We start from the raw sequence: 55,424 nt of genomic DNA on the forward strand, positions 1-55,424 counted from the left end.
GATGGCCTTCGGATTCCACTCAGCAGACGCCCTCATCGCCCTGGCCATGCTCAGCCTCGGCGGCCACCGACCCCAACTCCCCGGAAGATGATCACCACCGACCCACGAATCAAGCAGAAGACCCATATTTATGTCCCTCAGAAATATCGCCTGGCGAAGTCATGCCCGCGGGCCGGCCCGGGCAGAGGCGACGAAGGCGGCTGTCCCGAACCAGCACCACTCCCGAGGGATTGTCCGCCACCTCGACACAGCTCAGTTGGACCAGGGATGCCGTCAGGCGCGCGGGGTGACCTGCTGGACGACCTCGAACTCCAGCAGGGTGGCGCCCGAGGCGACCGGGGGCCGTTGCTGCTCGCCGGGCGGGGACGCGTGCGCGGACCGGGCCGGACCCGCGGCCCACGCCTGGTACGCCTCCTCGTTCTCCCAGCGGGTGTACACGAAGTAGCGCCCGTCCCCGGCCACCGGGCGGAGCAGTTCGAAGCCGAGGAAACCGGGGGAGTTCTCGACCGCGCCGGCCCGGGCGGCGAAGCGCTTCTCCAACTCCTCCCCGGCGCCGGGCGGGACCTCGATCGCGTTGATCTTCACGACTGCCATGCCCCCACCCTAGTCAGCCCCGCGCGCCGTGGTCGGCAGCGCGGCGGGGAGCGGATGGCTTTTCGATCTAGCCTCCTAGGACAGCTTGCGGGTAGTGAGCGGTCGCACCCGGCCTACGGGGTTGGCACCGCCGGCCGATCTGCCCGCCGACAACCGGGCCGCGGGTCAGAACGACTCGACGGTGGGCACCAGGTCGGCGTCGACGACGATCGGGGCGTGGTCGGAGGGGCCCTTGCCCTTGCGGGCCTCCCGGTCCACGTACGCCGACCGGACCGTGCGGGCCAGTGGCGCCGAGGCGTACACGAGGTCGATCCGCATGCCCTTGTTCTGGTGGAACATCCCGGCCCGGTAGTCCCAGTACGTGTACGGGTGCGGCCCCTTCATCGGCGTGGGCACCACGTCGGTCAGGCCGAGGTCGCGCAGCGCCGCGAGGGCGGCCCGTTCGGCCGGGGTGACGTGGGTGGAGTGCGTGAACAGCGCCGGGTCCCACACGTCGGCGTCGGTCGGCGCCACGTTGAAGTCACCGCACACCGCGAGCGGCAGGCCGCGGGTCAGCTCGGTGTCCAGGGCGTCGCGCAGGGCCGCGAACCAGGCCAGTTTGTACGCGTAGTGCGGGTCGTCGGGGGCGCGGCCGTTCGGCACGTACACCGACCAGACGCGTACGCCGCCGCAGGTCGCCGACAGGGCCCGGGCCTCCGGCTCGGGGAACCCGGGCTCGTCGGGGAACCCGACCGTGACGTCGGTCAGGCCGACCCGGGACAGGATCGCCACCCCGTTCCAGCGACCGTCGCTGTGACTCGCCACGGTGTAGCCCAGCGCGCCGACCTCGTCGGCCGGGAAGGCGCCGTCGGGGCACTTCGTCTCCTGAAGGCACACCACGTCCGGCTCGGTGCTGGCCAGCCAGTCGAGCAGTCGGGGCAGGCGGGCCTTCACCGAGTTGACGTTCCACGTCGCCAGGCGCATGTCACCAGCCTGCCCCATCGCGCCTTCGGGTGTTAAGAAGGGGCCCTTCCTCTGCACGAGGCGTTAAGAAGGTGCCCTTCCTTCCCCCTCAGGGGGTGTCGTTGGGGCGGCTCTGCTCGGCGAGGAACCGTTCCAGTTCGGCGCCGAGTTCGTCGGCGGTGGGCAGTGGTCCGCTGTCCGGCGCGAGCAGGTTCTTGCCGCCCCGTCCCCGGGCGAACGCGTCGTACTGCTCCTCGAGGGCGCGCACCAGTGCGCCGGCGTCCTCGGTCTGGGCGACCTGCCGGTCGATCTCCACCCGGACGACCTCCGCCGCGGCCCGCAGCCCGTCGCCGGGCAGCAGCAGGCCGGTGCTGCGGGAGATCGAGCTGAGCAGCACCTCGGCGGCGGCGGGGAACTCGGTCTGGGCGACGTAGTGCGGCACGTGCGCGGCGAAGCCGAGGGCGTCGCGGCCCTGCTGGCCGAGGCGGTACTCCAGCAGGTGGCCGACGCTGCCGGGCACCTGGACCCGCTGCAACCACGGCTCGTAGCCGGCGATCAGCTCGGGGCGGGTGGCGTGCGCGGTGACCCCGGTGGGCCGGGTGTGCGGTACGGCCATCGGGATCGAGTTCAGGCCGACGGTGAGCCGGACGTCGAGCCGGGCGGAGAGCCCGGCGACGGCGGCCACGAACCGTTCCCACTGCAGGTCCGGCTCCGGGCCGGTGAGCAGCAGGAACGGGGTCTCGTCGTCGTCCTGGAGCAGGTGCAGCTCCAGGGCGGGCTCGTCGTACGCCTCCCAGTGGTCCTCGACGAACGTCATCACCGGCCGGCGGGACCGGTAGTCGAACATCTGGTCGAGGTCGAACCGGGCGACCGGGCGGGCGTCCAGCGAGCTGAGCAGCTGTTCCCGGGCCAGGCGGGTGGCGCTGCCGGCGTCGACGAAGCCGGTGAGGGCCTGGATCAGGACCGGCTGACCGAGGTCGGGCAGTTCGTCGGTGAGCTCGTAGAGCTCGTGTGGGTCGAGCACCGGTGCGGACCTCCCTGGGAAGTGCCAACGGGTCGCCGAATGTCGACGGCACCCGGTTCTCCGAACGTACCCACCATCCTCCTGCATTCCTTTCGAGGCGGATCCGGCGGTCCCGGCTCCGACCGGGTGGGCGGCGGCCGGGTGCCGGCGAACCGCCTAGCCGGACGGCCGTGGGTGGCTGGCCGAACGGTGGATCTGGTGGGTGGTGGTCGGGTGGGCGACGATTCCTCCCCGTCCGGCCACGGGATGGCCGGTCCGGGCCGGACCGGAGGTCTGCCCGGTTGGGGAGGTCCGTTCCCGGCTCGGCGTCACCGGGTGGGAACGTCCGCCCGTTCGGAGGGGATTCGTGAGGAATGCCACGAGATCACCATGAGTGATCGCGACGACCTCCTGCCTAGCCTCGGCAGATGCGTTTTGACCGCCCCCTCGATGACCAGCTCACCCACGGTGACGCCGCTGACCGTTCGGACGATACCCCGTCGTCCGGACGGCTGGCCACCCTCGGCGCGTACACCCGGAACCTGCTGCGCGGGCCCGGCCGGGCCCGGATCGCCCTGGCCACCGGCGTGGTCTGCTGCCTCGGCCTGACCGCGGTGGCGCAGACCCGTCCGGAGACCGCCGCCGACGCCGCCCCGGCCGACCCGGTGGCCGCACCGGCGGAGCGGGTCGTGCCGGAGGCGGCCTCCCGCGCCCAGCGGGTCGCGCCGCAGCCGGCCGCCACGCCGTCCGCCACGCCGTCCGCCTCGGCCACCGCCGATCCGGACGTCAGCCCGAAGCCCAGGCGCAAGCCGAAGCCGGTCGACCCGGCCCCGGTGGCCGGCCTGGACCGGGCCCAGATGCGCAACGCCCAGGTGATCGTGCGGACCGGCCAGAAGATGGACATGCCGCGCCGCGCGCTGGTGATCGCCGTCGCCACCGCGATGCAGGAGAGCACCCTCTACAACTACGCCAGTGGGGTGCTGCCGGAGTCGCAGCGGTACCCGCACCAGGCGATCGGCTGGGACCACGACTCGGTGGGGCTGTTCCAGCAGCGCCCGAGCAGCGGCTGGGGCGAGGTCGGGCAGCTGATGGATCCGGCGTTCGCGACCCGGCAGTTTCTCGCCGCCCTGGCCCAGGTGCCCGGCTGGCAGCAGATGCGGCTCACCGACGCGGCGCAGGCGGTGCAGATCTCGGCCTTCCCGGAGCACTACGCCCAGCACGAGGCGCGGGCCGCCGAGGTCGTCGCCGCGGTCGTGTCGGCCGCCCAGTAGGCTTCCTCCGACCACTGTGGACGGTTGTGGATCGGGCGTCCTGGGTACAGATGTTGTCGCTGCCGGGTACACATGATGCAGGCAGCACCGACAGGAGGACGAAAATGTCACTGATGCAGCGGATCACCATGTTCCTGCGCTCGCCCAAGGGTCAGCAGCTGGTCGACCGAGGTCGCCGCGAGCTGGCCAAGCCCGCCAACCAGCAGAAGCTGCGCGGGCTGGCTGCCAAGATCCAGAAGCGCCGCTGACCCGCCCGCCGTCCCACCCTCAGGTGACCCCCGGGAGATCTCTGTGACCGATTCCGCGCCCACCGACGGTCAGCCCGCGGTCCCGCCGCCGCGTCCGCCCTCGGTCGCGCCGACGTCGCCGTCGGACGCGCCCGAGGCGCCACCGGCCGGGCTCTGGGACCGGATGCGGGAGGACCCGCAGTACGCCCCGGAGCACCTCGCCCTGGAAGCGGTGCGCCGGCTCGGGCCGGAGGCGGCGCAGTGGGCGGCCCGGGTCCGCGCCGAGCAGCCGGCGGCGTCCGCGGAGACCCTGGCGGACCAGGCGGTACGGAAGTTCGTCAACCGGGCCCGCCTCTCCGGGGCGGTGTCCGGCGCGGCGGGACTGCCCGGCGCGGTGATCGACGTCGGTGTGCTGGCCTGGACCCAGGCCCGGATGGTGCTGCACGTCGCCGCCGCCTTCGGGGTGGACCCGACGCACCCGGACCGGGCCACCGACCTGCTGGTGTTGCAGAAGGTGCACAAGGTGGCCGAGAGCGCGCGTCTCGCGCTCGGGGTGGCCGCCGGCCGGGAGCGGGCCGGCGCCCTCTTCGGCTCCGGCGGGCAGAGCCCGCTCGGCAAGGTGATGCTGCGCCTGGGCATCCGGCTGGCGCAGATGGCCGGTGTCCGGGCCGCGAAGCGGGTCTTCGCCAAGGTGGTGCCCGGTGCGGCGATCGTCCTCGGCACCTGGGCCAACTCGTCGGCGACCAAGGATCTGGCCGAGCGTTCCCGGGCGCTCTACCGCCAGCACGGCGGTGTCCCGGAGCAGCGGCGCCCCTGACGCTCGGGCGACGCCGGCCGCGCCGACGGCCGGCGCCGCTGTCCGCCCGACGGCCGGTCGCGGGGCTGGCTGTTCAGCCGGAGATGCCCCAGGCGCGCCAGGCCACGGCGGCGAGCTTGTCCTGGCCGGCGGCATTGGGGTGGAACCAGTCCAACTGGTTGATCAGCTCGGGCGTGAACCGCACCTTGTGCGCCGCGCCGCCGTCGTACCTGCAGCGGGACCCGTACGCGCGGCACGCCGCGGCGAGTTGGGCGTTGTACGCGGTGATCCGCTCCCGGACGGTGGCCCGACGTGCCCGGTCCAGCGGGTCGTCGGAGGTGGGGTTGGCCAGCAGGGCCGGGCAGATGCCGCGCCGCCAGACGCGTACCGCCCGCTCGTTGGTGTGCCCGACCTCCCAGAGCCGGTGCAGGTCCGGGATGCTCACCACCAGCACCCGGGCCTTGGGCCGGCCGGTCCGCAGCACCCGCAGGCCCCGGTCGACGTCCTTGCGGAAGTCGGCCACCGGCGTCATCACCTCGACGCCGCCGCGGCAGACGTCGTTCGCGCCGATCAGCACGGTGGCCAGGTCGACGCGGTCGCGTACGGCGGCTTCGGCCTGGCCGGCCAGCGCGGACGCCCGGGCGCCGGGACGGGCGTGGTTGTGCGCCTTGCCGCGCAGCGCGGCGTTGTCGTCCAGCAACCGGCGGTAGACGCTGTCCACCCGGGACCCGTCCCCGGTGGACCAGGAGTTGCGCTGGCACGAGGTGAGCACGAGGCAGGAGCCGAAGCCGGTGCTGATCGAGTCGCCGAGGGCGGCGATGCCGCCGGCCGTGCCGGGTGCGGCCGACCGGGTCGGCCGGGGTGACGCCTCGCCACCCCGTTCGCAGGCGAGCGCGACCAGCGCCAGCAGGCAGGCGACGGCGGCGACCCAGCGTCGAGGCATGACTTCCCCCGTAGCGCAGCGGAGAGCGACAGCCCGGTAACTCTATGCGCGGGTCTCCGGTGGGGTGGGCTGCTGTCGGCTATGCGGCAGAAGGCTGCCGCTGGTGAGGCTGTCCGTGCTAGGCCCGTCCGCTGCGGTGGGCGCTCCCCGTGGTGAAGGCGCCGACCAGGTCGGTGATTGCCCGCCGGGCGCGGGCGGCGTAGTCCGGGTCCGGGTCGGCGTAGCCCCGGTCCGGGTCGGCGTCGTCGGGGGCGCCGTCGTCCGGGTTCGGCGCGGCGGCGAGGGCGAGGTGGTGCAGGACGCCGACCGTGGCGAGCGCGAGCGAACCGGGTCGGGCGGTCGCGGCGAGCCGGCCCCGCCGCTGCTCGTCGGCCAGATAGGTCGTCACGGCGCGCTCGATCGCGTCGAGGCCGGCGGTCCGGTCGCCGAGCACCGCGTGCACGCGGCCGACCAGTTCCGGCCGTGCGGCGAGCAGCCGGGCCGTGGCCAGGGTTGTCGTCCGCGGTGTCGCCAGCAGGGTGTCGCAGACGTTGTCAACGACGCTGCCGGTGCCGGCCCGCGCGGCCAGGGCCGCCGCCCGGGCGGAGACCAGGAAGGCGCGGTCGGTGGCGTACGCGGTCAGGAAGTCGTCGAGGTCGGCGAAGTGCGCGTACAGCAGGCCGGTGGCGACCCCGGCCGCACCGGTCACCGCCCGACCGCTCAGCCGGGCCGGGCCGTGGCGGACGATGACCTGCTCGGCGGCGGCGAAGAGCTGCTGGCGGACCTCCGGGATGGCGACACCTCTGGGCATGCCGTCCAGCCTATGCGTGCCCCGGGCCTTGCGGCAGGAATGAGCAACGGCTCATACTCGGCAGTATGAGCAAGCGCTCATACTGATCGAGGGGTGGGGACAGCGGTGCCGAAACAGGTCGGACGGGTCATCGTGGTGGGTGCCGGGATCGCCGGGCTGGCGACCGCGCTGCGGCTGCACCGGGCAGGCTGGGACGTGCGGGTGGTCGAGCGCGCCCCCGGTCGGCGCGGCGGCGGCTACCTGGTCAACCTGCTGGGCGTGGGCCACAGCGCCGCGCAGCGCCTCGGTGTGCTGCCCGCGCTGGCCGAGCGTGATCTCGGCATGTTCACCTCGATCCTGGTCACCGCCGACGGGCGGGAGAAGCTGCGGATTCCCCCCGCGTTCGGGCAGGCGGCCCTCGGCGGGCGGGCGGTCACCGTGTTCCGGGGCGACCTGGAGTCGGTGCTGTACGAGGCGGTCCGGGACCGGGCGAATATCCGCTTCGGCACCACGCCGCGGTCGGTCACCCAGGATCCGGACGGCGTCGAGGTCGGGTACGACGACGGCACGACCGAGCGCGCCGATCTCCTGGTCGGTGCCGACGGGGTGCACTCCGGGGTCCGGGAGATCGTCTTCGGTCCCGAGGCGGACGTCCGGGTGGACCTGGGACATCTGGTCGCCGCGTTCCCGCTCGACCGGGTTCCCGACGGCGTCCCGGTGGGTGCCGGCACCACCTACATCGGCCCGGGGCGTACCGCGGCGGTGATCAACCTGGGGCCCGGCCGGTCCTCGGCGTTCTTCACCTACCGCAGCCCGGACCCGGAGGCCGAGCGGGCGGCGGGAGCGGTGTCCGCACTGACCGGGGCCTTCGGGGACCTGGGCGGAGGTGTGCCGGACGCGCTGAGCCAGCTCGCGGCGGATCCGCCGCGCGCCTACTTCGACGCGGTCAGCCAGGTGGTCACCGACCGGTGGAGTCGCGGCCGGGTGGTGCTGCTCGGCGACGCGGCCTGGTGCGTCTCGCTGTTCGCCGGCTACGGCGCGGCGCTGGCCGTCGCCGGAGCCGACCGGCTCGGCGACGCGCTGGACGAGCACGGCGGGGACGTGCCGGCAGCGCTGGCCCGCTGGGAGGCTTCCCTGCGCCCCGAGGTGCGCCGCAGGCAGGCGGCGGCCCGCCGCGGGATGAGCCAGTACGCCCCGGCGACCCGGGCGCACGTCTGGGTGCGGGACCTGAGCATCCGCGCCGTCCTCCTGCCGGGGATCCGTGGCCTGGTCCAGCACGCCGTCCGGCGGGCCAACCGCTGAGGCGGTTCCCCGGCCGTGGGCATGCCGCCGGCTGCCGGCGTGCCGCCGGCGGTGCAGCCGCTAGCGGCGCCAGGGTGCGGGCTGGCCGTGCAACCACCAGTGCAGCGCCCGGGTGATCCGGGGCAGCACCAGGTAGGTCATCAGCGGCGTCAGGGTGAGCGTCATGATCAGCACCCGGGCGGCCAGCGGCACGTCGGGGAGGAAACGACTGGTCAGTAGCGTCGCGGTCAGGCTCAGCGGGAAGAACGCGAGCCAGATCGTCACCGCCTGCTTCCAGCGCGGCGGGGAGGGCGGCGGCACGGTCGGCTCGGCGCTGACCGGCACCGTCCGCGTGACCGGGTCCGGCGTCGGGTCGAACCAGCCCTCGATGCCGGTCCGCTTCTCCACCCGGGTGTGCTCCACGATGCCCTGCGCCGAGGTCAGCCACCAGCGCCGCTGCGGGGAGTCCTCCCAGCGGCGCAGCGTCTCGTCGTCGGCGAACCGGTAGAGCATGTGCCAGTCGCCCGAGCCCGGCGCGCTGCGGACCCAGCCGGCCCCCAGGAAGCCGGGAAACGCCTCGGCCAGCGCGGTCCCGGCGCGCATCCACGCCACCATCTCGTCGGTCCGGGCCGGATCGGCGCGCCGGGCGATGGCGACGGTCACCGGCACCGCGTGGGTCAGGGTCATGCCCCCATGGTCCCCGCCCGCGCCGCCGGACCCGGCCTCACGAGCCGTCGGTGTAACGCACCCCACGCCGGCCGTGACCCGCCCTGCCCGTTCGTGTCGGGGGTGTGTGATGCGCTCGGTGCATGAGTGGAGACGACATCCTCGTGCTCGGCGCCACCGGGACCACCGGCCGCGCGCCGACGGAGTTCGCGGCGTACGCGGCGCGGGCGGCGGCCGGTGGCGCCTGGCGGGACCGACCGGCTCACCCGCCTCGGCGGCGGCCGCGATCGGGTGGGCCGCAAGCAGTGACCGGTGGCCCGGTTAAGCCCGCGCGGGGCGGGTAGGCCGGTGTGATGACGAGATCGCAGCCCCGGCGTGCCCGTGGCACGGTCGGCCACGCGTACAGCGCGCTCAACCTTCGACTCGTGCTCGCCGGGTTCGGCCTGGTCACCATGACGGTCTTCGCCGTGCTGGCCTTCTGGGCCGGCGTGGTGTGGCTGGGGGTGGTGTGCGCGGTCTTCGCCGTGGTCGCCGTGGTCGACCTGGTCGTGATCCAGCGCCGTCGTGCCGCCCGCCGCCGGGAGGAGCCGGGCGTGCGGCACTCGCTGTTCGAGTGACAGGAGTACGCCATGCCCATCGCCACCACCAACCCCGCCACCGGACAGGTGCTCAAGACGTACGAGGCGATGTCGGACGAGCAGGTCGACGCCGCCATCGAGCGGACCGACCTGGCGTACCGGCGGTTGCGCGGCACCACCGTGGGACAGCGGGGGGAGTGGCTCGTCGCGGCGGCCGACCTGCTGGACGCCGAGCGGGACGAGATCGCCCGGATCATGACCACCGAGATGGGCAAGACGTACGCGGCGGCGAAGGCCGAGGTGACCAAGTGCGCGTCGGCGTGCCGCTTCTACGCGGAGAGGGCACCGGAGTTCCTCGCCGACGCCCCCGCCGACGCCGAGGCGGTCAAGGCCACCCGGGCGTTCGTCCGGTACCAGCCGATCGGGCCGGTGCTCGCCGTCATGCCGTGGAACTTCCCGCTCTGGCAGGTCATGCGCTTCGCCGCGCCGGCCCTGATGGCGGGCAACACCGGCCTGCTCAAGCACGCCTCGAACGTGCCGCAGACCGCCCTGCTGATGGAGGACCTGTTCCGCCGCGCCGGCTTTCCGGAAGGGGCGTTCACCACGCTGCTGGTCGGCTCCGAGGCCGTGGACCGGATCCTCAGCGACCCCCGGGTCCGGGCGGCGACGCTGACCGGCAGTGAGGGCGCCGGCCGGTCGATCGCGCAGATCGCCGGCCGCGAGCTGAAGAAGACCGTCCTGGAACTCGGCGGCAGCGACCCCTTCGTGGTGATGCCCTCGGCCGACGTGGACCGGGCCGCCGAGGTGGCCACCACCGCCCGCTGCCAGAACAACGGCCAGTCCTGCATCGCCGCGAAACGGTTCATCGTGCACACCGACGTGTTCGACGCGTTCGCCGAGCGGTTCGCGGCGAACATGGCGGCGCTGCGGGTCGGCGACCCGATGGACCAGAGCACCGACGTGGGCCCGCTGGCCAGCGAGCGCGGCCGGGACGAGATCGACGCACAGGTCCGCGACGCCGTCGACAAGGGCGCCACGGTGCTCTGCGGCGGCCAGAAGCCCGACCGGGACGGCTGGTTCTACCCGCCGACCGTGGTCACCGACCTGACCCCCCAGATGCGGATGTGGTCCGAGGAGGTGTTCGGTCCGGTGGCCGGCCTCTACCGGGTGTCGTCGTACGACGAGGCGATCGAGGTGGCCAACGGCACCGCCTTCGGCCTCGGCGCGAACGCGTGGACCCGGGACCCCGAGGAGCAGGAGCGGTTCGCCACCGACCTGGACGCCGGCAACGTGTTCGTCAACGGGATGACCACCTCGTACCCGGAACTGCCCTTCGGTGGGGTGAAGAACTCCGGCTACGGGCGGGAACTGTCGGCCGTGGGCATGCGGGAGTTCTGCAACACCAAGACCGTGTGGATCGGCGAGGGCGCCGCCACGGCCGGGGCGGGCGCGCACGCCGAGTAGGTCGCTTAGCCGGACACCGTCCTGGGTACAGAGGACGCCCATGACGGTGTTCGGCTTCCACGCCTCCCACGAGCAGATCCACCCGAGCCGCCTGCTGGAGGCGGTGGTCCACGCCGAACAGGCCGGCTTCGGCGCGGCCATGTCGTCGGACCACTTCTCGCCGTGGAGTGAGCGACAGGGGCAGTCCGGGTTCGCCTGGTCGTGGCTCGGCGCGGCGTTGCAGGCCACCAACCTGCCGTTCGGGGTGGTCAACGCGCCCGGTCAGCGCTACCACCCGGCGATCATCGCCCAGGCGATCGGCACCCTCGGCGCGATGTACCCGGGCCGGTTCTGGGCCGCGCTGGGCACCGGCGAGGCCAGCAACGAGCACATCACCGGCGACGGGTGGCCGCGCAAGGACGTCCGCAGCGCCCGGCTGCGTGAGTGCGTCGACGTCATCCGCGCGCTGCTGGCCGGCGAGGAGGTCAGCCACGACGGGCTGGTCCGGGTGGACCGGGCGAAGCTGTGGACCCGCCCGGAGCAGCCGCCGGCGCTGATCGGCGCCGCCGTCAGCGTCGCCACCGCCCGCTGGTGCGCCGAGTGGGCGGACGGCCTGATCACCGTCAACGCCCCGGTGGAGCACCTGCGAAAGATGATCGACGCCTACCGGTCCGCCGGCGGGCGCGGCCCGCTGCACCTCCAGGTGCACGTCAGTTGGGCGCCGGACCAGGCCGAGGCCGAGGCGATCGCGTACGACCAGTGGCGCAGCAATGTCTTCGCCCCGCCGGTCTGCTGGGACCTGGACACCGCCGAGCACTTCGACGTCGTCTCCGCCCAGGTGCCGCTGGAGAAGGTCACCGAGGTCGTCAACGTCTCGGCCGACCTGGGCCGGCACGTGGGCTGGCTGGAGGAGTACCTGGCACTCGGTTTCGACCAGATCGCCCTGCACCACGTCGGGCAGGAGCAGCGGGCCTTCATCGACGCCTTCGGCGCCGACGTGCTGCCGAAACTGCACGCCGCCAGCTGAACCCCACGCCACCCGGCGCGGCGCGGGCGGGTTCAGGAGAGGCGGCGGGTCAGGACCTGGCCGGGCCAGGGGGACCGGCCTTCGCGGGGCACGGTGAACCGGTCGGTGGGCGTGTAGCCCTGCCGTTCGTACCAGCGGACCAGAGCCTGGTCGTCGCCGGCGTAGCAGTCCACCCGTACCAGGCGCACCCCCCGGTCCCGGGCCAGGCGGGCGGCGTGCGCGAGCAGCCGCCCGCCGATCCCGCGCCCGGCGTACGCCCGATCGGTGACCAGCAGGTTCACGTACAGCTCGGGTTCGGTCGGCGGCGGCACGTAGGCGGTGGCCGCGCCGACCACCAGCGCGCCCACCGCCCGATCGCCGATCATGGCGAGCCAGAGGCCGCCGCCGGCCGCCCACGCGTCGGCCTGGGCTACCCGCCGCGGATCCGTCGAGGCGGGCTCGGCGCCCCACTGGCCGGTGCGGCCCCGGGCCCCCAGCCACGCGGTCGCGTCGTCGAGCAGGCGCAGCACCGTCGGAGCGTCGGCGGGGCCACCCTGGCGCGGGATCACGTCGTCGGTCATGGTGCCGATCCTGCTCCCGCCGCTCGGCGGCTGGTGCGCCCGGGGTCGACGCCGGTTCAGCCCCGGTTGATGATCGAGAACAGGCGCTTCGGGGCCACCCGCGCCCCCAGCCGGGAGACCCGTCCGAGTCCGATCGCGATCTCGTCCCGGCCCGCGTCCAGGCTCCGCATCGCCCGGCCGACGAAGTCGTCCAACGGCATGGCCATCGGTGGCGGTGACGGCAGATCGCGGTGCAGCGGTGTGTCGACGACCGGAACGACGATCTCGACGACCTGGACGGTCGACCCGGCCAGCTGCCGCCGCAGGCTCACCGTGAAGGAGTGGACCGCGGCCTTCGTCGCGGAGTACACGGGCGCCGCCGCGAGGGGCACGAATCCGAGGCCCGAGCCGATCTGCACCACGCGCGCTCGGGGAGCCCGGCGGAGCAGGGGAAGCGCCGCCGCGGTCACGTTGACGAGCCCGGTGAAGTTGGTGTCGATCTCGGAAGTGACGTCGGCCGGTCCGGGCGGCTCGGTGGCGGAGAAGTCGAGCAGCCGCTGGATCCCGGCGTTGTTGACGAGGGTGGTGAGGTGGGGAACTCCTGCCGCCACCTCTGCCATGCCCCGGGTGACGGACCTCGGGTCGGCGACGTCCATGACGACCACCGACATTCCGGGATGCCGTTTCGCCAACTCCTCCAGCCGTTCCCGGTTGCGCCCCGTGACGATGACGCGGGCCCCGCGTGCGTGGAAGCGCATGGCCATGGCCGCGCCGATACCCGAACTGGCTCCGGTGATGAGGACGATTTCGTCAACCACGGGTCGTGTCACGTGCCGATCCTGCTACAACCGCCGCCGGTCCGCGCCAGGGCGTGCCGGACGAGCGCCGGTACGGCCAGGCCGGTGGCCGCGAAGAACGCCCCCAGGACCACCCAGCCGGGCGGGCCGAGGCCCAGCAGCGCCCAGGTCAGCACCGCCGGGCCCACAGCCCGGGCCAGGCCGGCGAGCAGGCCGTCGACACCCTGGTAGGCGCCGACCGCCGCCGGGTCGGCCAGGTCGTACGCCAGTCCCGCGCCGGCCGTGCCGTGCCACAGGTCGCCCAGCGTGTATCCGACGGTGGTGACCAGCAGCAACGCCACCGCCGCCGGAGTGGGCAGGCCCGCGGTGGCCGCCCACAGGGGCATCGCGGCGGCCAGCACCAGCCCCGCCCGACGCATCGTCCGCGCCGCCGACACCGCGTCCCGGGCACCCCGGCTGAGCCGTACCGCCAGAAGCACGGTGAGCACCGTGTTGACCAGCAGCACCGCCGACACCGTGACCGGCGGCGCGTCGGTGGCGTTCACCACCCACAGCGGTACGACCAGGGTCAGCACCACGTGGTGCAGGGACACCACCGCCGAGGCCGCGCTCACCGCGAGGAACGGCCCGTCGCGCAACGGTCGACGGACGGCCCGTCGTGGTGCCTCGCCGGTCGGGCGCCCCGGCGGGTACGCGGGCAGCCGCCGGATCAGCGCCGCCGACACCAGATAGGTCGCGGCGTTCCCGACGACCAGCAGCCGGTACGCCGTGGGCGTGTCCGCCGCCAGCGCGATCCCGGCGAGACCGGCACCGACCGCGATGCCCACGTTGGCCACCGCGCGCAGGGTGGCGAAGGCGTGCACCCGCCCGTCCGGCCCGCCGACCGCGGCGACCAGCGCGGCCCGTACCGCGAGGTTGCCCGACACCAGCAGCGCGTCCGCCGCCGCCACCACCAGCAGCACCGCGAACGAGTCGACCAGCAGGTACGACGCGGCGACCCCGGCCTGGAGCACCTGCACCACGGCCCGCACGGTGCGCGGGTCGCGCCGGTCGGCGAGGCGACCCAGCGGCACGCTCGCGGTGAGGCCGACCAGCCCGGCGACGGTCAGCGCGAGCCCCACCCGCGCCGGGTCCAGCCCGACGACCCGGGTGAGGTAGAGCGCGGCGGCGGCCACCCAGAGCCCGGAGCCGACCGTGTTGGCGAGGGTGGCCAGCGCGAGGGTGCGCAGCGGGCCGGGCGGCGGGACCGGCGACGCCCCCGACCGGCGGCTCACCCTCCGGACCGATCCGTCGACGCGCACGGATCGACCCTAGGCGCGGCGCGGCGGCGTAGGGTTCCCGACGGACGCGACGCCGATCACAGTGGAGGGACGCGATGCACCAGGTGCGGCGGGCCCGGCCGGAGGACGCGCCGGAGTTGGCCGGTCTGATCGGTGAGCTGGGCTACCCGGTCCGGGCGGTGGACGTGCGCCCGCGGATCGTCGGCCTTCCGCCGGACAACGTGGTTCTGGTCGCCTTCGACGGGACGGTGTTGACCGGTTGGGTGCACGGTCGCCACGGGCGGAGCGTCGTGCACGGCGACCGGCTGGAGATCGTCGGCCTGGGGGTGGCCGGCGACCGGCGGGGGCACGGCGTGGGCCGTGCGCTGCTGACCGCGGTGGAAGGGTGGGCGCGTGGCCGGGGCCTGCGCCGGGCGCAGGTTCTCTCCGGCGCGGAACGTGGGGCGGCGCACCGCTTCTACCGCCGGCACGGCTACCGGCGGATGAAGGCCGAGGAGGTCTTCGTCAAGACGCTGGCGGCCGGCTGACTGGGCGGGGCGGCAGCTCGCCCGCCGAGGACGGTCAGCGGTCGAGAACACGCCGGAGTCGCTCGACGAGCGGCGGTGACACCACCGGTGCCCACGAGCGGAACAACCCGCGGAAGTAGTCCCCGTGTCTGTCCAGGAGGCTCGGATCCTGCTCGATCACGTCGAGTTCGTTGACAACGCTCAGATCGACGTACGGCGTGAGCTGGTCGGCGTCGAGCCGGACGACCCGCCCGGTGAAACGGTCGGTGACCTCGCCGGTGGCCGCGAGCCCCTGCCAACTGCTCCTGCGGTCGCACGCTCCGTACAGGTAGACCAGGGCCTCCGCGGCGTGGCCGACGAGGTTCCGCAGCGTGGCGCGGTCGCTCCAGTCGAGCAGGGCCAACCCGAAGCCGTCGGTGCCGTAGGCGGCGTGGGTCAGGCCGGCTGACCGCAGGTCGGCCCCGTGGCCCAGGTCCGCGAGTCGTTCCTCGACCCGGCACAGGTGGGCGTAGAGGGTTCCACCAGGATGTTGGATGGTCTCGGTTCCCCGGCTACGCAGCCAGGCACGGACGTCGACATCGGCGCTCACCCTGTCACGGTAGGTCGCGCGCGGGAGCGTCGCAGTCCCGGAGCGCGCCGTTGGTCACCGGTCGGGCCGGTGTACGGCCGAGCGTGGTCCCCGCCCGACCAGTTCAGCGGTCCCGGATCCGCCGCGCCGGATCGTGCCCCCGCCCCGGCGGCGCTGGTCCCGCGGCGACCGCCACCGCCACCGCCGCGACCAGAATCCACATCGGCCCCCGATACCGCGATGCCACGACCGTCGGATCAACGCGCCGGTCGCCGATGAGTTCACCCTCGTGGCGACGTCGGTACCGTCAGACGACTCTCCGACGGAAGGACCACCGGATCATGACGACCGAGCACACGCTGGACGTGCCGGGCGCGCGGCTGCGCTACGAGGTACGCGGCACCGGGCCGCTGTTGCTGGTGATGGGCTCGCCGATGGACGCCGGCGCGTTCGCGTCGCTGGCCGACGCGCTCGCCGACGGGTACACCGTGGTGACCCACGACCCGCGCGGGATCTCCGGCAGCACGATCGACGACCCGGAGCAGGACTCCACCCCCGAGCTGCGGGCCGACGACGTGGCCGCCCTGCTGGACGCCCTCGGCGCCGGCTCGGCGGACATCTTCGGCAGCAGCGGCGGCGCGGTGACCGGGCTCGCGCTGGCGCAGCGGCACCCGGGGCGGGTCCGCACCCTGGTCGCCCACGAGCCCCCGCTGCTGGAACTGCTGCCTGACGTCGAGGCGCAGCGCGCGGGCGTCGACGGCATCATCGACACGTTCCACGCCGAGGGCGTGGGCCCGGCCTGGGGGAGGTTCATGGCCAACGCCGGTTACGGTGCCGGCCCGGACGACCCGCCCGCGGACCAGGGGCCGGCCGATCACGGGCCGGCCGACCCGCCCGCCGACCGCGGGACCGCCGACCACGGGGAGCCGTCGGCGAAGGACCTGGCCAACAGCGCCCGGTTCTTCGCCCACGAGCTGCGGTTCACCACCGGGTGGCGGCCCGACCGGGCGGCCCTGATCGCCGGCGCGGCCCGGGTCGTGGTGGGCGTCGGCGCGGAGTCGGGCCGCCTGCTCACCCACCGCACCTCGGTGGCGCTGGCGGAGCTGCTCGGCACCCGGCCGGTCGAGTTCCCCGGCGACCACGGCGGCTTCATGGCCGCCCCGGAGGAGTTCGCCAAGACGCTGCGGACCGTGCTCGCCGGGCACTGAGCACCGCTGGTGCCGGCGGGCGGTGTCAACCGCGCGCCGGCACCCGTGCGGCCAGGAACTCCTCCCAGGTGCGCCGGCCCACCGCGCCCCCGGGTGCCAGGTTCGCCCCGGCGCGCAGGGCGCGGGCCGCCGCCCCGGGCGGCCGGACCGGCAGCAGGAACCGACGCCGGCCGGTGGCGCGCAGGTAGCCGCGCACCACCTCGTCCATCCCGTACACGGTGGGACCGGCCAGGTCGGGCACCAGGCCGGCGGGCGGGCCCAGGGCCAGCTCGACGAGCCGGGCCGCCACCTCGGCGGCGTCCACCGGCTGGAACCGTAGCCCGGTCGGCACCGGCACCACGGGAAGCTTCGCCATGGCCCGCGCGGCGATCAGCAGCATGTCGTGGAACTGGGCGGCGCGCAGCGTCGTCCACGGCAGACCGGACCCGGCCACGACGGTCTCCGCCTCCCGCTTGGCCCCGAAGTAGCCGAACATCGCGCGGTCCACCCGACCGGTCATCGGAACCCGGTCGGCGCCGACGACGGAGATGTTCACGACGTGCCGGACGCCGGCCGGAACGGCCGCCGCGACCAGCGCGCGGGTCTTGTCACCGTCTCCCCTGGCGGAGCCGGCGCAGTGCACGACGGTGTCGACGCCGGCCACCGCGGCGTCGACACCGTCGCCACCGGCCAGGTCACCCACCACGTACGTGACGCCGGGCCGCGGCGGGCGGGCCTGCCGGCTGAGCACCCGCACCGGGAGACCCGCGTCGCGCAGCAGGGGCACGACGAGGCGTCCCAGCGTGCCGGTGCCACCGGTGACGAGAACGGGTGCGGTCATGGGCTTCTCCCCTGGGTACGGTGCGCGAGGACGGTCCTCCGGTCACATCGACCCGCCCGGGCGGGTCTACCGCGATGAACCCCGGCGGGAAGGGAACGTGACACGTGGACGAGCGGGACTGGCTGACGGACCGGTTCGAGGAGCACCGGCCCCGGCTGCGGGGGGTGGCCTACCGGATGCTCGGCTCGGCCAGCGAGGCCGACGACGCGGTGCAGGACGCCTGGCTGCGGGTCAGTCGCGCGGACACCTCCGGGGTGGACAACCTCGGCGCGTGGCTGACCACCGTGGTCGGGCGGATCTGCCTGAACATGCTGCGCGCGCGCCGGCAGCGCCGCGAGGACCCGCTGGACGTACGGCTGCCCGACCCGGTCGTCGAGCCCGAGCCCGGAGCCGACCCGGAGCGGCAGGCGGTGCTCGCCGACTCGGTCGGGTTGGCGCTGCTGGTGGTGCTGGAGACGCTGACCCCGGCGGAGCGGCTCGCGTTCGTCCTGCACGACATGTTCGCCGTGCCGTTCGACGAGATCGCCCCGATGATCGACCGTACGCCGACCGCCGCGCGGCAGCTGGCCAGCCGGGCCCGTCGCCGCGTACGCGGCCAGGCACCGGCCCCGGACGCGGACCTCGCCCGGCAGCGTGCGGTGGTGGACGCGTTCCTCGCCGCCGCCCGCGACGGCGACATCGAGGCGCTGGTGGTGGTGCTCGACCCGGACGCGGTGCTGCGCTCCGACGGCGGCGCCACCCGGGCCCGGCACACCGTGGTGCTGACCGGCGCCCGTACCGTCGCCGGTCAGGCGGTGACCTTCGGCCGGTTGTTCCCGTACGCCCGGCCGGCGCTGGTCAACGGGGCGGCCGGGGTCGTGGTGGTGGCCGATGGGCGTCCGCTGTCGGTCATGGGCTTCACCGTCAGCGGCGGTCGGGTCGCCGCGATCGACGTGCTGACCGACCCCGAGCGGCTGCGCCGGCTGGACCTGGCCGGTCTCGACGGCCGACCGGGCGGGGCGTGTTAGCGTCGGCGCCCGTGGTGGACGAGATCTACGTCGGCAACGCGGACATCGACGCCGCCGGTGACGCGGGCTGGTTGCTGGGGCACTTCAAGGCGCCGGGGGACCCGCGGCACAGCACCGACGTCGAGATCAAGTGGGGCGTGCACCCGGCCGGTGACCGGCGGGCGCGCTGGGTCAGCGGTGAGCGGCGTACCGCGCTGCTGATCCTGGTCAGTGGGCGTTTCCGGGTCGAGCTGCCCGGCCGGGACGTGGTGCTGGCCCGGCGCGGTGACTACGTCGTCTGGGGCCACGGCGTCGACCACTCGTGGTACGCCGAGGAGGAGTCCGTGGTGCTGACCGTGCGCTGGCCGTCCGTGCCCGGTTACGCCGTCACCGGCTGAGCGGCGACCCGGGGCGGTCGGCGGTGGTGATCGTGCTCGATCGTGGAAGTAGTGGCCTCGCGGGGCGCGCGAGGCCACTACTTCACTGTTCGAGCGTGATCACGAGGACGTGCAGGCCCCGCCGTTGAGCGTGACCAGGCCGGGTGCCGGGTTGGCGCCGCCGGCCGTGGTGCCGTTGAAGCCGAACGACACCGAGCCGCCCGGCTTGATCTTCGCGTTCCACGGGAGGTTCTTCACCGACACCGTCGCGCCGGACTGGGTCGCCGTCGCCGACCAGGCGTTGGTGACCTTCTGGTCGCCGGTGAAGGCGAACCGCAGGGTCCAGCCGTCGACCGCGGTGGTGCCGGTGTTGCGGACGGTGACGCCGGTGGTGAAGCCGCCCGGCCAGCTGCCGTGGTTGGTGTAGGTCACCTTGCACGTCGGGGCCGGCACCGCGCCCGCGTCGCCCTGGTCGGCCAGGAACGAGGCGATCCAGGTCAGCGCCGAGTTCCAGTTGATCGCGACCTCGTTGGTGGCGTACGAGTTGATGTCGTCGACGTAGCAGAACATCGGTTCGCAGCCGGCCAGCAGCTGCTGGGCGAACGGGTCCTGGAGGGCGGCGTTCGGGCCACCGGCCAGCGAGCCGGCGGGCGGCTTGGGCAGGTTCGGGTCGAGCTGGTTGGCGAAGATCCGGCTGTGCTGGTTCTCCGCCGCGTGCTCGCCCCACCCGGTGACGTACGAGATGTTCAGCGCGTTGCGGCCGAGGATGTAGTCCATCGCCTGCACCGCGCCGTCCCGGTACCGCGCGTCGCCGGTCAGGTCGAACGCGGTGGCCAGCACGACCGCGTTGTTGATCACGTTGCTGTTGCCGCCCCAGAAGTAGCTGCCGGCGTCACCGGGCATCGGCAGCCCGTACGCCTGCCCGGCCAGCTCGGCCAGGTAGTCGTCGGCGGCCGTGGTCACCGAGGCGCGCACCCGGGTCAGCTCGGCGGCGGGCAGCCCGTTCGGCACGGTGGCCAGGTCGAGGCGGCCCAGCGCCGCGACGCCCTGCCAGCCGAAGCCGCGCGGGTCGAACACGTCCCCGGTGTGGTGCGGCGACGCGGACAGGTCGGTCAGGTAGGTCGCCGCGCCGGTGGTCAGGTACAGCTCGACCGCCGCCCAGTAGAACTCGTCGGTGACGTTCGTGTCGTCGTACGCGCCGCCGCCGGTGCTGTCGGCCGGGCTGGCGTACCGCTCCGGGTTGGCCTTGGCCGCCGCGTACGCCGTCTTCGCCGCGGTGCCGCAGCGGGTGGCGAAGGCGGTGTCGTACGGGGCGAACAGCCGCGCGCACTGGGCGGCCACGGCGGCCAGGTTCAGCGTCGCGGCGGTGGACGGCGGGTGCAGCTCGCGCGGCTGCGGGTCGTCCTGGGGTTGCAGCGGCAGCCCGGTCCACTGCCGGTCGTGGATCTTGTGGTGGGCCATCCCGGCGAGGGGCTCGCCGGCCGGCACCTGCATGCGCAGCAGGAACTCCAGCTCCCAGCGGGCCTCGTCGAGGATGTCCGGGGTGCCGTTGCCGCGCTCGGGCACCCGCAGGGTGCTGTCGCCCAGCGCCGCGCCGCCGTCCGCGGTGGCCGCGGTCTTGGTCCGCTCGAAGGTGCTCAGCAGCTGGTAGGTGGCGATGCCGCCGTTGACGACGTACTTGCCGTGGTCACCGGCGTCGTACCAGCCGCCGCGCACGTCCAGCGAGTAGTCGCAGACGCCGGGCTGGCAGGGCACCTCGGTGTCACCCTGGTTGGGGGCCACGCCGAGGTGGCCGGCCGGGCGGGCGTACTCCTCGCCGATCAGGTCGCCGTCGATGGCGATGCCGCTGCGCTGGGCGTAGAAGAACTGCACCGCGTCGGAGCGCAACTGCTCGTAGAGGGTGCCGGAGACGTCGAACGGGTGGCTGGTCTCGCCGTCGGCGACCAGGGTCAGCCCGGCGGCCGGGGTGCGGTACGACGAGAAGTCGATCGAGTGGACGTTCTGCCCGGAGGCGGGGTCCTCGCCGCGCGGTGTGCTGGTGCCGCTGGCCACCACGTCGCCGTCGGCGGAGCGTAGCTGCCACGGCAGCGCCTCGGTCGCCTCGGTGACGACGGTGGCGTTCTTCGGTCCGCCGGGCAGGTAGCCGACCTGGTTGACCCGGACCCGGGGGCCGGTGTCCGGGACGTACGGCTCCGGCGGGTCGCCGCCGCGCAGCGACACGTCGTCCAGGCACACGGTCTGCTCGTCGGCGCTCCCGCCGACCTGGAAGATCAGCTGGGCGCTCGGGTTGTCGTCCGGCACGGTGAAGGTCTGCTCGACCCGCTGGGCGGTGCCGGTGGCGGCCGCGTCCACGGTGGCGTAGGAGGTGTAGGGGGCGCTGCCCAGTTGCAGGACGGCCTTGACGGCGGTGCCGGGGGTGGCGGAGACGTCGAAGCCGAGCGTGTACTCGGCGCCGGCGACCAGCGGCACGCCGTCCTGGCCGATGCCGGCGTCCCACGGGTTGGCCAGGCCGGCGGGGACGGTCGCGCAGAGCCGGCCGTCGGTGACGGCGAGCGGGCCGGTGCCGTACGAGAACCAGGGGGCGACCCCTTCGCTGAAGTCGCCGTTGTCGATCTGCTCGGGGGCGTCGGGGGGCGGCTCGGCGTACGCGGTGCCGGCGCTGGCGCCGGTCAGGGCGACGGCGGCCGCCGCGGCGAACACCGCGAGGCGGCGTCGGGATGACGTCACGGGTCTTCCTTCCGGGGACGGGCGGGGTGAGGCAGCTGGTGGGGGACGAAAAGTGGGAGCGCTCCCAATCGTCGTCCCGATGTTTCCAGTGCTCCGGTACCTCTGTCAATCGACCACGCCTGATGAATCGCCGAGCGGTGCACAGTGAGATTCGCCGCGCCGGACCCGCTCGGTCGTGATCTCCTAGAGACAAGTGAACCTTCGCCTGGCAGGCTGCCTCCCATGACCCTGAAGCTGCGTTCCGTGGGAGCGAGCGACCGTGGGCTGATCCGCAGTGGCAACCAGGACGCCCTGCACGCCGGCACCTGGCTCGTGGCCGTCGCCGACGGCATGGGTGGGATGGCGGCCGGCGACCTGGCCAGCGCCATCGCGATCGAGGCGGTCGGTCCGCTGGACGTGGAGACCCCGGAGGACGCCCTCGTCGCCGCGTTGCAAGGCGCCATCCACCAGGCCACCGCCCGGATCCGGCAGGCGGTCGCGGAGGATCCGGAGCGGCAGGGCATGGGCACCACGCTGACCGCCCTGCTCTTCGCCCGCACCGGCAGCTGCCTGGCCCTGGCCCACGTCGGCGACTCCCGCGCCTACCTCTTCCGCGGTGGCGTGCTCAAGCAGGTGACCCGGGACGACACCTTCGTGCAGATGCTCGTCGACCAGGGCGTGATCACCCCGGACCAGGCCAGCAGCCACCCCCGGCGGGCCGTGGTCACCCAGGCGTTGCAGGGCGAGAAGGTCGACCCCACCTACGCCACCATGGTCCCCCGGGCCGGCGACCGCTGGCTGCTGTGCAGCGACGGGCTGTCCAACGTCGTCCGCCCGGACACGCTCACCGAGGTGCTCGCCGAGCACCCGGACGCCGGCGAGTGCGTCCGGCGGCTCATCGACCTGGCGCTGCGCGCCGGCGGTCCGGACAACATCACCGTCGCCGTCGCCGACGTGGTGCAGGAGTGACCCGACGTCCTCAGCGCCGCCGCGCGGTGGTGTGCCGGGTCGGCACCGCGTCGGTCGGGTCCTCCGGCCACGGGTGGCGCGGGTAGCGTCCCCGCAGCTCGGCGCGGACCTGCCGGTACCCGCCCTGCCAGAACGACGCCAGGTCGGCGGTCACCGCGACCGGACGGCCGGCGGGGGAGAGCAGGTGCAGCAGCACCGGCACCCGGCCGTCGGCGATCCGGGGCGCGTCGCGCCAGCCGAACGTCTCCTGGAGCTTCACCGCCAGCACCGGCGCCGCCGGGTCCGCGTAGTCCAGGCGTACCCGTGAGCCGCTGGGCACGGTGATCCGCTCCGGCGCCAGTTCGTCCAGGCGGGCCGCCGCCGGCCACGGCAGCAGCCGGCGCAGCGCCGCGGCCACGTCCACCCGGGCCAGGTCGGCCCGGCGCCGGGCGGTCGCCAGCTCCGGGCCCAACCAGACCGGTGCCGCGTCGACCAGCGCCGCGTCGTCCACGTCCGGCCACCCGTCGCCCAGCGCCCGCCGGCAGAACGCCAACCGCTCGCGCAGCCCGCGCGCCGCCGGGGTCCAGGTCAGCAACCCCGGGCCGGTACGCCGCAGCCCCTCCAGCAGCGCCGCCGCCACCTCGCCCGGAGCCGGTCGCAGCGGACGCTCGACCAGGCCGACCGCCCCGAGCAGCACCACCTCCCGGGCCACCACGTCGGCGCCGGACCAGGTCACCTCGCGTACCTCCCGCAGCAGTGACGCGCCCGCCTCCCGCGCGGTCGCCTCGTCGACCGGCGCGGCCAGCCGGATCCGGGCGGCCGGCGCACCGGGCGTGCGGTCGGCCACCGCGACGGCCAGCCAGTCGGCGCCCGCCAGCCCGGACCCCGGCGCCAGCTCCGCGGCGGTCCCACCACTCATCAGGTACGCCGAACCGCCGGACCGGCGCACCCGGGCCAGCCGCTCCGGGTACGCCAGACCGACCAGCAGCCCGGCGGCCAACTCGTCGGTCAACCGCCCTGGGCTCCCGGCCGGTCCTCCGCCGCTCCGGCCGCCGTCAGCAGGTGTGCCGCCACCCGTGGCGCCGGTGGGTGGCGGGCGGTCCCGGGGCATGGCGGCGCGCAGCCGGCGTACCTCCGCTCGCCACCGGGCCGTGGCCGCGGCGTCGGTGCCCGCGCGGAGGCGGCGCCAGGCGGCGGCGAGGTCGTCGCCCGGGCCGGTGACGCCGTCCTCGGCCAGCAGCGCGACCACCTCGGCGGCCCGGTCCGCACCGATCCGGTCGGCGCCGTCGAGCAGGGCGCGGGCCAGCCGCGGATGGGCCCCGGCGGCGGCCACCGCCCGGCCCCGGTCGGTGATCCGGCCGTCGACGTCCACCGCGCCGATCGCGCGCAGCGTCTCCCGGGCCACCGTCATCGACGCCGCCGGAGGCGGGTCGGGCAGCGCGAGCCCGGTGCCGTCCGGTGCCCCCCAGGCGGCCAGGTCGAGCGCGAAACCGGTCAGGTCGGCGGTGGCGATCTCCGGCTCCGGTTGGGCGGGCAGCCGCTCGTGGACGGCGGGGGTCCAGCACCGGTAGACCGACCCGGGCGCCTCCCGACCGGCCCGCCCGGCCCGCTGGGTGGCCGCCGCGCGGGACACCGGCACGGTCACCAGCGCGCCCAACCCGCGGGCCAGGTCCACCCGGGGCACCCGGGAGAGCCCGGCGTCCACCACCACCCGTACGCCCGGCACCGTCAGGCTGCTCTCCGCCACCGCGGTCGCCAGGACGACCCGGCGCCGGTCGGCCGGGCGCAGCACCGCGTCCTGCTCGGCACCCCGCTGCCGTCCGTGCAGCGGCAGGACCGCCACCTCGGCGCGCAGGTCGGCCAGCCGGGCGGCGACCACGGCGATCTCCCGGGCGCCGGGTAGGAAGACCAGGACGTCGCCGTCGCACTCGCGCAGCGCCCGGCGGACGGTGTCCGCGACGTGCCGGAGCAGTCCGGCGTCGACCGGGCCGCCCGCCGGGGCGGCGACCGGCCGGGGCGGCGGGGCCCACACCCGGGTCACCGGGTGCAGCGCGGAGGACGCCCGGACCACCGGCGCGGGTGGTCCGTCCCCGCCGAGCAGGGCCGCGAACCGGTCCGCCTGCGGCGTGGCGGACATCGCCAGCAGCCACAGGTCGGGGCGCAGCGCCGACCTGGCCTCCACCGCGAAGGCGAGCGCGAGATCGGCGTCGAGGTGGCGTTCGTGACACTCGTCCAGCAGTACCGCGCCGACGTCGCCCAGCTCCGGGTCGTGGTGCAGCCGGCGTACCAGCAGACCGGTGGTGACCACCTCGATCCGGGTGCGCGGGCCGACCCGTCGTTCGCCGCGGACGGCGTACCCGACGCGTTCCCCCACCCGCTCGCCCAGCAGCGCGGCCATCCGGTGCGCGGCGGCCCGGGCCGCGATCCGGCGTGGCTGCGCGACCAGCACCCGGCCGGTCACCTCGTCGGCCACCGCCAGCGGGGCGAGCGTGGTCTTGCCGGTGCCCGGCGGCGCCACCAGAACCCCCGCGCCCGCCGTCCGCAGCGCCGCCACCAGCGCCGGCAGCGCGGGGCGGACGGGCAGGTCGAGAGTGACGTCGGAGAGCACGGCCCAGTCTCGCACCGCCCCGGCCCGGGTGTGGAACGGCGACGGCCGGGTCCCGTCGGGACCCGGCCGTCGTTCGTCGCGGGGGATCAGTACGTGCCGTCGAGCTGCCCACGCAGCTTGGTCAGCGCCCGGGCCAGCAGCCGGGAGACGTGCATCTGCGAGACGCCGATCTGCTCGGCGATCTGCGACTGGGTCAGGTTGCCGTAGAAGCGGAGGGTGAGGATCTTCTGCTCACGCTCGTCGAGGGTGGCCAGCGCGGGGCCGAGGGCGACCCGCAGCTCGGCCAGCTCGAACTCGCCGTCCTCGCCGCCGAGCATGTCGCCCAGCTCGGTGGCCCGGTCGCCGTCGCCGGTGGGGGTGGAGAGCGACACCGCGTTGTAGGCGCGGGCACCCTCCAGGCCCTCCAGGACCTCTTCCTCGGTCAGCTTGAGGTGGGCGGCGATGTCGGCGACCGTGGGGGACCGGCCCAGCGTCTGGAGCAGCGAGCTGTTGGCGTCGGAGATCGCCAGGCGCAGCTCCTGGAGCCGGCGGGGCACCCGGATGTCCCAGGTGCGGTCCCGGAAGTGGCGCTTGAGTTCGCCGATGATCGTCGGGATCGCGTAGCCGGCGAAGTCGACGCCGCGGGACGGGTCGAACTTGTCGATGGCCTTGATGAGGCCGACGGCGGCGGTCTGCGCCAGGTCGTCGGTGGGCTCGCCGCGCCCGCTGTAGCGGTGGGCGAGGTGGTTGGCCAGCGGCAGCCAGGCCTCGATCGCCCGGTCGCGCAGCGCGGCCCGGGACGGGTGGTTGGCCGGCAGTGCGGCCATCGCGTTCAGCAGATCGGCGGCGCTGTCGGTGAGCGCCCGCGGGTCGAGCTTCTCGGTGGTGCTCTGCGCAGCCTTGGTCGCCTGCTCGCTGATCGTTGGCGCGGTCATGGGTGGTCCTCCCTGCACCTCGTCCGCGGAAAAAAGACGTGACGCTTTGGTTTAGCTTCAGATGTCCGTTCGGGAGTCACCTTAGCCTGATCGTCTTGCCAAAATCTAGCCGAAAGGACGATGTACTTAAGGAATTTTAAGGCATGAAAAACATGAAACGGGCAAACGTCGTCGTGATTGTGACGGCCCTAACGGGTTTCCGCACCACCGGGATGTCCCCGCGACGCCGACCCGACCGACGACCGGCCGCCTCGATCGGCCCGCGACGGCTGTCCGCTCGGCCTTCCAGGCTGGGACAACGGGCCTCTTCTGTCGACTTTCCGTCGTTGTCCCGTGGACCGGACCGACCGTAGCGTCACGGTGACCACTCACTCGGAGGCCCCGTGCTCGACCCCGCACTGCCGCAGCTCGTCGTGAACAGTCGCACGCTCTACTTCAGTTGGCTGCCGGCGGTCCCGGACGCGGTCGCGGAGCTGGTGCCGGTGGGCCTGGCCCCCCGCACCGACCGCCAGGTCTTCCTCAACCAGTACGTGGTCGACGACGACTCGCAGACCTCGGGCTTCGGCGCGTACTCGCTGACCTATCTGGGGGTGTCGCTGAGCGGGGTGGACGCGCCCGGCGGCGATCCGGGTGGCTGGTGGACGCTTTACGTGACCTCCAGCGAGCGGGTCCGGGCCTACGCGGCGGCCCGCGGCGCCCCGGCGGTGCTGGGGCGTACGACGATCGAGGCGCACCGGGGTTTCCTGGTCGCGCAGACCGAGGCAGGCGGCGTCCCGCTGATCCGGGCCCGCTGCCAGATCGGTGAGACCGGCGGGACCATCAACAGCGGTCACCACCGCTACTTCACCGCCCGCGGCGACGACCTGGTCAACGCCGTCTACCCGTTCGTCGCCGAGCCGGTGGACCCCTTCGTGATCGAGTCGGTGGAGTTCCTCGACCCGACGCACCCGACCTACGCGCTACGGCCGGAGAACCCGCTGACCATCCCCTTCGGCTTCTACTCCCCGCGTGCCTCGTTCGCCTACCCGGGCGGCCTGGAGGTGCACCGGCGGCCCAGCCCGGTGCCGGTCCCGCCCCGGGCGGGAGCGGCTCACCAGGTGCCGTCGCGCCGGGCCCGCAGCGGTCTGCCGTCCGGGTCGTAGACCAGCCGGTACGCCGGCAGCGCCCACGCCCGGGTGTACCAGGGCAGCCGCTGCGCCCGGTGCGGCCGGAGCCGGCCCGGTGGGCGCGGACCGACCTGCCCGGCGTCGTACCACCGTTGCAGCTCGTCGGCCGCGGCCACCGCCGTCGCGACCGCGGTGGCCGGGTCGAGCAGGTCGGCGTCCTCGCCGCCGGCCGGGTCGCGGTCCAGGTGCTCGCGCAACAGGCGCAGGCGCAGGTCCCGGGCGAAGACCCGGGCGCCGTCGCCCTGCCCGGCGGGATCGAGTGGTGAGCGTTCGTCGCGGGTCTCGTCGAGCACGGCGCAGGACAGCTCGCTGTCGTGGGTCCACGACCGGCGGTTGAAGTTGTCGCTGCCCACGCTGGCCCAGACGTCGTCGACCACGCAGACCTTGGCGTGCACGTACACCGGCCGGCCCGCGTGGTTCTCGACGTCGAAGACGTGCACCCGGTCCGGTGCGGCCTTCTCGCACAGCGACAGCGCCTGCTCCCGACCGACGGTGTTCGGCGGCAGCGCGAACCGGCCGTCCACGTCCGGGTAACGGGGCACCACCGCGATCAGGTGCAGCTCCGGGTTGTCCCGCAGGGCCTGGGCGAAGAGGTCGGCGACCTCGGTCGACCAGAGGTACTGGTCCTCCAGGTAGATCAGCCGCCGGGCCCGGCGGACCGCCTTGGTGTAGCCCCGGGCAACGGTGCGCTCCCCGTCCGGGGCGAAGGAGTAGCGCGGGCGGACCGCCGGGTAGGTGCGCAGCACCTGGATGTGGTGCGGACCGCACGGCGGCGGCGGGGGTGGCTGGTCGGGCAGCGGGTCCGGGCGCAGGTCCGCGCCGCGCAGACGGTCCCGCAGGTACGCCAGCGGGTTCTCCGAGTCCAGCGGCATCGGGTCGGTCCAGCGTTCCCGGAAACTGGTGTCCAGGGCGCCGACGGCCGGCCCGCGCACCATGAGCTGCACGTCGTGCCAGGGCGGCCGGTCGCCGTAGCGGGGCGACATCTGGACCGCCTGGGGATCGCCGGCGTGCGCGGCGTCGTCACGGCGGCTGTGGCACAGGTCGATCCCGCCGGCGAAGGCGACGTCCCGCTCGGGGGCGCGCGGGTGCCGCAGCACGACCAGCTTCTGGTGGTGCGAGCCACCCCGGCGGACCCGCTGGTCGAGCAGCACCTCGCCGCCGGCCGCGGAGATCGTCTCGCTGAGGTTCCGGTTCTCCTGCTCGCTGTAGGCCAGCACGTCCAGGTGCGACCGCCACACCAGCCCCTTGACCACCACGCCGCGCTGGGCGGCGCGGGCGAAGAGCTGGGCCACCGTGGGCCCGTCCGGGCGCAACCGCTGGTCCGGGTCGCCCCGCCAGTCGGTGAAGAAGAGGTGGTCACCCGCCTCCAGCGCCTCCACCTCGTCGACCAGCCGGTCGAAGTACGCGGCACCGTGAATCAACGGCTCGGCGAGGTTTCCCCGGGTCCAGACGGGTAACCCGGACCGTGGGTTGGCGCGTTCGTCCGCGGAGAGGAACCACTCCTGCAACGCCAACGGTCCAGCCCTCCCGAGGTCGACATCCGTCCTCGCGAACCCCTCGCCCGGGGGCCGCGCGCAGCCCGGCACCACCGTGGTGACCTGACCAGCCGTCCCTGGCGATACCCCACTGCTCACGAAGCGTAAACGCAAGGAGGCCGCACCATGCCCGGCGAGACGACGAACTCCGTGACCGAGTACCGCGAGCAGGCGGTGGAGGGGGAGCGGGGTGCGCTGGTGGCCGTGTTGGTGATGGTGGTCCTCGGCGTCGCCGGCATCTTCGCCGTCTCCTGAGGCCACCCTCTCCGAACGCCCGACGGACACCGAACGCCCGACGGACACCGAACGCCCGACGGACACCGGGCGCCCCGCGCGACGCGGGGCGCCCGGTGCCGGGCCGGTGCCGGGTCAGGACCGGGGGGTCGGCCCGTCGGTGTGCGGGATCCGCTCGGCCGGGATGACGCCGAGCCGGCCGGCCTGGAAGTCCTCGACGGCCTTGATCAGCTCGGCCCGGGTGTTCATCACGAACGGCCCGTAGTGCGCCACCGGCTCCCGGATGGGCTGGCCGCCCATGATGTAGAGGTCGAGCGCCGGGGTGTTGGCGTCCTGCCGGGTGTCCGCGTCGAACCGCAGCGCGTCGCCCGGGCCGTGCACCGCGAGCTGGCCGGTGTGCACCGGCCGGCGGTCGGTGCCGACCGTGCCCCGACCGCCCAGGACGTAGACCAGGGCGTTGAAGTCCGGGTTCCACGGCAGGTCGACCTGCGCACCGGGCTGCACGGTGACGTGCGTGATGGTGATCGGGGTGTGGGTCGACCCCGGCCCGCGGTGCCCGGCGACCTCGCCGGCGATGACGCGGACCAGTGCGCCGCCGTCCGGCGTGGTGAGCAGCGCCGTCTCCCGGCCACGGATGTCCTGGTATTTCGGCGGGATCATCTTGGCGACCCGGGGCAGGTTGACCCACAGCTGGGTGCCGTGGAACAGCCCACCGCTGAGCACCAGGTGCTCCGGCGGCGCCTCGATGTGCAGCAGGCCGCTGCCGGCGGTCATCCACTGCGTGTCGCCGTCGGTGATGGTGCCACCGCCGCCGTGGGTGTCCTGGTGGTCGAAGACGCCGTCGATGATGTAGGTCACGGTCTCGAAGCCGCGGTGCGGGTGCCACGGGGTGCCCTTCGGCTCACCCGGGGCGTAGTCCACCTCACCCATCTGGTCCAGGTGGATGAACGGGTCCAGCTCGCTCGTCGGCACCCCGGCGAAGGCGCGCCGCACCGGGAAACCCTCGCCCTCGTAGCCGCTGGGGGCGGTGGTCAGCCGGCGGACCGGTCGGAAGGAGGTGGACTCGTCGAGGCGGGGCAGGCGGGGCAGGACGAGGACGTCGTCGACGGTGATCGCGGGCATCTCAGGCTCCTTGGGTGTCGCTGGTGAGGGTCGAGGGGTCCGGCTCGGCGCGCAGGCGCCGGCCGAGCCGCTCGAAGATCCGGTGCAGGCAGGCGACCTCGGCGTCGTCGAGGCCGTCCATCAGGTGGGTGCGCACCGAGGAGAGGTGGGGCGGCGCGGCCTCGCGGAGGGCGAGCAGCCCGGCGGCGGTGAGCACCGCCTCGCTGCCCCGGCGGTCGGCCGGACAGGACTCCTTGGCGACCAGCCCGCGCTTCTGCATCGACGAGATCTGGTAGGTCAGGCGGCTCGGTGAGAACACCAGGCGGCCGGCCAGCTCACCCATCCGCAGGCGCTGGCCCGGCGCCTCGGAGAGCAGCACCAGCACGTGGTAGTCGGCGAAGCTCAGGTCGCTCGCGGCGCGCAGGTCCTCCTCCAGTTGGGTGAACAGCCGCTGGCTGGCCTCGATGTAGGCCCGCCAGGCGGCCAGCCGGTCCGGCTCCAGGCTCTCGGTCATGGGCCAAGAGTAGCAGTATTTCAAAATTTAACAAGACCTGTTGAGCTGGGGATCGTCGACGCTCTGCCCGCGTACCGGTGATGTCTTTGGCTTTTGAAGTAAACCGGGGTCGAGGGCAAAACGGTGCGCGGCCGACGGCCGTGCCGTGCCAGACTGCGGCCCGTGGACCACGTCGAACTGACCGCCCCCGGCCTGCTGCTCCGTCCCTGGCGGGTGACGGACGCCCCGGCCCTGCTGACCGCGCTGGACGAGCCGGCCATCGCCCAGTGGAACGCGCAGAACGTCACCGACCTGGCCGGGGCCGAGGCCTGGATCCGGCAGCGCGCCGACTGGAGCTGCGGCACCCGGATGTCGCTCGCGGTGACCGACGCGGCCGACGGCACGCTGCTCGGCGCGGTGTCGCTCAACGGGATCCGCCGGGGCGACGCGTCCATCGGCTACTGGACCACCGCCGGGGCCCGGGGGCGGGGGGTGGCGACCGGCGCGGTGTCCGCCCTGACCGGCTGGGCGTTCGACGGACTGGACCTGCACCGGATCGAGCTGTGCCACGCGGTGCCCAACGCGGCGTCCTGCGTGGTGGCGGGGCGGGCCGGCTACCCGCTGGAGGGGACGCTGCGCGAGTCGCACCGCTACGGCGACGGCCGGCGCTACGACGAGCACCTGCACGCACGGCTGGCCACCGACCGCTGATCCCCGGCTAGGGTCGGCAGGTGGACGATCTCGAACTGCTGGACTGGCGGGAGCGGGTCGCCCGGCTGTACCTGTCCGACGCCGACCTGACCGGCTTCCGGGCGGCGCGTGACGAGCTGTTCCGGGCCCACCCGCAGAGCCCGCTGCCGGCCGCCGCGCGAGCCGGCTTCGCCGGCCTGCCGTACTACCCGCCGGACCCGGCGGCCGTGGTCGAGGCGCCGCTGCGCCCCGCGTCGGGCACCGAGAGCATCGACACCGGCGGTCCGGACGGGGTGATCCGCTACCGCCGGGTCGCGGTCGCCCGGACGCCGTGGGGTCCGCTCACCCTCTGGTGGATCGAGGCGTACGGGGGTGGCCTGTTCCTGCCGGTGCGCGACGCCACCTGCGGCGACGGCAGCTACGGGGGCGGTCGGTACCTGACCGACACGGTCAAGGGCACCTTCGGCCGAGGGCTGACCCTGCTGGCCGGCGACCGGGTCCGGCTGGACGCCAACTACCTCTACAACCCGTCCTGCGCGTACGACGACCGGTGGGCCTGCCCGCTGGCCCCGCCGGAGAACCGGGTGGACGTGGCCCTGCGCGTGGGCGAGCGGGCGTACCACGCGTGACGACCGCCCCGGCGTGACGCCGGGACGGCCGTGGGGCACGACGGTCAGCGCGCCGACGGCTCGCCGGCGGCCAGGTCCAACCGGCCCAGCACCTGCCGGGCCTGGTCGGCGAACTGGGCGTCCACGGTGACCGCGTACTGGCCGGCCCGCAACGAACTGGCCGAGGTGAAGTCCCGCCGCCCACCGGTCATGGCGTGCGCGACCGCCCCGAACACCGCGCCCCAGATGGCGCCGACGACCAGGCCGACCAGGATCACCGCGAGCCAGTTGCCCACGGTGAAGATGCCGAACAGCAACCCGATGAACAGACCGAACCAGGCGCCGCTGCCGGCCCCGACGACCGCCGCGCGACCGGTGCTCATCCGGCCGAGGACCGTCTCCACCAGGGTGAGGTTCGTGCCGACGATGGCGGTGTGTTCCACCGGGAACCGGTTGTCGGCCAGATGGTCGACCACCCGTTGGGCGGACGGGTAGTCCGGATACGACCCGATCGTCACGGTGGCTGGCCCGGCCGGTGGGCCGTGACCGTCGCCGCTGGGTGCGGCGGTCTGCCCCGCGGGACCGGACGGGAGGGTGTCGCCGCCCGGCATCCCGGGCCGCCATGCCGAGGTGGGACTCGACGGTGTGGTCATGAGCATCCTCCTTCGTCAACCGGCGGTGTTCCCCCGCCCGTCGTGCGGTAACGCCGGGTCCGACGGGCATCGGCGGCATGCCGGCCCCGCAGCCCGGGTAGGCAGGCGGGTGGACAGCGGACGGATCAGCGAGCACGGCTTCCTGGCCGACGGCATCAGCGCTGTTCTGGTGGACCGGGCGGGATCGGTCAACTGGTGGTGTCCGGACCGTTTCGACGCGCCGTCGGTGTTCGGCCGGCTGCTCGGCGAGGAGGCGGGGCACTGGTCGATCCGGCCGGACGGCGACTTCACCTCGCAGCGGTCCTACCTGGACGGCACGCTCGTGCTGCGTACCGTCTTCACCACCGCCGCGGGAGAGGTGGCGGTGACCGACGCCCTCGCGCTGGAGCCCGGGGCCCGGGGCCACGACATCGGGCTGCGCTCACCCCGGGTGCTGGGCCGGGTGGTCCAGGGACTCTCCGGCGCGGTGCCGGTGCGCCTGGACTACCGGCCGCGCTTCGAGTACGGCCAGGTCACCGCGTACCTGGTGGAGACCGGTGGGGTGATCGACGCGACCGCCGGGCGCTGCCGCCTCAGCCTGCGCGGTGATGTGCCGCTGACCTGCGACGACGGCGCCGCGACCGGCACGTTCACGGTACGCGCCGGGGAGACCTACCGCTTCACCGTCGGGTACGCGCCGACGTACGACTCGCCGCCGCCGCGCCTGCCCGACGCCGACGAGGTGGTCGCCGACGCGGTCGCCGGCTGGCGTTCCTGGGCCGACCTGCACCGCGACCAGTACCAGGGGTTGTTCGCCGACCAGGTGCGGCACAGCGCGATGGTGGTGCAGGGGATGACCTACCAGCCCAGCGGCGCGATCGTCGCGGCGGCGACCACGTCGCTGCCGGAGCAACTGGGGGGCGAGCGCAACTACGACTACCGGTTCGTGTGGCTGCGGGACTTCAGCCTGACCCTGCGGGCGCTCTGGGAGGCCGCCTGCCCGGACGAGGCGGACCGGCAGTTCGCCTGGGTGGCCCGGGCGATGGGCCGGATCGGTGACGCGCCCGTCCCGATCATGTACGGCGTGCAGGGTGAACGGGACCTCACCGAGCACCGCCTGGACCACCTTCCCGGGTACGCCGGCAGTCGGCCGGTCCTGGTCGGCAACGACGCCTGGAAGCAGCGGCAGATCGACGTGCCGGGCGAGGTCCTCGACGCGGCCTGGCTGATGCGGCACTACCTGGACCCGATACCGCCCGAGGTACGCCACCTGCTGCGCGCCTTCGCCCACCGGGCGACCGTGGACTGGCCCCGACCCGACGCCGGCATCTGGGAGTCGCGGGACGCCGAACGGCACTACGTCTCGTCCAAGGTGCAGTGCTGGACGGCGCTGGACCGGGCGGTCCGCTTCGGCCCCCGGCTCGGTGACGCCGCCGAGGTCGCCCGGTGGGCGGCGGCCCGCGACACCGTCCGCGAGGCGGTGCTCACCCGGGGCTGGAACGAGCGGCTGGGCGCGTTCACCGGCGCCTTCGACTCCGATGAGCTGGATGCCTCGGTGCTGCTCATGCCGCTGGTCGGGTTCCTGCCCGCCGACGACGAGCGGATGCTCGCCACGATGGACGTGGTGCAGCGCCGGCTCTCCCACGACGGCCTGCTGCGTCGCTGGGAGGACGATCCCGCGGGCTTCGTCATCTGCTCGTTCTGGCTGGTCAGCTGCCTGGCCATGGCCGGCGAGACGGACCGCGCGAGCGACCTGTTCGCCTCGCTCGTCGCCCGCACCAACGACCTGGGCCTGTACGCCGAGCAGATCGATCAGTTCACCGGGGAGCAGCTCGGCAACTTCCCGCAGGCCTTCTCGCACATCGGCCTGATCAACGCCGCCGGCCGGCTCACCGAGGCCGTCCAGCGACGCCGCGACGGCGCGGACCAACCGCGTCGACCCGTGCCGACCGGTACGGGACGGACGGAAGGAGCACGACCATGACCGGTCGCCTCACCGGGAAGACCGCCCTGATCACCGGCTCGGACTCGGGCATCGGGCAGGCCACCGCCATCGAGTTCGGCCGGGAGGGCGCCGACGTCGTGGTGCACTACCTGCACGACCACGCGGGGGCCAACCACACCCGCGCGGAGATCGAGCGGACCGGCCGGCGGGCCGTGGTGGTGCAGGGCGACATCAGCGTCGAGCACCAGGTCGAGGCCATGTTCGACGAGGCCCTGGTGGAGTTCGGTCAGCTGGACATCCTGATGAACGACGCCGGGGTGGACGCCTCCGGCGTCCCGGTGGCCGACCTGGACACCGAGACCTGGGACCGGTGCATCCGCACCAACCTGTACGGGATGTTCTTCTGCTCCCGGCGCTTCGTGCGGCACCGCCGCGACCAGGGCGGCCACGGGAAGATCATCAACATCACCTCGATCCACCAGGAGGTGGCCCGGGCCGGCGGCGCGGACTACGACTCCAGCAAGGGCGCCATGTTGGAGCTGGCCAAGAGCCTCGCGCTGGAGGTCGCCCCGATGCGGATGAACGTCAACAACATCGGCCCCGGCATGGTGCTGACCCCGTTCAACCAGGAGGCGATCGACGACCCGAAGTACCTCCAGGAGCAGGTGCAGAGCATCCCGTGGAAACGGGCCGCGGAGCCGGGCGAGATCGCCAAGCTGGCCGTCTTCCTGGCCAGCGACGACGCCGACTACGTGACCGGGTCGACGTACTTCATGGACGGCGGCCTGATGCAGAACCAGGGCCAGGGTGCCTGACCGCCGCCCGTCACGTGCCGATCTCGGACAGTTACCGTTCGCGCTGAACGGTAACTGTCCGAGATCTCTCCGGGTGCCGACCGCGGGTGCGGACCGCGGGACGGCTAGGCGCAGGCGGTGCCGTTGAGCGTGAACCCGCTCGGCGCGGGCAGCGTGCTACCGGTGAACGTGCCCTGGAAGCCGATGCTGGTCGTGCCTCCGGCCGGCAGGCCACCGTTCCAGGCGGCGTTGCGGACGGTGATCCGGTCGCCGGACTGGCTCCACTCGCCGTTCCAGCCGTTGGTCAGCCGGACCCCGGCGCCGGGGGCGAAGCTCAGCGTCCACCCGTTGAGCGCGGCGCCGTTGTTGGTCACCCGCAGCTCCGCGGTGAAGCCACCGGTCCAGGAGTTCGGGGTGTACGTGACCGCGCAGCCGCCAGCCGGCGGGGGAGTGGTCGGCGGCGCGGTGGTGGGCGGTGCGGTGGTGGGGGGTGCGGTGGTGGGCGGCGCGGTGGTCGGCGCGGCGGTGGTGGGTACCGGGCCGGCCGCGACGGCCAGGTCGTACGCCCGCTGCGGCACGAACTGACCGGCCCCGGCGATGCAGCCGTCGGCCTCGCCGGGCAGCTTCACCCAGAGGAACGCGTCGATCGCGGCGTCGCCGGTCGCGGTGGTGCTGGGCGTGCCGATGGCCCGACCGGCCGGGTCGCACCACTCCGAGCCCGCCGGCCCGTTGCCGTTGCGGCTGGTGTCGATGACCGCCTTGAGCCGGGACACGCCGGTGGCCGCGATGATCGCCTTGGCGTACGTCACCTCGTCGGCGGTGCGCCGGTAGTTGGAGACGTTCAGCGAGATGCCGTCGGCGCTGTTGGCGATGTCCGCCGCGAGCAGCCGGGAGGCCGCCTCGGCGGGGGAGAGCCACGCCGAGTGGCCGGCGTCGAAGTAGACCTTCGCCTGGGCCGAGCCGGCCTTGAGCTTCTTGCCGGCGTACGCCATGGACGCCCGCGTCTCGGCCTGCTGGGCGGCGTTCTGGCAGCTGGTCATCAGCGGCAGCACGTCCGGCTCCAACACGATGGTCGCCGGTCGTCCGGCCAGGCCGGCCGCCACCTGGTCGACCCACTGCCGGTAGCTGGCGTGGTCCGGTGCGCCGCCGCTGCTGGCGCCGCTGCAGTCCCGGTTGGGGATGTTGTAGACCACCATGATCGGAATCTTGCCGGCCGCCGCGGCGGCGCCGACGAAGGCGTCCACCTCGCCGCGTACCGTCGAGGTGTTGGTGCGGGTGTACCAGCGGGCCTGCGGCACGCTGGCGATCCGGTCCCGGATGACGGCGGCGCGGGGGTCGCCGGGGTTCGCGCCGACCCAGACGGCGCCCGCGGTGGCCGGATCGACGTAGAAGGCCGAGTCGGCGGCGACCGCCGCCGGCGCGTGGACCAGGGCGAGGGCGGTGGCGGCGGCGACCGCCGCCGCCGCGGCCGTCGCGGCGAGTGCCGGTCTGCGTCTCATGTCAGTCACTCCCGAGTCATCGAGGAGCGCCGCTGGAAGCGCTCCCATACGACGGTCAAACTACGTGCCGGTTGCGGCCGTGTGAAGACCTCGTCCGCACGTACCGGCAAATCGCGCGTCTTTCGCCGACACGTGGACAACTTTCGATTGATGATGCCGAACTTCTGTTGTGGCCGAGTGAAAGACGTTAATGTCTGGGCACACCACCCCGGTGCTCCTCCAGTCGGCGGGAGCGGCACCGAGATCCCCACCCTGGAGGTCTCGTGTCCACAGTCCCGCGCCGACTCCTGGTCGTCGCCGCCGCCCTGCTCACCGCCCTCGCCCCGGTCGGCGCACCACCGGCCGCCGCGCATCCCGGGCACGTCCACCCCGGTCACGACCAGCCTGCGGTCGCCGCCGCGCCCGCCCGTGCCGCCGCGCCGGCCACCGTGACCGCGGCCCTGGCACCCCCGGCCACCAGCGGCTTCGAAAAGGTCGCCCTCGACGGCGGGCTCTCCATGGGTGAGCCGATCGAGCTTGCCGTCGCGCCCGACGGCAAGGTCTTCTACATCAACCGGGGCACCACCAACGGAGGCGGCCAGGTCCGCCTCTACAACCCGGCGACGAAGAGCACCACCGTGGCGCTCACCCTCGCGCTGGACGCGCGCTACGAGGACGGGCTGATCGGCATCACCCTGCACCCGGGCTTCGCCACCAACCGCTGGGTGTACCTGTTCTACTCGCCCAAGGTCACGCCGCTGGTCAACCGGATCTCCCGGTTCACGTTCAGCCCGTCGGCGCTGACCCTCGACCCGGCCAGCGAGGACGTGCTCGTCGAGTGGCCCACCGAGCGCGACCTGTGCTGCCACTCCGCCGGCTCGATGAGCTGGGACTCCGCCGGCAACCTCTACTTCGCCGTCGGCGACAACACCAACTCCGGCGGCGACTCCGCCGGCATGGCGCCGATCGACGAGCGGACCAGCCGCAATCCGCAGTACGACGCGCAGCGCACCTCCGGCAACACCAACGACCTGCGCGGCAAGATCAACCGGATCCGCCCGCAGGACGACGGCAGCTACACCATCCCGGCGGGCAACCTCTTCCCCGTCGGGACCGCGAAGACCCGCCCGGAGATCTATGTGATGGGGGTCCGCAACCCGTACCGGATCTGGGTCGACCGCACGGCCGGCAACACCCTCTACTGGGGCGAGGTCGGGCCGGACGCGGGCGCGGACGTCGCCAACCGGGGCCCGGCGGCGTACGACGAGTTCAACCGGGCCACCGGCCCCGGCAACTACGGCTGGCCGTACTGCGGCGGACCGAACGTGGCCTACAACGACTGGAACTTCGCGACGAACTCGCCGCGCGGCTGGTTCCCCTGCGGCGGGTCGACCGGCCCGGTCAACGACTCGCCGCGCAACACCGGCCTCAACCAGCTCCCGCCGACGAAGCCCGCACTGGTGTGGGAGCAGCACGGCGGCAGCGAGGACTGGCCGGCCCTGGACAACCCGGGCGGCTGCGGTTCGCCCAACCACGTCGAGGTCTATCACTACGACCCGAACCTGGTCTCCGACGTGAAGTGGCCGGCGTACTACGACAACAAGTGGCTGATCTCCGAGTACTGCCGCAACTGGATCAAGGAGGTCCAGTTCGACAACGGCAACCCCGCCACCGGGACGCCGACCGTGATCGAGCCGGTGCTCGCCGGCATGACGTTCGTCCACCCGATCGACTGGCAGTTCGGCCCGGACGGCTCGCTCTACCTGCTGGAGTACGGCAGCGGCTACTTCTCCGGCGCCGCCGACGCCGGGCTCTACAAGATCAATTACGTGCAGGGCGGCCGGTCGCCGGTGGCCCGGGCGTCGGTGAACAGGGACAACGGCCTCGCGCCACTGGCGGTCACCTTCTCCAGCGCCGGCAGTTCCGACCCCGACGGCGACCCGCTCTCGTACGCCTGGGACTTCACCGACAACGGCAGCGTCGACTCGACGGCGGCCAACCCGACGTTCACGTACACCGCCAACGGCAGCTTCACCGCGCGGCTGACGGTCCGCGACGGCACCGGACGCAGCGGCACCACCACGGTGCCGGTCGTGGTCGGCAACAACCGGCCGACGGTGACCCTGAGCGGACTGCCGGCGGGCGGCCTCTTCGACTGGGGCCAGGACCTGACCGTCTCCGCCTCGGCCAGCGATCCGCAGGACGGCACGCCGGCCTGCTCCGCCGTGGTGGTCCGGGCGGCGCTCGGGCACCAGGAACACGCCCACGAGGAGGGCCAGGGAACCGGCTGCGGGGCCACCTTCAACACCGGCCCGGTGCACGCCGGCCCGGACTCGGTGCTCTTCTTCGTGCTGCGCGGCAGCTACACCGACAAGGGCGCGACCGGATCGGTGGCCCTGACCGGGGAGAAGGAGATCGTCCTCTACCCCAAGCAGTGGCAGGCCGAGCACCACGTGGCGCTGAACGGGCCGAAGGTGATCGACCAGTCGGCCGCGCAGGGCGGCAAGCGGCTCGGTGACATCCAGAACGGGGAGAACGTCCGCCACCACGCGGTGAGCCTCAAGGGCATCACCGGGGTCAGGGCCCGGGTGTCCTCCGGGGGTGCCGGCGGCACGGTCTCCTTCCGGTACGACTCGCCGACCGGCCCGGAGGTCGCCCGGCTGACCGTGCGGAACACCGGCGGGTGGGACTCCTACACCGAGGTCACCGCGCCGGTGACGAAGCCCGACGACGGCACCCACGACCTCTACCTGGTCTTCACCGGCGGCAGCGGTGCGCTGCTCGACGTGGACAGCTACACGTTCACCGGTCCCGGCGTGGGTACCGGCGGAACCCGCACCGGGGAGATCAAGGGCCTCGGCAAGTGCGTCGACATCGCCTCCAGCCAGACCACCAACGGCACGAAGGTGCAGATCTGGACCTGTAACGGGACCGCGGCGCAGCGCTGGACGCTTCCCGGCGACGGCACGATCCGGGGCCTGGGCAAGTGCCTCGACGTGAAGAGCAGCGGCACCGCCAACGGGACCCTCGTGCAGCTCTACGACTGCAACGGCACCGGCGCCCAGCAGTGGGCGGTCCAGGCCGACGGGAGCCTGCGCAACCCGCAGTCCGGCCGCTGCCTGGACATCCCCGGCTCGGTGACCACCGACGGCCGGCAGCTACAGATCCACGACTGCAACGGCACCGGCGCCCAACGCTGGACCCTCCCCTGAGGTGAAAGGAAGGGCCCCTTGTTAACGCCTCGTGTAGTAAAAGGGGCCCTTCCTAACCCGCCGGCCGTCAGCGGGAGCCGTGACTGGCGTCGACAATGGGGGGATGCGCCTGGTGATCACGGCCGACACCCACCTGCCGAAGCGGGCCCGGGACCTGCCCGACCCGCTCTGGGCGGCGGTCGACGCCGCCGACGTGGTCGTCCACGCCGGGGACTGGGTGGACGAGCCACTCCTGGACGCGCTGGAGGCGCGGGCCCGCCGGCTGGTCGGGGTGTACGGCAACAACGACGGGCCGGCGCTGCGCGCCCGGCTGCCGGAGATCGCCCAGGTGGACCTGGACGGACTGCGGATGGCGGTGGTCCACGAGACCGGACCGAAGGCCCGGCGGGAGGAACGCTGCGCGGCCCGCTTCCCCGGCGTCGACGTGCTGGTGTTCGGCCACTCGCACATCCCGTGGGACACGCTCGCTCCGGGTGGCCTGCGCCTGCTCAACCCCGGCTCGCCGACCGACCGGCGGGCCCAGCCGTACGCCACCTTCCTGACCGCCCGGGTCGCCGCCGGCCGGCTCGACGACGTGGAACTGCACCGGCTCCCGCCGCGCTGACCGTCGCCCTACCGGCGGCGGGTCCGCGCGGCGGGTCCGCGCGGCGGGTCCGCGCGGCGGGTCCGCGCGGCGGGTCCGCGCGGCGGGTCCGCGCGGCGGGTCCGCCGCGCCGCCTCCTGGGCGCGGCGCGGCGGACGCCCGTCACCGGCCCCGGCCGGTCTCCTCCTGAAGCTCGTCGATCCGCTTCGAGGCCTCCGCCTTGGTCAGGTCGTCCGGCAGTTCCTCACCGGCCTCCCGGGCGAGCGTGGCGAGGTACGACTCCTGGGCCGCGGTCGGCGGCTCCTCGCCGGTGACCCACTCGTCCGGATCCTTGATCGCGCCCTGCGGGTTGGCGCTGGCGCTGGTGCTGTCGCGGTCCGTCATCATCTCCACCTTCCTTCGAACAGACGTGCCAATACCCCCGACCGGCGCGGTCCATGCCTGCCGGTCCCGATCTCCGCACCCGGCCCGTCTTCCGGACGCATACGATCATCGGATGGCTGTGGATCGGGCGGGTGTGGTGGTGGTCGGTGCGGGCATCGCCGGTGTGGCGTGTGCCGGGGAACTGGTCCGCGCCGGGATACCGGTGCAGGTGCGCGAACGCGGTCGGGTCGCCGGCGGGAGGATGGCCAGCAGACGGTTCGACGGCCGGCCGGCTGACATCGGCGCGGCGTACTTCACCGTCAGCGACCCGGCCTTCGCCGAGGTGGTCGAGCGGTGGCGGGCGGCCGGCCTGGTCCGCGAGTGGGCCGGCACGTTCGTCGCGTACGGTCCGGACGGCCGGCGGGAGGTGCCCGGCCCGACCCGCTGGTCGGCCCCGCGCGGGCTGCGCTCACTGGTCGAGGACCTGGCCCGGGACCTGCCGGTGACGATGGATCGGCTGGTGCTCGGCGTCGAACCCGGTCCGTTGGTGGACGGGCAGCCGTGCGCGGCGGCGGTGCTCGCCATGCCCGGCCCGCAGGCGGCGCTGCTGCTCGACCCTGCGCTGGCCGAGGCCACCCACGCCGTCCAGGCGCAGCGCTGGACCCCGGCGCTGGCCGTCGTGCTGCGCTTCCCGGAGCGCCGGTGGGCCGACTTCCGGGGCGCGTTCGTCAACGAGCACCCCGTACTCGCGCTGGTCTGCGACGACGGCGACCGGCGCGGCGACGGCGCCCCGGTCCTGGTGGCGCACACGACCCCGGAGTTCGCCGCCGGTCACCTGGCCCAACCGTCCGCCGCCGGGCCGGCCGTCGAGCGGGCCGTACGGGAGCTTCTCGCGCTGCCCGAACCGGCGGCGGAGGTGTACGTGCACCGGTGGACGTACGCCAAGCCGACCGACGGTCCGGCCGGGACCCACCACCTGGACGCCGACCGGATCGGCCTGGCCGGCGACGCCTTCGGCAAGCCCCGGGTGCAGACCGCCTGGCTCTCCGGGCACCACCTGGCCCGAGCCCTGATCCGGACCCTGACCTGACTGAGCCCGCCGCACCCACCGTTCAGGCGGGGGTGGGGGAGCGCTCGGCCTGGCTGGACGGGGCGGCGGCGTCCGGCGGTGTGCGTTCGCCCTCGCGGTCCAGCAGCTGCATGACCGGGGTGGCGGCGATCCCGTGCACCACCACCGACACGATGACCACCAGGCCGACGGTGGCCCAGACCAGGTCCGCCTGCGGGAAGTCCGCCTTGGTGGTCGCGTACGCCAGGTAGTAGAAGGATCCCACCCCCCGGATGCCGAACAGGGAGATCACCCAGTGCTCGGCCGGTCGGCCGGGCGCGCCGCGCAGCGACAACCAGCCGAACAGCGGCCGGACCACGAAGATCAGCGCCAGACCCACGGCCGCGGCCGGCCAGGTCAGCGGGGCCAGCAGGCCACCCACCACCGCGCCGCCGAAGAGCAGCAGCAGCATCACCGTCAGCAGCCGCTCGACCTGCTCGGCGAAGTCGTGCAGCACCCCGTGGAACTCGCTGGTGCGCTCGGCGGACCGGATCGCCCGCGCGGCCACGAACACCGCGAGGAAGCCGTACCCGCCGATCAGCTCGACCAGCCCGTACGCCAGGAACGTGGCCGCCAGGGCCAGGAAGCCCTCGGAGTGCCGGGCCAGCCGGAACTCGCTCGGCGCGCGGAAGAACAGCTTGCCGAGCAGCCAGCCGATCAGCCAGCCGCCGACCACCCCGGCGGAGACCTTCCAGAACACGTCGACGCTGAGCCAGTCGACGATCCAGGCCGACGGCGCGAGGCTGGTGGTGGCGATGGCGATGGCCGCGTACACGAAGGGGAAGGCCAGCCCGTCGTTCAGGCCGGCCTCGGAGGTGAGGGCGAACCGCACCTCGTCCTCGGCGTCCTCCTCGGCGTTCGGCTCGCCGACCTGCACGTCGGAGGCGAGGACCGGGTCGGTGGGCGCGAGGGCGGCGGCGAGCAGCAGCGCGGCGGCCGGCACCAGCCCGGCCCACCACCAGCCGAGCAGTGCCGTGGCACCGATGCACAGCGGCATCGCGATGGCCAGCAGCCGCCACGTGGACGACCACCTGGCCCAACTCAGCGGACGGTCGATCTTCAGTCCGGCGCCCATCAGCGCCACGATCACGCCGATCTCGGTGAGATGGGTGGCGATCTCCTTGTGCTCCAGGGGATCGGGCTTCGGCAGGCCGGTGGGCAGCGCGAAGATCAGCATCCCCAGACCGAGGAACGCGATCGGCATCGACAACGGCCGGCGGTCCAGCACCCGGGGGAGGATCCCCGCCAGCAGCGCGCCGACACCGAACACCGCGAGCGCCAGGTCTACCGGCTCCACGAGACCACCTCTCCAAGCGGCCCGTGCGCACGGGCAGGCGGTGTCAGATCATGCCCATGGAGGGGTTCTCGTATTCCTGTCCGACCTCACGATTCGTGGTGACCCTCATCGCCCGTTGGCCAGGGGCGAGTCGGCGAGAGCGGCGAGGAGCGCGGCGGGATCGTCGTACACCGCGACCGCACCGGCACCGGCCAGCTCACCCCGGCTGGTGCCGCCGCAGGTGAGCCCGACGCAGGGAATGTCGAGCTGGCCGGCGGCGGCGACGTCCCAGACCGAGTCGCCGACGAACACCACCCGGGCCGCGTCCAGCCCGGACTGCGCCAGGGCGGCCTGGAGGATGTCCGGCGCCGGCTTGCTCTCCTTCGCGTCCGCCGACGAGGTCACCGTGTGGATGACGTCGTCGGCGGCCAGCGCCCGGCGTAGCGCACCCACCTCGGGCTCGGCCGCCGACGTGGCCAGCACCACCCGCAGCCCTCGCTCGGCGCACGCGCGCAGCAGGTCCGCAGCCCGGGGCAGCGGGGTCAACCGCTCCCAGTACTCGCCGTAGAGGGTCGCGTGGGCGTCGCGCAGCCGCTCGTCGGCGTCGCGGTCCCGCTCCGGTCCCAGCAGGTGGTCGAGCAACTTGTCCGAGCCCATCCCGATCGCCCGGTGGATGGTCGCCATCGGCACCGGCTGCTCGGTCTGCCGTAACGCCTCCCACCAGCTCACCGTGTGCAGGTAGGTGGTGTCGACCAGGGTGCCGTCCACGTCGAAGAGGACACCGCCGGAAATCTCGTCCGCCATGCGCGTCCTCCTACCCCCGGCCGTGCCGGCCGATGCCGATCCCGGCCGTCGGGTCCCGGCGATCCCCGGTCCCGAGGTGCGCGGCGGGCCGGTCACTCCGCCGGGACGAGGATCTCGAACCAGACCGTCGAGCCACGTACGGTCGGGTCGGTCCCCCACGCGTCGCTCAGTTCCTCGATCAGACCCAACCCACGTCCCCGGCTGCTCAACGTGTCGGTCTGGGCCCGGGTGACGGTGCCCCGGGTACCCGAGTCGGCCACCGAGACCAGCAGCCGTTCCGGGCTGAGGTCGATGTCCACCCGGGCGGCCGTGCCGGCGTGCAGGAGGGCGTTGGTGGTCAGCTCACTGGTGCACAGCACCGCCGCGCCGATCACCGACTCCGGCACCCGCCAGTCGGTCAGCTGACCGGTCATCCAGTGCCGCACCCGACTCGGCGCGGTCGGCTCCGCCGGCACCTCCATGCTCGCCGACCGGCTCGGCCGCAGGGCGTGCTCGACCGCGAGCACCGCGACGTCGTCCTCGGTGGTGCCGGCCACGGCGGCGGTGGCCACCGCGCACAGTGCCCGGGGGTCGCCGCTGCCGGCGGCGGCGATCGCGTCGGCGAGGGCGTCCAGGCCGGCGTCGAGCCCCTGCCGGCGTCGCTCCACCACGCCGTCGCTGAACAGCAGCAGGGTGTCGCCCGGGTGGAACCGGACGGTGGTGGTGACCGGCCGGCAGCCGAGCCCCAGCGGGGCGCCCGCCGGCACGTCCAGGTATTCCGCGGACGGCTCACCGTCCGGCGCGCACCGCCGGATCAGCGGGGCGGGGTGGCCGGCGCTGGCCAGGGTCAGCCGGTGCCGGTCGGCGTCGACGACACCGAAGACCACCGTCACGAACAGCTCGTGCGTACCGCCCTCGGCGCCGAGGCTGGTCACCAACCGGTCCAGGCCGGTGAGCACCGCGTCCGGTCGCGGATCGGCCAGGGCCAGCGCGCGCAGCGCGGCCCGCACCTGACCCATCCGGGCGGCGGCCTGCACGTCGTGCCCCGCCACGTCACCGAGCACGATGCCCAGCCCGCCGGTGGGCAGCAGGAAGGCGTCGTAGAAGTCCCCACCGGCGGCGTTGCCGTCGACACCCGGGTCGTAGCGGGCGGCGATCCGCAGCAGCGGCAGGTCCGGCAGGTGCGCCGGCAGCATGCTGCGTTGCAGGAGCTGGGCGGTGCCGTGCTGGGTCTCGAACCGGCGGGCCCGGTCGGCGGCCTGCCCGATCAGCTCCGCCGAGGCCGCCAGCAGTGCCCGTTCGGCCGCCGACCAGGTGTGCGGTCGTTGGTAGCCGACGGAGAGGCCGCCCCGGACCACGGAGGCGCGCAGCGGCACCGTGGCCAACGCGCGGATCTTCTGGTCGTGCCGGTCCACCGCGGTCGGGAGCAGCGGCTGGCCGTCGTCGGTGTAATGCGGGCGCCCGTCGCGGGCGGCGGCCACCACCGGCGCGGCCCAGTCGGCGGCGGCCCGCCGCCAGAGCGGGGGGAGCCGTTCGTCGGCTTCGTCCATCAGCTCGCCGCGCAGGCGGCGGACCATCCGCCACCCGCCGCCGCCCTCGTCGACGGCGAAGGAGACCCGGTCGGCGTCGAACGAGGTGATCGCCCAGCGCAGCGCCACCCGGGCCACGTCGTCCAGGGTGAGCGTTCCGGCCAGCGCGGCGGCCACCTCGCTCAGGCTCTGCAACTGCCGGGTGACCTGGGTGGTCTCGGCCGCCACCAGGAACACACCGACGATCGCGCCGGTGCTGTCCCGCAGCGTCGAGTAGCCCCGGGTGAACACCGCGTGCTCCACCGTGCCGGAACCCTGGCGCAGCAGCGGCAGGGTGGTCTCCTTGTCCAGGAAGGGCTCGCCGGTGCGGTACGTGTGCGTCACCGCGTCGCCCACCCCGGGCAGGTCCCAGGCCTGCGGGAACGCCTCGGCGGCCGGCTGGCCCAGCGCGGCCGGGTGCCGGTCGCCGATCAGTTCCGCGTACGCGTCGTTGTAGAGCAGCCGGTGATCGTCGCCGAGGACGAGGGCCATCGGCACCGGGTTGGCGAGGATCAGCTCGGCCGCGGCGCGGACCGCGGGGTCCCATCCCGCCCACGGGCCGAGCGGGGTGCGGGACCAGTCGTGGTGGAGCACGAGACCCGCGGTCGGCGAACCGACCGGCTGACCGGAGACCGGGGCTGGGGGCATCGGGACCCGTCCGACCGTTCCTGGCATGAGCGAAGCCTAGTCGGCCGCCCGGTCGGGGTTTCCGATCATGCCTCCCCGGCGCCGTGGCGGCGCTGTCCGCGCAGCTCAACGAGCATCCGGGCCGGTCCGCCGGCCAAAAACACCCGACCCGGTACGGCGTGCCGGCCCGCGGACGGGGTAAGCGCGCGGCGCAGACCATGCGACAGGAGGGACATCATGCCGGAAACCCTGGCGGTCAGGCAGGTCGACATCGGCGACGCCGCGGCCGACGCGTGGAGGTCGGTGCTGTTGTTCATACCGAGGTTCATCGCGTTCATCGCGATCCTCGTGGTCGGATGGCTCATCGCGAGAGCCGTCCTCAAGGTGGTGGACGCGGCACTCGAACGGGTCAACTTCGACCGGGCCGTCGAGCGGGGCGGCATCAAACGGGCGTTGGAAAGGACGAAGTACGACGCCAGCGACATCCTGGCGAAGCTGGCGTACTACGCCGTGCTGCTGTTCACCCTGCAGTTCGCCTTCGGCGTCTGGGGGCCCAACGCGATCAGTGACCTGATCGGCGGCGTGGTGGCCTGGCTGCCGCGCGCGTTCATCGCGATCGTCATCGTGGTGGTGGCCGCGGCGATCGCCAACGCGGTCCGCGATCTGGTGTCCGGCGCGCTGGGCGGGCTCGCGTACGGGAAGATCCTGGCCGACCTGGTGGCCGTCTTCATCCTCGCGCTCGGTGTGATCGCGGCGCTGAACCAGGTGGGCATCGCCACCACGGTGACGACCCCGGTGCTGATCGCGGTGCTCGCCACGGTGGCCGGCATCCTGATCGTCGGGGTCGGCGGTGGCCTGGTGAAGCCGATGCAGGAACGCTGGGGCGGCTGGCTGGACCGGATGGCCGAGGAGTCACGGGCGGTGCAGGAGCACCGGCGGGCGCGGGCGGCCGGTCAGGGCGACACGGAGCGCCAGATGGCCGACCGTACGGGTGCCGAGCGGACCCAGGCCATGCGGGGGCAGGAGTCCCCGAGCATGGCCGGCCGGCCCGGCAACTACCAGTCCGGGACGATGGGCGACGAGACCCAGCAGTTCCGCCGCTGACGCGTCGGTCCACGCGTACCGGGGAGGGTGTCCGCGCATCGTGCGGGCGCCCTCCCCGCGCTCTGTCCAGGTGTTCTGCCTAGAGCGGCGGGAGCGGGCCGGGCCGTGGTCCGCCCAGCGTGCGGGCCAGCGCGCAGACCGCGAGCAGCCGGGTGAGCGTCCAGTCCGGCGCGGACCAGTCCACCGGCCCGGTGGGAGGCTGCCAGTCGTGCTGGAGGGCCGCCGTCCGCACCCCCTCGGCGTAGCCGGCGAGCGCGGCGGCGCTCAGCGGCCGGCGGTCGCCGTCCAGGCTCTCCCGAATCGCGGCGGCGTGCTGGTCGACCAGGGCGAGCAGGCCAGGCCGGGTGGTGGCGGCGGCGACACCCTCGGCCACCGAGTCGGCGAGGGCGGTCAGGGTGGACCGTGCCGACTGGACGACGGTACGGGCTCTGACCTGGTGCAACGGCGGGCGCATGAGGACCGAGGCTAGCCGTCCGGGCGGGGGTGCGGCCTCGGCCGCACGGCGGGTACCGGGTCCTCCGCCGGTCGGCCGACCGACGTCCGAGGGATTGAGTCGGCCCGGACCGGGCAGGAGGAGAACCGCCCGTGGCGGCGCAGTCGACACCTCGGAGGACGCGATGACGACACACCAGGACGGACCGGACGAGCGGCACCGGCGGCCCGCCGGGGTCAGCGACGCCACCGTCGCCGCGCTGGGCAAGCTGAGTGAGGCGTTGGAGTGTGTCGAGCGGGTCCGCGGTCACCTGTACTCGCTGCACCAGCTCGTCGGGCACGCCGACCTGATGCTGGACGAGGCCGTCGAGATGTTCCGGGAGTCCGGGCACGGGCACGTCGCCGACCGGATCGACACCGACCTGCTGGGCCGCAACGTGATCGCCGGGCGCTGGACCTTCCAGATCGTCGAGGACTTCGACGACGGCTACTACGCGCTGTTCCGACAGATCGACCGGGACGCCCGCGAGGAACTGGTCGCGGGCCGCCGCCACCTGTATGAGGCGGAGATGAAGGAGAGGCGTCGGACCCGTGGCCGTCCCGGACACGAGGCACGCCCCGGATCCGACGCCTGACGGATCAGTCCCGGGAGCGGGCCTCCGCCGGCTGGCGGCGGGCCGCGTCGTCAGCGATGATCACGGTCGCCACCATCAGCGCGACGCACAGGCTGAACAGCCAGGAGCTGTCCGCGACGAGCTTGGCGGAGACAGGGGCCTGGGCGGCGGCGAGCAGGAAGCCGAGCCATGCCAGGCGACGCTGACGGTTGGTGAGGATGCCGTTGCCTTGACGCATTCCGAAAGTCTTGCGCGTGAGCCGGTGCTTGCCGTCAGCCGAACGGCCGATTCTGGATGAGCTGTCCGTTTTCTCGACCTCACGGACCGTACTTCTTGTCCTGCCGGGGGAGGACGGCCCGGCGTCGCGGCGGCGGGCAGGATGGCTCTCGTGCCTGCCATCCGCCCCCGCGCCTCGCTGCTCCTGCTCGCCTACCTCGCGTTCGTCAGCCTCGGCCTGCCAGACGGTCTGATCGGGGTCGGCTGGCCGTCGATGCGGATCGACCTCGGCGTGCCCACCGAGGCCGTCGGCGTGGTCCTCGCGGCCGGCACCACCGGCTACCTCACCTCCAGCGTCCTGGCCGGGTTCACCCTGGCCCGGCTCGGCGTCGGTCGGCTGCTGGCCGGTAGCACGCTGCTGGCCAGCCTGGCGCTCACCGGGTACGCCGCCGCGCCCGACCTGGCGCCCCTGGCCGGCTTCGCACTGGTGCTCGGGCTGGGCTCCGGTGCCGTCGACAGCGGGCTCAACGCCTACGCCGCCGGCGCCTTCGGCCCCCGGCACATGAACTGGATGCACGCCTTCTTCGGCCTCGGCGTGGCGATCGGACCCCTGATCATGACCGGTGTGCTCAGCGCGGGCCTGGCCTGGCGTTGGGGCTACGGCGGTGTGGCCGCCGCCCAACTCGCCCTGGCCGTGGCGTTCGCGCTGACCGTCCGCGCCTGGCGCGACCGGGGGTCCACCGGGGCGGGTGCGGGGGACGAGCGCGGGCCCGCCGGGTCCGCGGACCCGCCGCTGCCCGCCGTGGCGGCGACCCTGGCGCCGGTACGCGTACGCGACACGCTCCGCCTGCCGGCCGCGTGGCTGGGCGCCCTCGCCTTCACCGTGTACGTGGCGATCGAGATGTCCGCCGGGCTCTGGGCCTTCCTGCTGCTCACCGAGGGTAGGGGGCTGGGTGCGGCGGCGGCCGGCGGGGCCGTCTCGGCGTACTGGGGAAGCCTCTTCGTGGGGCGGGTGGTGCAGGGCGTGGTGGCCGAGCGGCTGGGCAGCTCCGGTGTGCTGCGGGGCAGCCTGCTGGGGATGGCGGCCGGGGCGGCGTTGATCGCGGTGCCCGGTCCGGCCTGGCTCGCGGTGGCCGGGCTGGTGGTGGTCGGCTTCGCCGCCGCCCCGGTCTTCCCGCTGCTCACCCTCACCACCGCCGAGCGGGTCGGCGCCGCGCACGCCGACCGGGTCATCGGGTTGCAGATCGGCGCCGCCGGACTGGGTGCGGCGGCGGTGCCGGCCGGGATCGGGGTCCTGATCGCCGGTACCTCGGTGGAGGCGCTCGGGCCGGCCCTGCTGGTGCTGGCCGTGCTCCTGGTGGCGATCCACGCCGCCGGCTACCGCCGGACCCGCTGAGAGAGCCGGACCCGCCGAGGGATCAGACGTCGGGGCCGGTGCGGCCGGTGGTGGAGGGGCGGTACGCGCGGTCCGGGTCGGTCGGTTCCCGCCCGGAGCCGACGGCGTCGCCGCCCCGGTCCACGGCCTCCGGGCCGTGCCCGAAGGCCGCCTCCTCGCCGGCGTCGTTGCCGGTCACGTCGTCGGCCTGACCGTCGATCGTCGAGCGGGCCACCGCCCGGTCCAGCTCCCGCAGCGGGGTCTTCTCCTCGTCGCGCCACACCGTGTTCTCGTCCGTCATGTCCCTCGCGGTACCCGACCCACCCGACCCCAAACGAGCACGGCGATGGCCGCCGGGGGACCGGCGGCCATCGGGCAGTTCGGGGTTACGGGGGTCAGGTCACGGGGTGGGGCGATCGACATTGCCGCGCCAGGCGCCGGTCTCCTGACCGCGCCGCTCGATGAACTGCTTGAAGCGCTCCAGGTCACCCTTGGCCCGCCGGTCGACGATGCCGAGCTTGTCGCCGGCCTTCTCGATCACACCGTGCGGCTCGAACTCCAGCTGAAGGGTCACCCGGCTGGTGGACTCGTCGAGGCGGTGGAAGGTGACCACGCCGGCGTGCTGGGTGCCGCCGGTCGAGCGCCAGGCCACCCGCTCGTCCGGGAGCTGCTCGGTGATCTCGGCGTCGAACTCGCGCTTGACCCCGGCGATCTCGACGGTCCAGTGGGTCATCGTGTCGGAGAGCTGGCGGACCTCCTCCACACCCTCCATGAAGTGCGGGAACTCCTCGAACTGGGTCCACTGGTCGTACGCGGTGCGTACCGGGACGGAAACGTCCACGTGTTCGGTAACGCCACTCATCAGGACTTCCTCCCTATGTCCGCCGGCGGTGGTCCCGGATCGTGCGGTGATCCGGTCACCAGCGGGTCGTCTCGTTCTTGTGGCCGAGCGCCGCCCACACCTCGGACACCGTCTGGTAGCGGGTCCCCTCGGGCAGGTGCTCCAGGGCGGCGACGATGTCGTCCGGCGCCTCGTTCTCCCGCGCGTTGGCGATCAGCGCCGCGCGGTCGCCGGGCAGCGCGGTCATCGTGATGAACCGCCCGAGCCGGCTGCGTTGCTCGACGTCCTCCGAACTCATCCCCTGCGGCGTGCCGGTACGCAGGTCGCCGGCCGGAGCCGTGGTCGCCTCCGGCTGGTCCTCACCGGCGGGCTCCGGCACGCGGGACTCCTCGACCCGTGAGCCGCCGGTCCCCGGCCCCTGTACGAGGCCGCTGACCTCCTGGCTCATCTGGTCGTCGAGCCTCGGTCCGTGCTTGCTGCTGCCACGTTCCATGTCTTCTGCGCTACCCGGTGACCCTGCGACTAAACCCGGCACACGGTCACGTAACGGCCGGGCGGCGGGGCTCCAGGACCGGCTCCTCCGGGTCCGGCACGCCGGCCTGAAGGGCCCGGCCGCGCTGCACCTCGGCGTTGATCTGCACGCCGAGCATGAGCGCGCAGTTGGACAGGAACAGCCAGACCAGGAAGGCGATGATCGCGCCGAGGCTGCCGTAGGTGGCGTCGTACGAGCCGAAGTTGGCCACGTAGAGGCCGAAGCCGAAGGAGGCGAGCGCCCAGGAGACCAGGGCCACGCCGCCTCCGGGGGTCAGCCAGCGGAAGCGGGGCTGCTGCACGTTGGGCGCGATCCAGAACAGCAGGCTCAGCAGCACCATCATGATCATGGTCAGCACCGGCCACTTGAGGATGCTCCAGACCGTACGGGTCGCACCCCCGGCGTCGATCAGGTCGCCGACCGCGTCGGTGACCGGCCCGCTGACGATCAGCCCCACCGCCACGATCGCCAGCAGGATCATGGTGACCCCCGCCAGGCCGATCTGCAGCGGACGCAGCTTCCACACCGGGCGTCCCTCGTCGACGCCGTAGATGGCGTTGGAGGCGCGGGTGAACGCGCCGATGAAGCCGGAGGCCGACCAGAGCGCGCCGAGCAGGCCGAAGCTCAGCAGCACTCCCGACCCGCTCTGCCGGTCGACCACCTCCCGGACGACGCTCACGAAGCTGTCGTTGGCCACCACCGACCCGGCGCCCACGTCGCGGGCCAGGTCCAGCACGGTGTCCACCGTCTGCTCACCGTTGGAGACCAGACCGACCAGGGCGACCACCACGATGGTGGAGGGGAACAGCGCCAGCACGCCGTAGTAGGTCAGCGCGGCGGCCCAGTCCGCGCAGTTGTCCTTGAGGAAGTTCTGCGCGCTGCGGACCAGCACCCCCCGCCAGGTCCGCCAACTCAGCTGCCGGATCCGGCGCGGCAGGTCCGGGCGCCGCGCGTCGTCGAGCGCCGTTCCGGGCTCCGTCGTGGTCATGGCCCGCTCCCTGTGCCCCGGGCACCGGATGTCGGGGCGCATCCGGATTCGCCTGGCCCCGCCGGTACCCGGTACCGGAAATCGACAAACCCGGCCGCCGGGCACGGCGCGGTTTGCCGGACCTCCGAGAGGGAACGGACAAGGGACACCCCATCGACACGGAGGAGGACGAGATGCCCGGGCGCGAAGCTCTGCCCAGCACGCTGCGGCGCTCCCCGGAGAAGGCGCAGCGCACCTGGGAGAAGGCACACGACTCGGCGGTGGAGACCTACGGTGAGGGCGAGCGGTCGCACCGCACCGCGTTCGCCGCGGTCAAGCACCAGTACGAGAAGGTCGGTGACCACTGGGAGTCGAAGGGCCGCAAGGGCCCCAGCGACCGGCAGGCCGCCGGGGGCGGACCACAGCGGCGGGCCGCGACCGCCGGCGGGGTGGACGCCAACGCCACCAAGGACCACCTGATGCGGGTCGCGCGCAAGCTCGACGTGCCCGGCCGGTCCAGCATGACCAAACCCGAGCTGGTCAAGGCGATCGAGAAGGCGAACAACCGCGCGACCACCAAGGCCCGCGAGAAGAAGCGCTGAGGCGTACGCGTCGACGGGGCCGCACCGGATCGGTGCGGCCCCGTCGTCGTCGGCTCACCAGTGCCCGCCGCCCGGCGCCTCGATGTGCACCGCCTTCGTCGCGGTGAACTCGTCAAGCAGCTCCGGGCCGTACCCGAAGCCCTGGCCGCTGCCGCGGCGCGGATGCGCGGCACCGCCCGGCGCCCCGCCGAAGACCGCGTTGACCTTGACCGTGCCCACCGGTAGCTCCCGCCAGGCGCGCTGGGCGTGGCTCATCGAGGCGGTCAGCACCGTGGCGGCCAGCCCGTACGGCGAGTCGGCGGCGCACCGCAGCGCCTCGGAGAACGAGTCCACCACCACCACCGGGGCGACCGGGCCGAAGGTCTCCTCGCGGACCAGGGGCATGTCGTGCCGGCACCCGGTGACGACGGTGGCCGGGTAGAACGCGCCCGGCCCGTCCGGCACGGTGCCACCGACCCGGATCCGCGCGCCCTGCGCCACCGCCGCGGTGACCTGCCCGTGCACGTGGTCGCGGTGCCGGCGGTCCACCATCGGCCCCAGCTCGGTGCCCGGGTCGGTGCCCGGTCCGGTGCGCAGCGCCGCCGCCCGGTCCACCAGCGCCGCGACGAAGTCCTCGGCCACGTCCCGGTGCACGTAGATCCGCTCCACGGCCACGCAGATCTGCCCGGCGTTGGCGAACGCGCCGACCGCGGCCTGGCCGGCCGCCCACACCGGGTCGACGTCGGCGTCGACCACCAGCGGGTCGCTGCCGCCGTTCTCCAGCAGCACCTTCGCGCCGGTGCGGGCCGCCGCGGCGGCGATCGCCCGGCCGGTGGCGGTGGACCCGACGTGGGCCACCACGTCCACCTCCTGGGCGGCCAGTGCGGCGCCCACCTCCGGACCGCCGGTCAGCAGCGACAGCACCCCCGCGGGCAGCGCCGAGTCCAGCGCCTTGGCCAGCAGCCAGCCGGTCGCCGGCGTCCGCTCGCTCGGCTTGAGCAGCACCACGTTTCCGGTGACCAGGGCCGCGCCGAGCAGCCCGCAGGGCACCGCCACCGGGTCGTTCCACGGGGTGACCGCGGCCACCACGCCACGCGGCTGCGGCGTCAGGAAATCGATCGCCTCGGCGCCGCCGAGCAGCGTCCGCCCGCCGCGTACCGGGGCCAGTTCCGCGTACTGCCGCAGGGTTCCGATGCCCGCCTCGACGCCGCCGCGCGCGTCGTCCAGAGGCTTGCCCATCTCCGCGGTGGTGGAGCGGGCGAGGTCGTCGGCGACCGCCGCGACCGCGTCCGCCGCGCGGTGCAGGGCCGCCGCCCGCTCCGCCGGCGCGGTCGCCGCCCACTCCGCCGCGACGCCGCGCGCCGCCTCCACCGCCTTGCCCACCTCGTCCGCCGTCGCCACCGGCACCGAGCTGACCGGGGAACCGTCGGCCGGGTCGTGCACGACCAACTCGCCTCCCGCGCCGCCGGCACCCCACACGCCACCAATGAGCTGCGCAACCGAGTACATGCGACGGCATGCCCCGGTTCCGACGCGGCAAACCGCGTTTCGTCCGGTTGGCGGCCGGGTAGGCGGATCGGATGATTGCGACCAGTGGGGCCAGGGGATGACGTCGACCGGCGCGGAGAGCGCGGATGCCGTCGTCATCGGGGCCGGGCACAACGGACTCGTCGCCGCCAACCTGCTCGCCGACGCGGGCTGGGACGTCGTGGTGCTGGAGGCCACCGCGGTCGCCGGGGGCGCGGTGCGCTCGGCCGAGGTGACCGCGCCCGGTTACCTCAGCGACCTCTACAGCTCCTTCTATCCCCTCGGCTACGCCTCACCCGTGCTCAACGGCCTCGGCCTGGAACGCCACGGCCTGCGCTGGCGACACTCCCCGGACGTGCTGGCCCACCTGCTGCCCGACGGGCGGGCGGCGGTGCTCAACCGCGACCCGGAGGCCACCGCGGCGTCGCTGGAGGCGTTCGCGCCCGGCGACGGGAAGCGCTGGCTGCACGCCTACGACGACTGGCGTCAGGTCGCCGAGCCGATGCTGGGCGCCATCACCCGACCGTTCCCGCCGGTCCGCGACGGCGTGACGCTGCTGCGCCGGCTGCGGGTGGGCGGGGCGCTGCGGCTGGCCCGGCGGCTGGTGGTGCCGGTCCGCAAACTCGGCGACGAACTGTTCGAGGGCGCCGGCGGTCCGGCCCTGCTGGCCGGCTGTGCCCTGCACACCGACCTGTCCCCGGAGGAGGCCGGGTCCGGCGTGTACGGCTGGCTGCTCGCGATGCTCGGCCAGCAGGTCGGCTGGCCGGTGCCGGACGGTGGGGCGCAGAAGATCACCGACGCGCTGGTGGATCGGCTGACCGAGCGTGGCGGCCGGATCCTCTACGGCGCGCGGGTGGACCGGGTGCTGACCGCGCGGGGCCGGGCGATGGGTGTTCGCACCTCCGGTGGTGCGCTGTGGCGGGCCCGCCGGGCGGTGCTCGCCGACGTGCCGGCGCCCGCGCTCTACCTGGACCTGGTCGGCGCGGCGGCGCTGCCACCCCGGCTGGTGGAGGACCTGGCCCACTTCAAGTGGGACGGCTCGACGCTCAAGGTGGACTGGGCGCTGTCCGCGCCGGTGCCATGGACGAACCGGGCGGTCGCCCCGGCCGGCACCGTGCACCTCGGGGCCGACGTCGACGGGCTGACCACGTACTCCGCCGAACTCGCCCGGGGTGAGCTGCCCCGCAAGCCGTTCCTGTTGGTGGGACAGATGACGGTGGCCGACCCGAGCCACTCGCCGCC

Annotated in this window: 56 protein-coding genes (1 of these 56 running past the window's edge); 26 read left to right on the forward strand and 30 right to left on the reverse strand. The window is 73.9% G+C overall.

The features are described from left to right. Window positions 1–273 precede the first annotated feature (273 nt). The 3 genes from D7223_RS28725 to D7223_RS28735 form a co-directional block, all read right to left on the reverse strand. Window positions 274–594, reverse strand: coding sequence for an antibiotic biosynthesis monooxygenase family protein (locus tag D7223_RS28725; protein WP_120732125.1), 321 nt, complete (start codon window positions 592–594; stop codon window positions 274–276). Window positions 595–759: 165 nt separating this feature from the next. Then, on the reverse strand, window positions 760–1,557 hold the full coding sequence (locus tag D7223_RS28730) for an exodeoxyribonuclease III (RefSeq protein ID WP_120732333.1): 798 nt from the start codon (window positions 1,555–1,557) through the stop codon (window positions 760–762). An 88-nt stretch (window positions 1,558–1,645) separates the two neighbouring features. Next, window positions 1,646–2,560 carry a proteasome assembly chaperone family protein gene (locus tag D7223_RS28735; RefSeq protein ID WP_120732127.1) on the reverse strand — a complete coding sequence of 305 codons (915 nt, stop codon included), beginning with the start codon at window positions 2,558–2,560 and terminating at the stop codon, window positions 1,646–1,648. Between the two features lie 407 nt (window positions 2,561–2,967). Between D7223_RS28735 and D7223_RS28740 the strand changes: the two genes are divergently transcribed. From D7223_RS28740 to D7223_RS28745, 3 genes are all read left to right on the forward strand, one after another. Next, on the forward strand, window positions 2,968–3,810 hold the full coding sequence (locus D7223_RS28740; RefSeq protein ID WP_120732129.1) for a peptidase M23: 843 nt from the start codon (window positions 2,968–2,970) through the stop codon (window positions 3,808–3,810). A gap of 104 nt (window positions 3,811–3,914) precedes the next feature. Continuing rightward, a complete protein-coding gene (locus tag D7223_RS33120) occupies window positions 3,915–4,058 on the forward strand; it encodes a hypothetical protein (RefSeq protein WP_186832236.1) in 144 nt (47 codons plus the stop codon). Between the two features lie 43 nt (window positions 4,059–4,101). Beyond that, window positions 4,102–4,854 (forward strand): EcsC family protein, encoded by a 753-nt coding sequence (locus D7223_RS28745; RefSeq protein WP_120732131.1) that lies wholly within the window; start codon window positions 4,102–4,104, stop codon window positions 4,852–4,854. A 73-nt stretch (window positions 4,855–4,927) separates the two neighbouring features. Here the strand turns inward: D7223_RS28745 and D7223_RS28750 are convergent, their stop codons facing one another. Next, window positions 4,928–5,776, reverse strand: a complete 849-nt coding sequence (locus D7223_RS28750) for a GDSL-type esterase/lipase family protein (RefSeq protein ID WP_120732133.1) — start codon at window positions 5,774–5,776, stop codon at window positions 4,928–4,930. A gap of 118 nt (window positions 5,777–5,894) precedes the next feature. After that, window positions 5,895–6,566: a TetR/AcrR family transcriptional regulator gene (locus D7223_RS28755; RefSeq protein WP_120732135.1), complete on the reverse strand. Its 672-nt coding sequence runs from the start codon at window positions 6,564–6,566 to the stop codon at window positions 5,895–5,897. A 105-nt stretch (window positions 6,567–6,671) separates the two neighbouring features. Between D7223_RS28755 and D7223_RS28760 the strand changes: the two genes are divergently transcribed. Next, the gene (locus tag D7223_RS28760) at window positions 6,672–7,847 is read left to right on the forward strand and encodes an FAD-dependent oxidoreductase (RefSeq protein ID WP_272948772.1); all 1,176 of its coding nucleotides are present in this window, start codon (window positions 6,672–6,674) and stop codon (window positions 7,845–7,847) included. A gap of 60 nt (window positions 7,848–7,907) precedes the next feature. On the opposite strand, the gene D7223_RS28765 is transcribed toward D7223_RS28760, so the two are convergent. Then, entirely contained in the window at window positions 7,908–8,513 is a 606-nt protein-coding gene (locus D7223_RS28765) for an antibiotic biosynthesis monooxygenase (protein WP_120732137.1), read from the reverse strand. Between the two features lie 332 nt (window positions 8,514–8,845). On the opposite strand from D7223_RS28765, the gene D7223_RS28770 reads away from it, so the two are divergent. From D7223_RS28770 to D7223_RS28780, 3 genes are read left to right on the forward strand one after another with little or no spacing between them, the layout of a single operon-like run. Further along, window positions 8,846–9,109, forward strand: coding sequence for a DUF6343 family protein (locus tag D7223_RS28770; protein ID WP_120732139.1), 264 nt, complete (start codon window positions 8,846–8,848; stop codon window positions 9,107–9,109). Between the two features lie 12 nt (window positions 9,110–9,121). Then, complete coding sequence (locus D7223_RS28775) at window positions 9,122–10,534, forward strand: NADP-dependent succinic semialdehyde dehydrogenase (RefSeq protein WP_120732141.1); 1,413 nt, start codon at window positions 9,122–9,124, stop codon at window positions 10,532–10,534. A 40-nt stretch (window positions 10,535–10,574) separates the two neighbouring features. Next, a complete protein-coding gene (locus tag D7223_RS28780) occupies window positions 10,575–11,540 on the forward strand; it encodes a TIGR03885 family FMN-dependent LLM class oxidoreductase (protein ID WP_120732143.1) in 966 nt (321 codons plus the stop codon). A gap of 32 nt (window positions 11,541–11,572) precedes the next feature. On the opposite strand, the gene D7223_RS28785 is transcribed toward D7223_RS28780, so the two are convergent. Genes D7223_RS28785 through D7223_RS28795 form a run of 3 tightly spaced genes read right to left on the reverse strand, consistent with a single transcriptional unit; the run spans window position 11,573 to window position 14,150 of the window. Beyond that, complete coding sequence (locus tag D7223_RS28785) at window positions 11,573–12,100, reverse strand: GNAT family N-acetyltransferase (RefSeq protein ID WP_120732145.1); 528 nt, start codon at window positions 12,098–12,100, stop codon at window positions 11,573–11,575. Window positions 12,101–12,156: 56 nt separating this feature from the next. Further along, window positions 12,157–12,909, reverse strand: a complete 753-nt coding sequence (locus tag D7223_RS28790; protein ID WP_147252549.1) for an SDR family oxidoreductase — start codon at window positions 12,907–12,909, stop codon at window positions 12,157–12,159. Next, window positions 12,906–14,150, reverse strand: coding sequence for an MFS transporter (locus D7223_RS28795; protein ID WP_120732149.1), 1,245 nt, complete (start codon window positions 14,148–14,150; stop codon window positions 12,906–12,908). Before D7223_RS28795 ends, D7223_RS28790 begins: the two co-directional genes overlap by 4 nt. Window positions 14,151–14,251: 101 nt before the next feature. Here D7223_RS28795 and D7223_RS28800 point away from each other — a divergent pair, with 101 nt between their 5' ends. Next, window positions 14,252–14,683, forward strand: coding sequence for a GNAT family N-acetyltransferase (locus tag D7223_RS28800; protein WP_120732151.1), 432 nt, complete (start codon window positions 14,252–14,254; stop codon window positions 14,681–14,683). A 34-nt stretch (window positions 14,684–14,717) separates the two neighbouring features. Here D7223_RS28800 and D7223_RS28805 read toward each other — a convergent pair whose 3' ends face one another. Next, a complete protein-coding gene (locus tag D7223_RS28805) occupies window positions 14,718–15,251 on the reverse strand; it encodes a DUF6817 domain-containing protein (protein ID WP_120732153.1) in 534 nt (177 codons plus the stop codon). Between the two features lie 320 nt (window positions 15,252–15,571). Here D7223_RS28805 and D7223_RS28810 point away from each other — a divergent pair, with 320 nt between their 5' ends. After that, a complete protein-coding gene (locus tag D7223_RS28810) occupies window positions 15,572–16,438 on the forward strand; it encodes an alpha/beta fold hydrolase (protein ID WP_120732155.1) in 867 nt (288 codons plus the stop codon). Between the two features lie 25 nt (window positions 16,439–16,463). On the opposite strand, the gene D7223_RS28815 is transcribed toward D7223_RS28810, so the two are convergent. Continuing rightward, window positions 16,464–17,258: an SDR family oxidoreductase gene (locus D7223_RS28815; RefSeq protein ID WP_120732157.1), complete on the reverse strand. Its 795-nt coding sequence runs from the start codon at window positions 17,256–17,258 to the stop codon at window positions 16,464–16,466. Window positions 17,259–17,362: 104 nt separating this feature from the next. Between D7223_RS28815 and sigJ the strand changes: the two genes are divergently transcribed. Together sigJ and D7223_RS28825 are read left to right on the forward strand one after the other, a co-directional pair. Beyond that, window positions 17,363–18,265, forward strand: a complete 903-nt coding sequence (sigJ, locus tag D7223_RS28820) for an RNA polymerase sigma factor SigJ (protein WP_120732159.1) — start codon at window positions 17,363–17,365, stop codon at window positions 18,263–18,265. 11 nt (window positions 18,266–18,276) lie between these two features. Beyond that, a complete protein-coding gene (locus D7223_RS28825; RefSeq protein ID WP_120732160.1) occupies window positions 18,277–18,642 on the forward strand; it encodes a cupin domain-containing protein in 366 nt (121 codons plus the stop codon). 99 nt (window positions 18,643–18,741) lie between these two features. On the opposite strand, the gene D7223_RS28830 is transcribed toward D7223_RS28825, so the two are convergent. Further along, window positions 18,742–21,348 carry a glycoside hydrolase family 9 protein gene (locus D7223_RS28830; RefSeq protein ID WP_120732162.1) on the reverse strand — a complete coding sequence of 869 codons (2,607 nt, stop codon included), beginning with the start codon at window positions 21,346–21,348 and terminating at the stop codon, window positions 18,742–18,744. 222 nt (window positions 21,349–21,570) lie between these two features. On the opposite strand from D7223_RS28830, the gene D7223_RS28835 reads away from it, so the two are divergent. Then, a complete protein-coding gene (locus D7223_RS28835; RefSeq protein WP_120732164.1) occupies window positions 21,571–22,296 on the forward strand; it encodes a PP2C family protein-serine/threonine phosphatase in 726 nt (241 codons plus the stop codon). A gap of 10 nt (window positions 22,297–22,306) precedes the next feature. Here the strand turns inward: D7223_RS28835 and hrpB are convergent, their stop codons facing one another. Both hrpB and D7223_RS28845 read right to left on the reverse strand, forming a co-directional pair. Further along, window positions 22,307–24,883: an ATP-dependent helicase HrpB gene (gene hrpB, locus D7223_RS28840; RefSeq protein ID WP_120732167.1), complete on the reverse strand. Its 2,577-nt coding sequence runs from the start codon at window positions 24,881–24,883 to the stop codon at window positions 22,307–22,309. Between the two features lie 86 nt (window positions 24,884–24,969). Next, window positions 24,970–25,797: a SigB/SigF/SigG family RNA polymerase sigma factor gene (locus D7223_RS28845; protein WP_120732169.1), complete on the reverse strand. Its 828-nt coding sequence runs from the start codon at window positions 25,795–25,797 to the stop codon at window positions 24,970–24,972. A gap of 383 nt (window positions 25,798–26,180) precedes the next feature. On the opposite strand from D7223_RS28845, the gene D7223_RS28850 reads away from it, so the two are divergent. Then, window positions 26,181–26,939, forward strand: coding sequence for a hypothetical protein (locus D7223_RS28850; protein ID WP_120732171.1), 759 nt, complete (start codon window positions 26,181–26,183; stop codon window positions 26,937–26,939). Here D7223_RS28850 and D7223_RS28855 read toward each other — a convergent pair. Continuing rightward, window positions 26,888–28,477 (reverse strand): phospholipase D family protein, encoded by a 1,590-nt coding sequence (locus D7223_RS28855; RefSeq protein WP_120732174.1) that lies wholly within the window; start codon window positions 28,475–28,477, stop codon window positions 26,888–26,890. The genes D7223_RS28850 and D7223_RS28855 overlap by 52 nt on opposite strands. A 147-nt stretch (window positions 28,478–28,624) precedes the next feature. Here D7223_RS28855 and D7223_RS34045 point away from each other — a divergent pair, with 147 nt between their 5' ends. Next, window positions 28,625–28,753, forward strand: a complete 129-nt coding sequence (locus tag D7223_RS34045) for a hypothetical protein (RefSeq protein WP_272948774.1) — start codon at window positions 28,625–28,627, stop codon at window positions 28,751–28,753. Between the two features lie 114 nt (window positions 28,754–28,867). Here D7223_RS34045 and D7223_RS28860 read toward each other — a convergent pair whose 3' ends face one another. Further along, window positions 28,868–29,854: a pirin family protein gene (locus tag D7223_RS28860; RefSeq protein ID WP_120732176.1), complete on the reverse strand. Its 987-nt coding sequence runs from the start codon at window positions 29,852–29,854 to the stop codon at window positions 28,868–28,870. A 1-nt stretch (window position 29,855) separates the two neighbouring features. After that, entirely contained in the window at window positions 29,856–30,347 is a 492-nt protein-coding gene (locus tag D7223_RS28865) for a MarR family winged helix-turn-helix transcriptional regulator (RefSeq protein WP_120732178.1), read from the reverse strand. 162 nt (window positions 30,348–30,509) lie between these two features. Here D7223_RS28865 and D7223_RS28870 point away from each other — a divergent pair, with 162 nt between their 5' ends. Together D7223_RS28870 and D7223_RS28875 are read left to right on the forward strand one after the other, a co-directional pair. Beyond that, window positions 30,510–31,037, forward strand: a complete 528-nt coding sequence (locus D7223_RS28870; RefSeq protein WP_120732180.1) for a GNAT family N-acetyltransferase — start codon at window positions 30,510–30,512, stop codon at window positions 31,035–31,037. A gap of 20 nt (window positions 31,038–31,057) precedes the next feature. Beyond that, entirely contained in the window at window positions 31,058–31,645 is a 588-nt protein-coding gene (locus D7223_RS28875) for a DUF1684 domain-containing protein (RefSeq protein ID WP_120732182.1), read from the forward strand. Between the two features lie 44 nt (window positions 31,646–31,689). Here D7223_RS28875 and D7223_RS28880 read toward each other — a convergent pair whose 3' ends face one another. Then, on the reverse strand, window positions 31,690–32,277 hold the full coding sequence (locus D7223_RS28880; protein ID WP_120732184.1) for a YflT domain-containing protein: 588 nt from the start codon (window positions 32,275–32,277) through the stop codon (window positions 31,690–31,692). Window positions 32,278–32,386: 109 nt separating this feature from the next. On the opposite strand from D7223_RS28880, the gene D7223_RS28885 reads away from it, so the two are divergent. Together D7223_RS28885 and D7223_RS28890 are read left to right on the forward strand one after the other, a co-directional pair. After that, the gene (locus D7223_RS28885; protein ID WP_120732186.1) at window positions 32,387–34,240 is read left to right on the forward strand and encodes a glycoside hydrolase family 15 protein; all 1,854 of its coding nucleotides are present in this window, start codon (window positions 32,387–32,389) and stop codon (window positions 34,238–34,240) included. Beyond that, the gene (locus D7223_RS28890) at window positions 34,237–35,016 is read left to right on the forward strand and encodes a glucose 1-dehydrogenase (RefSeq protein WP_120732188.1); all 780 of its coding nucleotides are present in this window, start codon (window positions 34,237–34,239) and stop codon (window positions 35,014–35,016) included. The genes D7223_RS28885 and D7223_RS28890 overlap by 4 nt, the downstream gene beginning before the upstream one ends. Window positions 35,017–35,120: 104 nt before the next feature. Here D7223_RS28890 and D7223_RS28895 read toward each other — a convergent pair whose 3' ends face one another. Beyond that, a complete protein-coding gene (locus tag D7223_RS28895; RefSeq protein ID WP_120732190.1) occupies window positions 35,121–36,494 on the reverse strand; it encodes a glycoside hydrolase family 6 protein in 1,374 nt (457 codons plus the stop codon). Window positions 36,495–36,757: 263 nt separating this feature from the next. On the opposite strand from D7223_RS28895, the gene D7223_RS28900 reads away from it, so the two are divergent. Together D7223_RS28900 and D7223_RS28905 are read left to right on the forward strand one after the other, a co-directional pair. Then, window positions 36,758–39,685: a ricin-type beta-trefoil lectin domain protein gene (locus D7223_RS28900; RefSeq protein WP_120732192.1), complete on the forward strand. Its 2,928-nt coding sequence runs from the start codon at window positions 36,758–36,760 to the stop codon at window positions 39,683–39,685. A 103-nt stretch (window positions 39,686–39,788) separates the two neighbouring features. Further along, a complete protein-coding gene (locus D7223_RS28905) occupies window positions 39,789–40,289 on the forward strand; it encodes a metallophosphoesterase family protein (RefSeq protein ID WP_120732194.1) in 501 nt (166 codons plus the stop codon). A 141-nt stretch (window positions 40,290–40,430) separates the two neighbouring features. On the opposite strand, the gene D7223_RS28910 is transcribed toward D7223_RS28905, so the two are convergent. Further along, window positions 40,431–40,652: a DUF3072 domain-containing protein gene (locus tag D7223_RS28910; protein ID WP_120732338.1), complete on the reverse strand. Its 222-nt coding sequence runs from the start codon at window positions 40,650–40,652 to the stop codon at window positions 40,431–40,433. A gap of 133 nt (window positions 40,653–40,785) precedes the next feature. On the opposite strand from D7223_RS28910, the gene D7223_RS28915 reads away from it, so the two are divergent. Next, window positions 40,786–41,721, forward strand: a complete 936-nt coding sequence (locus D7223_RS28915) for an NAD(P)/FAD-dependent oxidoreductase (protein WP_120732196.1) — start codon at window positions 40,786–40,788, stop codon at window positions 41,719–41,721. A gap of 22 nt (window positions 41,722–41,743) precedes the next feature. Here the strand turns inward: D7223_RS28915 and D7223_RS28920 are convergent, their stop codons facing one another. The 3 genes from D7223_RS28920 to D7223_RS28930 form a co-directional block, all read right to left on the reverse strand. Beyond that, complete coding sequence (locus D7223_RS28920; RefSeq protein ID WP_120732198.1) at window positions 41,744–43,036, reverse strand: cation:proton antiporter; 1,293 nt, start codon at window positions 43,034–43,036, stop codon at window positions 41,744–41,746. A 105-nt stretch (window positions 43,037–43,141) separates the two neighbouring features. After that, window positions 43,142–43,819 carry an HAD family hydrolase gene (locus D7223_RS28925; protein ID WP_120732200.1) on the reverse strand — a complete coding sequence of 226 codons (678 nt, stop codon included), beginning with the start codon at window positions 43,817–43,819 and terminating at the stop codon, window positions 43,142–43,144. Between the two features lie 92 nt (window positions 43,820–43,911). Beyond that, on the reverse strand, window positions 43,912–46,041 hold the full coding sequence (locus D7223_RS28930) for an ATP-binding SpoIIE family protein phosphatase (RefSeq protein WP_120732202.1): 2,130 nt from the start codon (window positions 46,039–46,041) through the stop codon (window positions 43,912–43,914). A gap of 189 nt (window positions 46,042–46,230) precedes the next feature. Here D7223_RS28930 and D7223_RS28935 point away from each other — a divergent pair, with 189 nt between their 5' ends. Continuing rightward, window positions 46,231–47,097: a mechanosensitive ion channel family protein gene (locus D7223_RS28935; RefSeq protein ID WP_120732204.1), complete on the forward strand. Its 867-nt coding sequence runs from the start codon at window positions 46,231–46,233 to the stop codon at window positions 47,095–47,097. A 79-nt stretch (window positions 47,098–47,176) separates the two neighbouring features. Here D7223_RS28935 and D7223_RS28940 read toward each other — a convergent pair whose 3' ends face one another. Further along, window positions 47,177–47,551 carry a DUF6401 family natural product biosynthesis protein gene (locus D7223_RS28940; protein ID WP_120732207.1) on the reverse strand — a complete coding sequence of 125 codons (375 nt, stop codon included), beginning with the start codon at window positions 47,549–47,551 and terminating at the stop codon, window positions 47,177–47,179. A gap of 163 nt (window positions 47,552–47,714) precedes the next feature. On the opposite strand from D7223_RS28940, the gene D7223_RS28945 reads away from it, so the two are divergent. Further along, entirely contained in the window at window positions 47,715–48,164 is a 450-nt protein-coding gene (locus D7223_RS28945; RefSeq protein WP_120732209.1) for a hypothetical protein, read from the forward strand. Between the two features lie 4 nt (window positions 48,165–48,168). Here D7223_RS28945 and D7223_RS28950 read toward each other — a convergent pair whose 3' ends face one another. Then, on the reverse strand, window positions 48,169–48,381 hold the full coding sequence (locus D7223_RS28950; protein WP_120732211.1) for a hypothetical protein: 213 nt from the start codon (window positions 48,379–48,381) through the stop codon (window positions 48,169–48,171). A 150-nt stretch (window positions 48,382–48,531) separates the two neighbouring features. On the opposite strand from D7223_RS28950, the gene D7223_RS28955 reads away from it, so the two are divergent. Further along, window positions 48,532–49,755: an MFS transporter gene (locus D7223_RS28955; protein ID WP_420330353.1), complete on the forward strand. Its 1,224-nt coding sequence runs from the start codon at window positions 48,532–48,534 to the stop codon at window positions 49,753–49,755. A 22-nt stretch (window positions 49,756–49,777) separates the two neighbouring features. Here the strand turns inward: D7223_RS28955 and D7223_RS28960 are convergent, their stop codons facing one another. The 4 genes from D7223_RS28960 to D7223_RS28975 all read right to left on the reverse strand — a co-directional run bounded on the left by D7223_RS28960 (window position 49,778) and on the right by D7223_RS28975 (window position 52,095). Further along, window positions 49,778–50,035: a hypothetical protein gene (locus D7223_RS28960; protein WP_120732215.1), complete on the reverse strand. Its 258-nt coding sequence runs from the start codon at window positions 50,033–50,035 to the stop codon at window positions 49,778–49,780. 99 nt (window positions 50,036–50,134) lie between these two features. Beyond that, window positions 50,135–50,596: an SRPBCC family protein gene (locus tag D7223_RS28965; RefSeq protein ID WP_120732217.1), complete on the reverse strand. Its 462-nt coding sequence runs from the start codon at window positions 50,594–50,596 to the stop codon at window positions 50,135–50,137. Window positions 50,597–50,651: 55 nt separating this feature from the next. Continuing rightward, the gene (locus D7223_RS28970; protein WP_120732219.1) at window positions 50,652–51,068 is read right to left on the reverse strand and encodes a DUF2795 domain-containing protein; all 417 of its coding nucleotides are present in this window, start codon (window positions 51,066–51,068) and stop codon (window positions 50,652–50,654) included. 46 nt (window positions 51,069–51,114) lie between these two features. Beyond that, window positions 51,115–52,095, reverse strand: coding sequence for a YihY/virulence factor BrkB family protein (locus D7223_RS28975; protein WP_120732221.1), 981 nt, complete (start codon window positions 52,093–52,095; stop codon window positions 51,115–51,117). Between the two features lie 173 nt (window positions 52,096–52,268). On the opposite strand from D7223_RS28975, the gene D7223_RS28980 reads away from it, so the two are divergent. Next, window positions 52,269–52,676: a ChaB family protein gene (locus D7223_RS28980; protein ID WP_120732222.1), complete on the forward strand. Its 408-nt coding sequence runs from the start codon at window positions 52,269–52,271 to the stop codon at window positions 52,674–52,676. A 54-nt stretch (window positions 52,677–52,730) separates the two neighbouring features. On the opposite strand, the gene D7223_RS28985 is transcribed toward D7223_RS28980, so the two are convergent. Beyond that, entirely contained in the window at window positions 52,731–54,164 is a 1,434-nt protein-coding gene (locus D7223_RS28985) for an aldehyde dehydrogenase family protein (protein ID WP_120732224.1), read from the reverse strand. Between the two features lie 97 nt (window positions 54,165–54,261). Here D7223_RS28985 and D7223_RS28990 point away from each other — a divergent pair, with 97 nt between their 5' ends. Next, window positions 54,262–55,424, forward strand: partial view of a phytoene desaturase family protein gene (locus D7223_RS28990; RefSeq protein WP_120732226.1) — the 5' portion only. The gene runs 442 nt beyond the window's last position; 1,163 of the gene's 1,605 nt are visible here — the first part of the coding sequence; its start codon is at window positions 54,262–54,264; its stop codon lies beyond the right edge, outside the window.

Source organism: Micromonospora endolithica, from assembly GCF_003626595.1.
GTDB lineage: Bacteria > Actinomycetota > Actinomycetes > Mycobacteriales > Micromonosporaceae > Micromonospora > Micromonospora endolithica.

Bases quoted from the DNA above. Each gene is read 5' to 3' on its own strand.
- D7223_RS28725 (WP_120732125.1), bottom strand. From the start codon at position 594: ATGGCAGTCGTGAAGATCAACGCGATCGAGGTCCCGCCCGGCGCCGGG.
- D7223_RS28730 (WP_120732333.1), bottom strand. From the start codon at position 1,557: ATGCGCCTGGCGACGTGGAACGTCAACTCGGTGAAGGCCCGCCTGCCC.
- D7223_RS28740 (WP_120732129.1), top strand. From the start codon at position 2,968: ATGCGTTTTGACCGCCCCCTCGATGACCAGCTCACCCACGGTGACGCC.
- D7223_RS33120 (WP_186832236.1), top strand. From the start codon at position 3,915: ATGTCACTGATGCAGCGGATCACCATGTTCCTGCGCTCGCCCAAGGGT.
- D7223_RS28750 (WP_120732133.1), bottom strand. From the start codon at position 5,776: ATGCCTCGACGCTGGGTCGCCGCCGTCGCCTGCCTGCTGGCGCTGGTC.
- D7223_RS28755 (WP_120732135.1), bottom strand. From the start codon at position 6,566: ATGCCCAGAGGTGTCGCCATCCCGGAGGTCCGCCAGCAGCTCTTCGCC.
- D7223_RS28765 (WP_120732137.1), bottom strand. From the start codon at position 8,513: ATGACCCTGACCCACGCGGTGCCGGTGACCGTCGCCATCGCCCGGCGC.
- D7223_RS28770 (WP_120732139.1), top strand. From the start codon at position 8,846: ATGACGAGATCGCAGCCCCGGCGTGCCCGTGGCACGGTCGGCCACGCG.
- D7223_RS28775 (WP_120732141.1), top strand. From the start codon at position 9,122: ATGCCCATCGCCACCACCAACCCCGCCACCGGACAGGTGCTCAAGACG.
- D7223_RS28780 (WP_120732143.1), top strand. From the start codon at position 10,575: ATGACGGTGTTCGGCTTCCACGCCTCCCACGAGCAGATCCACCCGAGC.
- D7223_RS28785 (WP_120732145.1), bottom strand. From the start codon at position 12,100: ATGACCGACGACGTGATCCCGCGCCAGGGTGGCCCCGCCGACGCTCCG.
- D7223_RS28800 (WP_120732151.1), top strand. From the start codon at position 14,252: ATGCACCAGGTGCGGCGGGCCCGGCCGGAGGACGCGCCGGAGTTGGCC.
- D7223_RS28810 (WP_120732155.1), top strand. From the start codon at position 15,572: ATGACGACCGAGCACACGCTGGACGTGCCGGGCGCGCGGCTGCGCTAC.
- D7223_RS28815 (WP_120732157.1), bottom strand. From the start codon at position 17,258: ATGACCGCACCCGTTCTCGTCACCGGTGGCACCGGCACGCTGGGACGC.
- D7223_RS28835 (WP_120732164.1), top strand. From the start codon at position 21,571: ATGACCCTGAAGCTGCGTTCCGTGGGAGCGAGCGACCGTGGGCTGATC.
- D7223_RS28845 (WP_120732169.1), bottom strand. From the start codon at position 25,797: ATGACCGCGCCAACGATCAGCGAGCAGGCGACCAAGGCTGCGCAGAGC.
- D7223_RS34045 (WP_272948774.1), top strand. From the start codon at position 28,625: ATGCCCGGCGAGACGACGAACTCCGTGACCGAGTACCGCGAGCAGGCG.
- D7223_RS28860 (WP_120732176.1), bottom strand. From the start codon at position 29,854: ATGCCCGCGATCACCGTCGACGACGTCCTCGTCCTGCCCCGCCTGCCC.
- D7223_RS28865 (WP_120732178.1), bottom strand. From the start codon at position 30,347: ATGACCGAGAGCCTGGAGCCGGACCGGCTGGCCGCCTGGCGGGCCTAC.
- D7223_RS28880 (WP_120732184.1), bottom strand. From the start codon at position 32,277: ATGACCACACCGTCGAGTCCCACCTCGGCATGGCGGCCCGGGATGCCG.
- D7223_RS28890 (WP_120732188.1), top strand. From the start codon at position 34,237: ATGACCGGTCGCCTCACCGGGAAGACCGCCCTGATCACCGGCTCGGAC.
- D7223_RS28895 (WP_120732190.1), bottom strand. From the start codon at position 36,494: ATGAGACGCAGACCGGCACTCGCCGCGACGGCCGCGGCGGCGGCGGTC.
- D7223_RS28905 (WP_120732194.1), top strand. From the start codon at position 39,789: ATGCGCCTGGTGATCACGGCCGACACCCACCTGCCGAAGCGGGCCCGG.
- D7223_RS28910 (WP_120732338.1), bottom strand. From the start codon at position 40,652: ATGACGGACCGCGACAGCACCAGCGCCAGCGCCAACCCGCAGGGCGCG.
- D7223_RS28925 (WP_120732200.1), bottom strand. From the start codon at position 43,819: ATGGCGGACGAGATTTCCGGCGGTGTCCTCTTCGACGTGGACGGCACC.
- D7223_RS28930 (WP_120732202.1), bottom strand. From the start codon at position 46,041: ATGCCAGGAACGGTCGGACGGGTCCCGATGCCCCCAGCCCCGGTCTCC.
- D7223_RS28935 (WP_120732204.1), top strand. From the start codon at position 46,231: ATGCCGGAAACCCTGGCGGTCAGGCAGGTCGACATCGGCGACGCCGCG.
- D7223_RS28940 (WP_120732207.1), bottom strand. From the start codon at position 47,551: ATGCGCCCGCCGTTGCACCAGGTCAGAGCCCGTACCGTCGTCCAGTCG.
- D7223_RS28945 (WP_120732209.1), top strand. From the start codon at position 47,715: ATGACGACACACCAGGACGGACCGGACGAGCGGCACCGGCGGCCCGCC.
- D7223_RS28950 (WP_120732211.1), bottom strand. From the start codon at position 48,381: ATGCGTCAAGGCAACGGCATCCTCACCAACCGTCAGCGTCGCCTGGCA.
- D7223_RS28960 (WP_120732215.1), bottom strand. From the start codon at position 50,035: ATGACGGACGAGAACACGGTGTGGCGCGACGAGGAGAAGACCCCGCTG.
- D7223_RS28965 (WP_120732217.1), bottom strand. From the start codon at position 50,596: ATGAGTGGCGTTACCGAACACGTGGACGTTTCCGTCCCGGTACGCACC.
- D7223_RS28970 (WP_120732219.1), bottom strand. From the start codon at position 51,068: ATGGAACGTGGCAGCAGCAAGCACGGACCGAGGCTCGACGACCAGATG.
- D7223_RS28975 (WP_120732221.1), bottom strand. From the start codon at position 52,095: ATGACCACGACGGAGCCCGGAACGGCGCTCGACGACGCGCGGCGCCCG.
- D7223_RS28980 (WP_120732222.1), top strand. From the start codon at position 52,269: ATGCCCGGGCGCGAAGCTCTGCCCAGCACGCTGCGGCGCTCCCCGGAG.
- D7223_RS28985 (WP_120732224.1), bottom strand. From the start codon at position 54,164: ATGTACTCGGTTGCGCAGCTCATTGGTGGCGTGTGGGGTGCCGGCGGC.